At 43.7% G+C, this 57,671-nt stretch carries 37 protein-coding genes (1 of these 37 running past the window's edge); 27 read left to right on the forward strand and 10 right to left on the reverse strand.

Translation table 11 applies throughout. The annotated features are described in order from the left end of the window. Window positions 1-162 precede the first annotated feature (162 nt). The 3 genes from DWY79_RS14265 to DWY79_RS14275 form a co-directional block, all read right to left on the reverse strand. Entirely contained in the window at window positions 163-600 is a 438-nt protein-coding gene (locus DWY79_RS14265; protein ID WP_121961722.1) for a LytTR family DNA-binding domain-containing protein, read from the reverse strand. A gap of 123 nt (window positions 601-723) precedes the next feature. Further along, window positions 724-1,485: a LytTR family DNA-binding domain-containing protein gene (locus tag DWY79_RS14270; protein WP_036618389.1), complete on the reverse strand. Its 762-nt coding sequence runs from the start codon at window positions 1,483-1,485 to the stop codon at window positions 724-726. After that, window positions 1,482-2,663, reverse strand: coding sequence for a sensor histidine kinase (locus DWY79_RS14275; protein WP_005867144.1), 1,182 nt, complete (start codon window positions 2,661-2,663; stop codon window positions 1,482-1,484). Before DWY79_RS14275 ends, DWY79_RS14270 begins: the two co-directional genes overlap by 4 nt. Window positions 2,664-2,780: 117 nt before the next feature. On the opposite strand from DWY79_RS14275, the gene DWY79_RS14280 reads away from it, so the two are divergent. The 6 genes from DWY79_RS14280 (at window position 2,781) to DWY79_RS14305 (ending at window position 13,787) form a co-directional block, all read left to right on the forward strand. Next, window positions 2,781-4,469 carry a LuxR family transcriptional regulator gene (locus DWY79_RS14280; RefSeq protein WP_229103500.1) on the forward strand — a complete coding sequence of 563 codons (1,689 nt, stop codon included), beginning with the start codon at window positions 2,781-2,783 and terminating at the stop codon, window positions 4,467-4,469. A gap of 125 nt (window positions 4,470-4,594) precedes the next feature. Continuing rightward, window positions 4,595-6,664: an outer membrane beta-barrel protein gene (locus tag DWY79_RS14285; protein WP_048927498.1), complete on the forward strand. Its 2,070-nt coding sequence runs from the start codon at window positions 4,595-4,597 to the stop codon at window positions 6,662-6,664. Window positions 6,665-6,809: 145 nt separating this feature from the next. After that, window positions 6,810-7,088: a DUF3791 domain-containing protein gene (locus tag DWY79_RS14290; protein ID WP_005867148.1), complete on the forward strand. Its 279-nt coding sequence runs from the start codon at window positions 6,810-6,812 to the stop codon at window positions 7,086-7,088. Beyond that, entirely contained in the window at window positions 7,082-7,468 is a 387-nt protein-coding gene (locus tag DWY79_RS14295) for a DUF3990 domain-containing protein (RefSeq protein WP_233563987.1), read from the forward strand. Before DWY79_RS14290 ends, DWY79_RS14295 begins: the two co-directional genes overlap by 7 nt. A 743-nt stretch (window positions 7,469-8,211) precedes the next feature. After that, entirely contained in the window at window positions 8,212-12,177 is a 3,966-nt protein-coding gene (locus DWY79_RS14300; RefSeq protein ID WP_122369550.1) for a leucine-rich repeat domain-containing protein, read from the forward strand. A 5-nt stretch (window positions 12,178-12,182) separates the two neighbouring features. After that, the gene (locus tag DWY79_RS14305; RefSeq protein WP_233563988.1) at window positions 12,183-13,787 is read left to right on the forward strand and encodes an InlB B-repeat-containing protein; all 1,605 of its coding nucleotides are present in this window, start codon (window positions 12,183-12,185) and stop codon (window positions 13,785-13,787) included. Between the two features lie 185 nt (window positions 13,788-13,972). On the opposite strand, the gene rplS is transcribed toward DWY79_RS14305, so the two are convergent. The 3 genes from rplS to DWY79_RS14320 form a co-directional block, all read right to left on the reverse strand. Then, entirely contained in the window at window positions 13,973-14,320 is a 348-nt protein-coding gene (gene rplS, locus DWY79_RS14310) for a 50S ribosomal protein L19 (protein WP_005854040.1), read from the reverse strand. A gap of 137 nt (window positions 14,321-14,457) precedes the next feature. Then, complete coding sequence (locus DWY79_RS14315; RefSeq protein WP_034532066.1) at window positions 14,458-15,474, reverse strand: DUF4249 domain-containing protein; 1,017 nt, start codon at window positions 15,472-15,474, stop codon at window positions 14,458-14,460. Window positions 15,475-15,479: 5 nt separating this feature from the next. Further along, window positions 15,480-18,116: a TonB-dependent receptor domain-containing protein gene (locus tag DWY79_RS14320; protein ID WP_122369552.1), complete on the reverse strand. Its 2,637-nt coding sequence runs from the start codon at window positions 18,114-18,116 to the stop codon at window positions 15,480-15,482. A gap of 114 nt (window positions 18,117-18,230) precedes the next feature. Here DWY79_RS14320 and DWY79_RS14325 point away from each other — a divergent pair, with 114 nt between their 5' ends. Next, window positions 18,231-21,230, forward strand: a complete 3,000-nt coding sequence (locus DWY79_RS14325) for a glycoside hydrolase family 3 N-terminal domain-containing protein (protein WP_122369553.1) — start codon at window positions 18,231-18,233, stop codon at window positions 21,228-21,230. Between the two features lie 47 nt (window positions 21,231-21,277). Beyond that, window positions 21,278-22,306: a histidinol-phosphate transaminase gene (locus DWY79_RS14330; RefSeq protein WP_122369554.1), complete on the forward strand. Its 1,029-nt coding sequence runs from the start codon at window positions 21,278-21,280 to the stop codon at window positions 22,304-22,306. A gap of 34 nt (window positions 22,307-22,340) precedes the next feature. Here the strand turns inward: DWY79_RS14330 and DWY79_RS14335 are convergent, their stop codons facing one another. Next, window positions 22,341-22,925: an RNA polymerase sigma-70 factor gene (locus DWY79_RS14335; protein ID WP_122369555.1), complete on the reverse strand. Its 585-nt coding sequence runs from the start codon at window positions 22,923-22,925 to the stop codon at window positions 22,341-22,343. 108 nt (window positions 22,926-23,033) lie between these two features. Here DWY79_RS14335 and DWY79_RS14340 point away from each other — a divergent pair, with 108 nt between their 5' ends. From DWY79_RS14340 to DWY79_RS14355, 4 genes are all read left to right on the forward strand, one after another. Next, the gene (locus DWY79_RS14340) at window positions 23,034-23,978 is read left to right on the forward strand and encodes a FecR family protein (protein WP_022191762.1); all 945 of its coding nucleotides are present in this window, start codon (window positions 23,034-23,036) and stop codon (window positions 23,976-23,978) included. Window positions 23,979-24,020: 42 nt separating this feature from the next. Next, entirely contained in the window at window positions 24,021-27,470 is a 3,450-nt protein-coding gene (locus tag DWY79_RS14345; RefSeq protein WP_122369556.1) for a TonB-dependent receptor, read from the forward strand. Window positions 27,471-27,488: 18 nt separating this feature from the next. Beyond that, window positions 27,489-29,123, forward strand: a complete 1,635-nt coding sequence (locus DWY79_RS14350; RefSeq protein ID WP_087342423.1) for a RagB/SusD family nutrient uptake outer membrane protein — start codon at window positions 27,489-27,491, stop codon at window positions 29,121-29,123. 71 nt (window positions 29,124-29,194) lie between these two features. Further along, the gene (locus DWY79_RS14355) at window positions 29,195-31,954 is read left to right on the forward strand and encodes a GH92 family glycosyl hydrolase (RefSeq protein WP_121961778.1); all 2,760 of its coding nucleotides are present in this window, start codon (window positions 29,195-29,197) and stop codon (window positions 31,952-31,954) included. 104 nt (window positions 31,955-32,058) lie between these two features. Here DWY79_RS14355 and DWY79_RS22780 read toward each other — a convergent pair whose 3' ends face one another. Further along, on the reverse strand, window positions 32,059-32,229 hold the full coding sequence (locus tag DWY79_RS22780) for a hypothetical protein (protein WP_005854067.1): 171 nt from the start codon (window positions 32,227-32,229) through the stop codon (window positions 32,059-32,061). Window positions 32,230-32,366: 137 nt separating this feature from the next. Here DWY79_RS22780 and DWY79_RS14360 point away from each other — a divergent pair, with 137 nt between their 5' ends. Then, window positions 32,367-33,104: a 1-acyl-sn-glycerol-3-phosphate acyltransferase gene (locus DWY79_RS14360; protein ID WP_122369557.1), complete on the forward strand. Its 738-nt coding sequence runs from the start codon at window positions 32,367-32,369 to the stop codon at window positions 33,102-33,104. Window positions 33,105-33,113: 9 nt separating this feature from the next. Here DWY79_RS14360 and DWY79_RS14365 read toward each other — a convergent pair whose 3' ends face one another. Together DWY79_RS14365 and DWY79_RS14370 are read right to left on the reverse strand one after the other, a co-directional pair. Next, the gene (locus tag DWY79_RS14365; protein WP_122369558.1) at window positions 33,114-34,601 is read right to left on the reverse strand and encodes a capsule assembly Wzi family protein; all 1,488 of its coding nucleotides are present in this window, start codon (window positions 34,599-34,601) and stop codon (window positions 33,114-33,116) included. Between the two features lie 59 nt (window positions 34,602-34,660). Beyond that, window positions 34,661-35,662, reverse strand: coding sequence for an alpha/beta hydrolase (locus tag DWY79_RS14370; protein WP_122369559.1), 1,002 nt, complete (start codon window positions 35,660-35,662; stop codon window positions 34,661-34,663). Between the two features lie 222 nt (window positions 35,663-35,884). Here DWY79_RS14370 and DWY79_RS14375 point away from each other — a divergent pair, with 222 nt between their 5' ends. The 14 genes from DWY79_RS14375 to DWY79_RS14440 form a co-directional block, all read left to right on the forward strand. Next, a complete protein-coding gene (locus DWY79_RS14375) occupies window positions 35,885-36,646 on the forward strand; it encodes a LytTR family DNA-binding domain-containing protein (RefSeq protein ID WP_121961779.1) in 762 nt (253 codons plus the stop codon). 847 nt (window positions 36,647-37,493) lie between these two features. Beyond that, entirely contained in the window at window positions 37,494-38,138 is a 645-nt protein-coding gene (locus tag DWY79_RS14380) for an HD domain-containing protein (protein WP_122369560.1), read from the forward strand. Window positions 38,139-38,142: 4 nt separating this feature from the next. Next, window positions 38,143-38,736, forward strand: coding sequence for an RNA polymerase sigma factor (locus DWY79_RS14385; RefSeq protein ID WP_122369561.1), 594 nt, complete (start codon window positions 38,143-38,145; stop codon window positions 38,734-38,736). A gap of 35 nt (window positions 38,737-38,771) precedes the next feature. After that, window positions 38,772-39,761, forward strand: a complete 990-nt coding sequence (locus tag DWY79_RS14390; RefSeq protein WP_122369562.1) for a FecR family protein — start codon at window positions 38,772-38,774, stop codon at window positions 39,759-39,761. A 213-nt stretch (window positions 39,762-39,974) separates the two neighbouring features. Then, window positions 39,975-43,520 (forward strand): TonB-dependent receptor, encoded by a 3,546-nt coding sequence (locus tag DWY79_RS14395; protein WP_048927506.1) that lies wholly within the window; start codon window positions 39,975-39,977, stop codon window positions 43,518-43,520. A gap of 25 nt (window positions 43,521-43,545) precedes the next feature. Further along, on the forward strand, window positions 43,546-45,288 hold the full coding sequence (locus DWY79_RS14400) for a RagB/SusD family nutrient uptake outer membrane protein (protein WP_005867182.1): 1,743 nt from the start codon (window positions 43,546-43,548) through the stop codon (window positions 45,286-45,288). Window positions 45,289-45,343: 55 nt separating this feature from the next. After that, window positions 45,344-47,209 carry an endonuclease/exonuclease/phosphatase family protein gene (locus DWY79_RS14405; protein WP_122369583.1) on the forward strand — a complete coding sequence of 622 codons (1,866 nt, stop codon included), beginning with the start codon at window positions 45,344-45,346 and terminating at the stop codon, window positions 47,207-47,209. A gap of 134 nt (window positions 47,210-47,343) precedes the next feature. Beyond that, the gene (locus DWY79_RS14410; protein WP_005867186.1) at window positions 47,344-47,892 is read left to right on the forward strand and encodes an RNA polymerase sigma-70 factor; all 549 of its coding nucleotides are present in this window, start codon (window positions 47,344-47,346) and stop codon (window positions 47,890-47,892) included. Window positions 47,893-47,972: 80 nt separating this feature from the next. Next, window positions 47,973-48,974: a FecR family protein gene (locus DWY79_RS14415; protein ID WP_005867187.1), complete on the forward strand. Its 1,002-nt coding sequence runs from the start codon at window positions 47,973-47,975 to the stop codon at window positions 48,972-48,974. 166 nt (window positions 48,975-49,140) lie between these two features. After that, window positions 49,141-52,491 carry a TonB-dependent receptor gene (locus DWY79_RS14420; RefSeq protein ID WP_122369563.1) on the forward strand — a complete coding sequence of 1,117 codons (3,351 nt, stop codon included), beginning with the start codon at window positions 49,141-49,143 and terminating at the stop codon, window positions 52,489-52,491. A gap of 4 nt (window positions 52,492-52,495) precedes the next feature. Then, window positions 52,496-54,055, forward strand: coding sequence for a RagB/SusD family nutrient uptake outer membrane protein (locus DWY79_RS14425; protein WP_122369564.1), 1,560 nt, complete (start codon window positions 52,496-52,498; stop codon window positions 54,053-54,055). Between the two features lie 23 nt (window positions 54,056-54,078). Beyond that, on the forward strand, window positions 54,079-55,485 hold the full coding sequence (locus DWY79_RS14430) for a sulfatase (protein WP_122369565.1): 1,407 nt from the start codon (window positions 54,079-54,081) through the stop codon (window positions 55,483-55,485). 12 nt (window positions 55,486-55,497) lie between these two features. Next, complete coding sequence (locus DWY79_RS14435) at window positions 55,498-56,877, forward strand: sulfatase (RefSeq protein WP_122369566.1); 1,380 nt, start codon at window positions 55,498-55,500, stop codon at window positions 56,875-56,877. 26 nt (window positions 56,878-56,903) lie between these two features. Beyond that, window positions 56,904-57,671, forward strand: partial view of a sulfatase gene (locus DWY79_RS14440; protein ID WP_048927510.1) — the 5' portion only. The gene runs 591 nt beyond the window's last position; only the first 768 of its 1,359 coding nucleotides appear in the window; it begins with the start codon at window positions 56,904-56,906; the stop codon falls past the right edge of the window.

The raw sequence follows: 57,671 nt of genomic DNA on the forward strand, positions 1-57,671 counted from the left end.
ACTGATTACGTTTATAAACAAAAAAAGTGTCTAGATAAATCAGGAAAAGACATTCTACCAAGTGAAGCTTTAGTTTTCTGCCTATGAAACTAAAGTTTCTTCACTAGGAAACAAAAGTTTTGTCACGGAGAAACAAAAGTTTCTTCCGCATGAAACTCTTGGTTACTCTTGGAGAGCCAGATTATTCATCAAGGCGGGCAGGTACGAATCGCTGATAGGGATCAGTTCCTCGCCGATACGTATCCGCTTGCGCTCGATATAATTAATGTGGGAGAGGGATACGATGTAAGAGCGATGTACCCGGCAAAAACGATTCCTGTCCAGAAACTCCTCGAACCGCTTCAAGCTGACTTGCGTGAGCAGGGGCTTGCCATTGATACGGTGTACCTTTACATAATCGCCGTACCCCTCGAGGAAAAGGATCTCTTCCCGGCGGAGGCGGATGATCTTGCTGCCCTCCCGGACGAAGATGGGGCGTTCTGTTTGCTCCTTGCTCAGCGCTTGGTGAACATCGGCCAAAGCCTTGTCCAGTTTCTCGAAATATCCCATGAGCGTGTTCAGGGTCGAGGTGTCTCCGTCGAAAGTGATACATTTCAGCATAGTGTTTTTATCTTTATTTGTTGTACCGCAAAATAACAGGAAAGTTCGGTAAAGAAAGGTTAAGCGCCGATTAGTGGTATAATCGGGTCGGTGAATCGCCTTACGGGAGGGGGTGAAAAGACATTATTCCTCTTCCCTCAGAATCCATTTCTTGAAGACCGGGGTCTTGGTTTTGCTAATGATAATACGTTCGGGGACAGGTAAAGTGAGGTTGACGGACAGGCGGCTCCCGAACCAAAGATCTATATCCTTGATGGCATTGCGTGAAATGATGAATTGACGGTTGGCCCGGAAGAAAAGCCTCTCGTCCAGTTGCTCTCCCAACGCGTCGAGGGTACGGTCTACGGGATGTTGTTTTCCGTCGAAGGTATAGGCGGTAACTTTCTCGTTGGCCGTATAGAAATAAAGGATCTCCTCAACTGGTAACGGATAGAATTTATCGGCCAGCATGATCAATAAGCTCTTGATCGTGTGGCGACTCTGGATTGTACGGTTCGTTTGCCGGATATGCGCCAGCCTTTCCTCGGTATCGAACAGCCGTAATTTATTCAAGGCTCTTTCCAGCGAGGCCAGCGTGACAGGTTTCAGTAAATAATCGATACTGCTTACTTGAAAAGCCTGTAACGCATACTCATCGTAAGCGGTCGTGAAGACTACCGGGGCATCTATCTCCACCTGCTCGAATATCTTGAACGCCGATCCATCCGCTAAATGGATATCCATGAAGATGATATCCGGATGAGGCGATGTCCGGAAAAACTCCACGCTCTCTTCGATACTCTCCAGCTCGGCGATCACCTCGATCGGGGTAACCGTATTTTGCGCTAGGATCGCCTTTAAGCTATTAACGGCGGTAGTCTCATCTTCTATAATAACTGCTTTCATGAGTGAATGGGTTTATTAAGTAAAGGAAGCGTGACCTTGAAATATTCCTTGCGGTTGGAGATCTGGATGTCCTTTCCGGTAAGCATCCGGTAGCGCCCCCATAGGTTCTTCAATCCGATACCGCTACCTTTGCTATCTTCCGACTTAGGATGTATTTTATTGGATATGATTAGTTTGTCCTCATGGGTGGTATAGATATCGATCTGTAGCGGGTATTGCTTGCTGATAACGTTGTGCTTTACGGCGTTCTCGATCAAGGGGAGTACGCTCAATATCGGCAGATACCAAAGTAAGTAAGGGGTATCCGCTTGGATGGAGAAGAATAGTTTTCCCTCGTAGCGCACGCTCAGCAGATAGGTATACGCCTTTACGAATTGAAGTTCTTCCGCTAGCGTAACCAGCTCTTTCTTGTTGCTTTGCAAGATATACCGGAAGACGTTGGATAGCTCATCCAGATAAGCCAACGTCTGTTGTTTTTCTCCGCTCTGTATCAAGGCGTTCAATCCATTTAAGGAGTTGAAGAAGAAATGTGGGTTGATTTGTCCCATCAAGGCGTTATAGGAATTCTGTAACTTCTCGGTCTTCAATTGTTCATATTCCAGTTTCATTTGTTGCTTGCTGCTTAACAGGCGGATTAGTACGGAACTTAGCATAACCGTAAGGAAGACGAAAAGATGCTCCGTCATGAAAGAGTTAGGGACCGTGAAAGGCTTGGGAGGTACCGGTATGCCCCGGCGTTCGGCAGACCTGATGGTTTGCGTAGCCATCCTGCCCCGGTCGATGCGGATCATGATATCCTGGGTAGCTGGCTGGGGCCCATCTTCCCCAAGCCATTCTACGAAAATGGCCGTGTACAAAACCGGCGATAGATGAAACATGCCGTAGGCGATGCTGATACAAGTTACGCAAACCAGCAATACCCTTTTATACTCTTTCCTGCGGAAAAGCTTGTCCCCGAGCTTATACATCAAGCTGTTGACAATAAATAAGATGAAGGAGAACACGAAGAACCAGATTAGCAAATAATACATGGTGCGATCCGGAGGCTGGATACCCATGCTCGGGTTTCCGGTCTCGAACTCATATTTACGCATCAGAAGGGCGAAGTTCACGAAAATACTAAGCAAGACGGATATCGTGAAGCCGATCAATAAGTCGTTTCTTTTTAATTGTAACATAGATAAACCCTTTGTCTGCTTACAAAGATAGGGCTTCCTTATCCGAGCGGGAAAAGGAATCGACGAAACGGATAAAAATATCGGTGAATCGCCCGGGCTTCCGAAAATAATGTACCTTTGCCGGAAATTAGGATCTCTGTCGCTATGACGAAATGGTTTGTCTACATATTTCTGGCCAGTGTCTGCCTGTTGCTTTCCTGTGGCGGTAAATCCGTCCGGGAAAAATTTGCGGAGGCGGACCGGTTGGTAAACGAGAATAACTTAGATAGTGCCGCTTGGCTGCTGGAGGAGCAAATAACGCTTTCCGCTCTTTCGGATAGCGATAAGGCGGAGTATGGATGGAGGCTTGCTTGGCTTCATCTTTTGCAGGATCGCAGCTTGGTGAACGACTCACTCATCGACTACTCCGTGGATTATTATAAGGAGCATGCCTCGGAGCCTTTACTTTCCGCTTATTTCGTAAAGGCTATTTATATGGGTGATTCCCGGAAGGGATTGGAACAAAGGCGTTCCTTGTACCGGGAGGCGATAGATTCCGCTTTTTCCCGTTCGGATTCGACCTACCTTGTGCGTTTTTATGACAAATTAACTTCTATGACTTTCGGTGAGGGGTTGTATCGGGAAACGATCGCGGACTCGAAGGAATGGGAAGCTTCGCCAAAAGCCGGATTTAAGGAGATGGCCTATTATATGGCCGGGTTGAGTTATAGCCGCTTGCAAATGAGGGATTCGGCGGATTATTATCTTCGTTTGGCGGTGGATTCGTCCTTGGCTAAGGATATAAAATGGTATGCCCATCATTTTGCCCGCAATTATGCGGATTTCTTGTATGACTTTAATCCCAAGGCTTCTATCAGCTATTTGCGTTTGCTGAAGGAACGTTATCCGGAACGAGAAATCTTGGGATCCTATGTTATGCCTTGGATCAATCTTGGGGAGCTGGATTCTGCCCGGAAGTATATCGAGAAGAATACGTTAGACTTGGAGCGTAGTCACAGCGATGATATAGCCTCGCATGCGCTGAATTATGCCTATCAATTTATATTGGACGTAAAGGAAAATAAACCGGTGGATATTTCCCGATTAGGGCAATATTGTGATTCTTTGTATATCGTGAAATCGCAAACGGAGAAGGCGGAGCGAGAACGCTTGATCGACCAAAACCGTTTGCGCCAAGCGAACCTTCGTCTGGAGATGAGCCGGCAGCGCACGTTCTCTATCTTGGTGATCGTCTCCTTGTTTTCTCTATTGGTCGCTGGTGGAGTTTCCATCTATATCCGTAACCGAAGGAACCGTTTGATCGATATGGAGGAGCGTTTGGAGGCCTTGCGTCAGCTCTTGGACGAATCGAGGCAATCCGTAGCGGAGGAGGAGAAACCCGATAGTGCCTTTTTCCGTAAGGTCTTGTTGCAGCAATTGGGTGTTATCCGCTTGATGGCGACTACTCCCACGCAACAAAATAAGGAATTGCTCCAGCAAATGACTCGTATCACGAATGAGGATGTCCCGGTAGATACGCTTTTGGTATGGGATGACCTGTATCCGATTATCGATGCGGTCTATGATAATTTCCATACGCATCTGGTCCGATTGTCTGATGGGCGTTTGCTGGAAAAAGAAATCCAGCTTTGCTGCTTGTTATGCGCCGGCTTCTCTACCAAAGAAATCAGTGTGGTTACCCAGCAAAGCGTCCGTACGATCTATCAGCGCAAGACGGACATCCGCCATAAGCTGGGTATGGACGAGAAAGAGGATATCATCGGCAATATAAGTGCTCAAACGGCAAATATAAACTTTTCTCTCTAAGTCGTTCGCTAATACTTTGTAAATCAGTATGTGCGCATAATGCCTTGCACTTTAGTTTCTTGCCTGTATAAATCGATTTTAGCTGTTTACCTCCTTACATTTGTCTCGAATCAAATTTGAATTTTATGAGAAGACAAGTATTATTTGTGGGATTGATTTGCGTTGCCTTTTTGGTAAACGCGCAAGAGGAGAAAACGATCGATTTGGATGAGGTTACCATTCAAGCCTCTTCGATTATAAGGAAGAAAGACCGTCAACTTATATTCCCCTCTAAAGACCAAATGCAGCGCTCGATGGATGGCTTGGATTTGACAAGGCGGATGTCTTTACCTCGTCTATGGGTAGATCCGAATACGAAAAGTATCTCTATGGCGAATGGAAACGTTCAGTTGCGTATAAATGGCGTGTTGGCTTCTTCCTTAGAAGTCGCGGCCCTCTCGCCGGAGGATATCAAACGGGTGGAATATCACGATAACCCCGGCTTGCGATATGGGGAAGGAATCGATATCGTCTTGGATTATATAACGATCAAGCGGACTTCCGGAGGAAATCTCGGCGTGGATTTAAGCCATCAATTAAACACGTTTTGGATGGCAGATTATATATATGGTAAGTATAACCGAGGACGTTCGGAATTCTCTTTATCCAGCTTTGCGAACGGACACCGGTATAAAGAGGCATGGCAAGACCGGACGGAAATCTTTCATACCCCAGATGGTACCTTCCAGCGAACACAGGAAGGAATCCCCGGGAGGGATTATGAGATGTATTGGACTACGACGGCGAATTATAACTACACGAAGGATGATGATTATTTCTTGAACGCTAAGCTGAATTTTTATTATTATGACTATCCGCATAACTATAGCAGTGCCCTTTTAAGGAATAGCGAGAGCAAGATGACGACCGATCTTATCGATAATAATAAATCCTTGAATACCCGTCCCTCGCTCGACTTGTATTATTTCCGGAAATTACCACGTAAACAATCATTGGCTGTCAATGTCGTGGGAACTTATTCGAATACCGATAGCCGTCATACCTACCGGGAAGAACTGGAAAGTATTCCTTTGACAGATATTTATACGAAAGTAGATGGAAAGCGCTATTCGGTAATCGGAGAGGGTATCTACGAGAAAGAGCTAGAGACCGGTCGTATTTCCGCCGGTTTGAAACATACGCAGGCTTATACGGACAACGTATATTCCGGTTCCGGTGATTATACGACCCATATGACGGAATCTGAATCGTATATGTATGCGCAATACGTAGGAACTTGGAAGAAGTTGGTTTATAACGTAGGTTTGGGCGCCTCCCGTAATTATCTATCGCAAGAAAACTCGGGCTCTTATAATCGGTGGTATTTCCGCCCGCAGGTAACACTTACTTATACTATCAATGAGGTATTATCCGCTCGTTATCGGTATACCCTGCGCAATGTAAACCCATCCTTGTCTGAGTTGAGTAATGTGGAGCAATGGATTGATTCCTTACAGGTTCGTAGAGGTAATCCGGGTCTATCCCCTTTCTTATATCATAACAACGCCGTGGAATTTCATGTGAATACGGCAAAGGTCAAGGCCGGCTTTACTTTCTCTTACCAATACCAGCCCCGCATGGTCATGGAAGAGACCCTGTATGACGTTAGCCGGGGACTTTTTATCCGTACCTACGATAACCAACGGAGTTTCCATCGTTTTACGCCGGAACTGTATTTGAATTATTCACCCTTCGGCGATTATCTGCGCATGAATATCTCCGGAGGCTTGAACCATTTCCAATCGAATGGAAATAGCTATTCGCATACATACACGGATCCCTTCTATGTGATCTCTTTGAATAGCGATGTGAAGAACTTTAATTTTAACCTGTTGATTTATAAGAGAAGCTATAGCTTTTCGGGTGAGACCAGTCGTGAGGCCGATCGTTTTAATAGGTTGGGTATCGGTTATAGGATCGGGAAGGTTCAGTTAAGCGCTTCTTTCTCTACTCAATTTACCTCATCCGCCCGTTACCGGAGTAAGAACCATTCAGCGATCGCTCCCTATGTGACCGATCAGCGTTTTGGTGATATCTATCCGGGCTTCGAGATTGGATTCTCTTACCACTTAGATTTCGGTCGCAAATACAAATCCGTGGATCGTAAGTTGTATAATTCAGATAATGAATCGGGTATATTGAATAGTCGGAAGTAAGTTACTGTACATTCATACGTGAGGTATTGAAGTATATCTCCTATAGGGAAGGGAGTGTTATATTACGAAAATGACTTTTGATGTCTTTGTATAACTGAAAGTATTTGCTAACTTTGTTATCTATAACCAGAAAAAGGATAGGGTTATGACTATAGAGGAGAAGCAACTGGAATTTATGATTTATTGCATAGAGAGTACCGCGGAACGATTAGGGCGTTATGGTTCGGATGTATATAATAAACTGAAGGAACTAGGAGCGATCAATGGCTATATCCGCTCTTATTACGATACCTTGCATACGCAAGGGAAATCATATATCGTAGACTCCATCCTAGAATATATTTACTATCGTGATCCTCAATGGCTCCCGGACGGATATAAACCCTTCCGGAGTATTGAAGAAAAAGGGAAAACACTATGTTGACGGTTTATCATGGTTCCACTTGCCGCATAGAGGAGCCTTTGGCTGGGGTTTGCCGGCCTAATCTGGATTTTGGAATCGGGTTCTATGTTACGGACTTGAAAGAACAGGCGGTTCGTTGGGCACTTCGTACAGCAGAGGTACGTCATAAGGATGAGGCTTGGCTGAATGTTTATTCTTTGGATATGGATGTCTGTCGTGTCTTGCCATATCGCTATTTATGTTTCATCGTTGCTTCTGCTTTACGGAAGCGTTTCTTTTACCTAAAACACCTGCTCCACTTGTTGTCCCTGGTGCGGCTGATACGGTTATGCAGGGTAAATATAGGGGAGTTATCGAACTGCTTGCGTCTCGTTTGCGTATTTCTACCGATAAAGCATTAGACCTTTTTTATAATAGTGATACTTATAAATGCCTGACATTACAGAACGGAGATTTGCTTTTAAAAAGCGATCTCTACATTCTTGACGAAATCATACGAGAGCTGCAGGATAAACAGGGCTAGTGTCTTAACTTGCGTGCGGTTCCTTCTATACAAAAGGACACTTGTTCGTATTCTTTCTTTATAACCTTCTTATTCTCTAAAAGATAAGCTTGTATTCTTCGTTTGGCGGCGGCGAACGATCATTCGCTGCCGCCGAATATATATTCACTGCCGCCGAATAAAGTATATATTAGGTAGTGCGGAAATTTACATAGGGTTCAAGAAACATTTGTTTTGGTTTGTTTCGGCTTTTGTCCTTATGGATTGGATGAGGAATTCTAAATATTCGCATGGATGTTTGCGGGATTCATGGGAAATTCCGTACTTTGTACCGAGCCGTTAGAGTGGAAGCTCGGCGGGTTCGTTTTCGTGGAAAAGGCGTTAAAAGATATTATTCCCACTTCTGAAATCCCCAATTTCGTGCCCGGGAATAATAACAACAGACGCCCATGCTTGTTATAGTTACTTCGAGAGGAGCATCTTATAATGAAGCGTGGGGCTGCTGTTTGTTATCCGGGCAGGGTATGGGGATACCTAGAGGTGGGTGACAATGGCTAAGCCTCGCGCTTTTTCTTTGTGTGGATGATAAGGAGCGGTTGATGATTGTAGGGTAAATCAATTATTAATTCAAATAGAATGAGTATGAAAAAACTTTTCTTTCTTTTTGCTTTTCTCGTAGGACTTGGGATAAGTAGTAGTGTATATGCGCAATTGGTGAAGGAGGTAACACTGACCTCGGCCAATACGCTGGCATCCGAGCTAGGTACGGATGTGGGGAAGGTTACGACCTTGAAAGTAAATGGCCCGCTGGGAGCGGAGGACTTTCAGACGATGAAGAAGCAGATGGCGATGCTTCAAGTGTTGGATATGAGTGGGGTGACGGAACTGCCGAAGACTAAGTATTGGAATGGAAAAGAACATGTAGAGCTTCAAAGTATTCAGGAAGAGGCATTTCAAAATAAGCTGACACTTCAGATGGTGATATTCCCGGAGGTGCTTCAACAGATAAATGACAAGGCTTTTAAAGGTTGCAACAATCTGACGGAGGTGGATTTCTCGCAGGCTACGCAATTGATAATGATATGGAATAATGCTTTTCAGGAGTGCTCTGGATTGAAAATGTTGGATTTGTCGGCCTGTACAGTGTTGGAGCTGATATTAAGATCTGCTTTTTCTAATTGTTGCAATTTGCAGATGTTGGATTTGTCGGGATGTAATAAATTGATGAGGATAGATGGTGAGGCATTTTATTCTTGTTCTTCTTTAAAGACAGTGGATTTATCCTGCTGTTCGGCATTAGAAAATATAGATGGTTTTGGATTTTGTGAAAACTTGACATCTATCAATATGGAGGGCTGCACGGCCTTGACTTGGATTTCCGGTGGAGCGTTTATGAACTGTAGTAAATTATCTAATTTTGATTTTTCTAAACTGCTTGAATTGAAAGGAATAGGCGAAAGTGCTTTTAGAGGTTGTGCTTTGGCTGGTGACATTGTTTTTGCTTCAAGTATCCAGCAAATAGGAGAGAGTGCGTTTTATGGCAATGATGCTATAACCAGTATCGATTTTAGTAAAAGTACACAGCTCACAGTTGTATCTTCGGGAACGTTTAGTTCTTGTCGAAATCTAAAAAAGGTAGATTTTAGTAATTGTGCCTCCTTGAATACGCTGAATATAGGAGCTTTTGACAACTGCCCAGCTTTGGAAGAAGTCGTAATCGATAATGGTTTCTATACCTCTATTGATGGAGTATTGTTCGTGGTAGATAAGGCGAGCTTGTTGTTTTATCCGGCAGGAAAGAAGGAGTTGGCTTATGCGATTCCCTCTACGGTAAAGACTTTGGGAGAGGGTTCGTTTCCTTCCAATGAGTCATTAAAAGAATTAACCATCCCGGAATCTGTACAGACGATTAAGGGAAATGCTTTTAGAGGTAATTCAGAGTACGATCACGAATCATTCTCTAGAAATGGTGCGAAAGTAATCATGCAGTCGGCTACTCCGATCGGCCTTTCCCAATCGATTGGTTTGAAGAATGCCTTTGTGTATGTTCCGAAAGGCTCAGCGGAAGCCTATCGCAAAGCCTCGGTTTGGAGCGAGAGCAAGATCGTGGAGATTGATGCGGATCCGGTAGCCGTGGTCTTGGAGGCGGCAGGTACGCTTGGAACGAAATTGGCAGAGCAAAATATCCCGGTGGCTACCATATTGGAATTGAATATCAACGGCCCGATGAACGCAAGTGACTTCGAGATCATTAAGCAAATGGAGTTATTACAAAAGGTTGATTTGAGTAGCACGGTAATGGAAGATAATATCTTACCGGGTGGGGCGTTTTATCAAGATCGTAATGGGAATATAATTACGTTATCGTATTTGGAGGAGGTGGTTCTTCCTAATACGATAAAGGAGATAGGATGGGCTGCTTTTAGATCTTTACCAGCATTAAAGAAAGTGAATATACCCGAGTCTGTAGAACGGATCGGAAATTCTTCGTTCTCAGGTTGTTCCTGCTTGCAAAAGATCGATTTATCTTCATTGTCTCATTTGATAGAAATCAGTAACAATGCTTTCTCTTCCAGTTCATGCGTGCCTATTTCACTGAAACTTCCGGATGGATTAGAGACTATCGGTAGTTTTGCTTTTTCTAATACAGGTGTCACTTCTGTGGACTTCTCGAATGCGTCCTTGTATAATATAAGTGACAATGCGTTCGGTGAATGTCCGATCACTGGTGCGTTATCATTCCCCGGGACATTACGATCTATTGGTCATTCCGCTTTCGCTTCTGCCAAGGTTTCTTCCATCAAGTTGAAGTCCCCCGATATGGTTTACTTGAGTGAGAATGCTTTCGAATCCGTAGATAAGACTACCTGCAAGGTCTATGTCCCGAAAGGCTTGAATGAGACTTACAAAGCTGACAAATATTGGTCTGCTTTCAAGAATATCGAAGAGTTCGGATATCTGGTTACGACTTCTTACAAAGGCAATGGCCGGGTAGAAGGTGCCGGTGCTTACGAGACCGGCGAGATTGTGACGCTAAAGGCGATTGCCTATGGTGGTGATGTTTATGAGGCCGGCTGTTTCGATGGCTGGTACGAGAATAACAAGAAGATCTCTATCGATCCGGAGTTTACTTTTGTGATGGGTGAGGCCGATCGTTTTTTGGAAGCTCGTTTCTACAGTGAGGTTATGGCTTTTCGTGGAGAAGGAAATCTAATAAATGATGAGAATAAGGTAGACGGCTCTGCTGTCCTTTTATATAATGGTAGCTTGGCCGTTGAAGGCAACGAAGTTTGGAAACCGAAAAACTTTGCTTACTATCGGGATGCTTCCTTGCTGGTTGATTCCGATATACAAACAGAATCGATTACCTGCAATTGGGATGCTTGGAGTAATTATTGGCATTTCATATCTTTCCCTTATAACTTGAAGATGTCTGAAATCAAGCTGACGAGCAGCGACACTCGTTTCGTGGTACGGGAATACGATAGCAAGTCTCGTGCGGACAAGGGAGTGGGCGAGTCGTGGAGACAGCTTTCCGATTCGGAGACCTTGAAGGCGAATACGGGATATATCATCCAGTTCAACAGTAACGATGGGTTACCCGATGGATTTACTACCAAGACCGGCGATATGAAAGCCCTCCTTAATCGGGCGGGCGTGACGATTCCGTTGAATACCTACGCTTCGGATAATGCCATGAATGCCAATTGGAACTTCGTGGGGAATCCGTATCCCGCCTATTATAGCGTGGAGCGATTGTTTGCGGATGGATTGGACGCTACGGTGACGGTTTGGTCTCCCGATTTGAATAATTACGAGTATTATACGCAGGATGATAAGGGTGTTTATCTGGCACCGCTTACGGCCTTCTTCGTACAAAAGAAGACTTCCGGCTTGGTATTCAATCCGGAGGGTCGTGTGGCCGCCCTGCCGAGGGAAACGCAAGCGGCTTCAGCGTTACGTGGCGTGGATAACCGTCAGGTTGTCAACCTGCTGCTGGCAGGCGAGAAGGCAAGCGACCGTACCCGTGTGGTATTCAACGAGGCTGCCTCGCTGGAGTATGAGATCGGTCTTGATGTCGCCAAGTTCGGCAGTCCGAATGCGGATGCCGCATCTTTCTATAGCCTAGATAAGGAGGGAAACCGGTTGGCTATCAACGAGCGTCCGGTAGCGGATGGCGTGGTACGCCTTGGATGTGTCCTGCCTGTCAAGGGAAGCTATACGATCTCATTGAAAGAGAAGATTGGCGAAGGTATTCAGTTGGTAGATAAGCAGACGGGTGCCGTATGCGACCTAAATAAGGAGGCTTATACTTTCGAGGCCGAGGCCGGAACCCTCTCAGGTCGCTTAGAGTTGAGAAGCGATGTGGTGACTTCTGTTGAGGCAATCGATGTGCCGATTCGCTGGAACGTGCGAGAAGGCTTGTTGATCGTGTCCGGCTTGCGTGATGTGGAAACTTTGAGTGTATGCGATGCGGCGGGTCGTATTCATTTCGCTGGTAAAGTGACGGATGGTGAGGTACGTATGGCCCTACCTCAGTCTGGTATTTATTACATGACATGGACGACAAAAGCGGGCGAGCGTCAGACTTGTTCCATTAAATGGTAATCGCTATGAGAAAACGATTGTTTCGATATATTACGATGGCTTTGTCTCTTTGGATCTTCCTCGGAGGATCCATCGGGCAAGTCTATGCGCAGGATGAGTTCAATCCGACTCCTCCACCGGAGCCGGGGAAACTAACGCTCTTACTCTCCACGGATCCCCAAGGAGCCGCCTATTTTGAGCAAACGAATCCCTCCGGCATCTACGACACGGGTACGGAAGTAACGGTACGGGCCTATCCGCATACGAATTATGAGTTTGTGGCTTGGCAGTCCGCCGATGGCGAGGAGTTATCCGGCCTCTCGGAATATACCTTCACCCTTACGGAGAAAAACGCTCGCTTGATAGCCAAGCTACGTTTTAACCCGAAGGAGAATCCATCGGAGCCGGGAAATGGTTATTATAATCTGATTACGACCGTCAGCCCCTCCATGGCTGGATGGGTAGAACAGAATGGCCAAGGTATTTATGAGAATGGCAAAGAGGTGACACTTATCGCCCATGCTTATCCCGATTATGTGTTCAACCATTGGGAGAGCGATGGGAAGAAAGTGTCGGAAGAGGCAACCTATCGCTTCACCATGCCGGGCAAGCATGTTTACCTGCGGGCCGTGTACGACTGGAAGCCGAAAGATCCTTCCGAACCGGAGATCGGGTATTGCCTTTACGTGAACACTTCCGATCCGGAGGCCGGCTATGTATCGCAAAGCGGAAACGGTATCTATGAGTTAGGGGATGAGGTGACCGTGATCGCCTCGCCTACGAAAGACTATGACTTTATCGGCTGGTATGATGAGGCGGGTATGTGCCTGTCTACCGACATCTCTTATACGTTGACTATTAGTAAGCGAACCACTACGATCGAGGCTCGTTTCAAGAAGAGAGAGGCACCGGTGGATGAGGTGGAGATCGTACCCGGGCCGAATCCGGATGATCCTTCATCTACGGAGAAAGGCGGCGAGGTGGAAGTGATAGGCGAAGCCATTCCCGGCCAAACGGTCGAGATCATCGCGATGCCGAAACCGGGTTATGCTTTTGAAGGTTGGTATTTGGATGGCGTGTTTATCCCGGAGGCGGAGATGAGCCATGAGATCTTGATCGGTAAAGATATGGGTAAGCTAGAGGCTAAATTCCGGGAATTACCCGTTGACTTGGAAGTAGAGGGTGGAGAGAACGGTTGGGCGGAAGTGACTCGCTATCGAGGTGATGTCATTAACTTGAAGGCTGAACCGATCGTAGACCATACCTTTATGGGATGGTACTTGCTAGATCAGTTATTGTCGAAAGCGTTGAATTATGATTTTGATGTCAATATCCTACGTGCGGCCTTGCCCGCTATTCGTGCGGTGTATACCAAAGGTACGGTAGCCAATGAGACGATCGCTAGAGAGGAACTAGTCACGATCTCTTTCTCCGGGAACCAACTCTGCGTGACTGCTCGCCAAGCGATTCGTAGATTGATGGTTTATTCGTTCGAGGGGAACTTATTAGGTACTAACGGCCAAATGGAACAAGGTGATATCTATCGCTTATCCATACGTAGCCCCTTACTTCTCGTTATCGAGGCAACGGATGGTACTCGTATCGTCTGTAAATTATCCTCCGGACGGTAGTCCGTGGCGTGATTTGGATATATGATTCTTTCAATGCCCATTCTAAGGTTCTTATAATGCCCATCGTAAGCTCCTTTGAATGGGCATTGTTAGATGCTTACGATGGGCATTGTAAGAAACGATAAACAAAAAGCCATCCGGCATTCCGCTGGATGGCTTTTCGTATGGCAATAGAATCGGAGAGATTACACTCTCTTTTCTTTGATTCTTGCTTTCTTACCGGTAAGGGCACGCAAGTAGTACAATTTAGCACGACGTACTTTACCGACTTTGTTAACCGTGATGCTTTCGATAAACGGAGATTCGATCGGGAAAATTCTCTCTACACCTACGTTCTCAGACATCTTACGAACTGTGAAACGTTTTTTGTCGCCGTGACCGGAGATACGGATAACAACACCGCGATACTGCTGGATACGCTCTTTGTTACCCTCTTTGATACGGTAAGCTACCGTGATCGTGTCACCACTCTTGAATGAAGGAAGTTCCTTCTTCGTAGCGAACGCTTCTTCTGCAATCTTAATTAAATCCATTGTTTATAGCTTTTTAATTGTAATTTATAATGAAACGCAATTTAACGGGCTACATTTCCCGACAGAGATTACGTAAAGCGGGTGCAAAGTAACGAAATAAATATTTGATTCGCAATAGATAGATGCTTTTTTGCTCGCTATTTGATTAAATCTTTTATGTCTACCAAGGATTCAAACCATTGACATCCACCAGCGATTCCCGTCCCTCCTTCCACATTGCTGTAGATCCGGACAGGCTCGGCCAGACCTACATTCGTAAGTCCGCCCATGATACCTTCATTCTCGATGTTTTGTAAAGATAGCAGATATTGGTAATAGGGTTCGGACAGGGAATATAAACGAATATGGCGTTTGGTATAATATTTAGTATCGGACCTGAGTTGTTCTTTTACTTGCAATGTGTATTCCTTTCCGTCGAACAGCTCGTCGGAAAATACCCGTCCCCGCCAATTTACCATCGAGGAGCCGAAAACCTCATCCAAGATACCTTGTTGCTGCGTGAATACGGGATCTACGGAGAAGTCCAACAGGACACCAAGATGGTCGTCATCTCCCCATATCTGTAGAGAATAGTAATTTGATTTACCCGGGGTATCTTGGAAAGTGATTTGATAGATAAGCACATCGTTTTCTTCTATGTAGGAGATATTCCCATCTCCATCGACAAGGGTACCGCCGTTGCCGGTAGCTTCTTTACGGGGAATTATGCGCAGGCCTTTGATTTCGGTCTTGGAAGGAATCTTATCTTCCGCCGAGGCTGTTCCATATTCCGGGGTGGAAGCTACAATCTTTACGGTTTGTCCGGGCTGTGGAACCGTATTCGATATATAAAGCGTATCTGTTACCCATCCACCTCGATCCTCTCCGAGCCAACGAGAAGATTTCCAATAGGAATATTCTTTCCAAGGCATCTCCTCCTTGAAGATCCCGTCTATGTATAATTCTACCTTGGCGTTTCGAATCGTCACGTCCGGCTTGCTCTCTGAGTGAAACCATGTGCGGGATATGCTGGCCATTACGACTGTATCCGGCGAGAAGGCCGAGTTGATCACCATTTTCGGTGTAGTACGATATTCCTCTAGGTCAAACTTCCTGTAGCAGGAGGTTAGGAGCAGGCTGGATAATAAGATTGATAAATAGAATATAGGTTTCATGTTCTTTAGAATTTATAAGTATATGATATAGACGGAATGATCGGTAAGAGCGATAACGTCTCGAAATAATGGCTGTAGTTTATCCAAGACCGCTTATGGATAGTTATCGGGTTCATCTGGCAATAAGCGTTATATACGCTGATATTCCAGATACCGAGATGGCCGTTCTTTTTAGGTCGATAAATATTAATCCCCAGATCTAAGCGGTGGTAAGCGGGGAGACGTACGTTATTACGCTCCGTGAAATAGTCCAAGCCTCCTTCCGGTAAGAGCGGAGGGACAGGAGTGAGGCCCAAATCCTCGTAATTCTCGAATGCCACCGTAACCCGGTTTCCGGTCATGAAAGTCCAGCTTCCGGTCAGTTCCAATTTCTCGTTGATCTTCCAGTTTGCGACGATATTCAGCTTATGGCGGTTATCGTATTTCGCGGGGAAACGTTTGCCATTATTAATCTCGTCGAACTGCCGGTCGCTCCACATTAGTCCGTATCCGATCCATCCTGTTATACGCCCCGTCTCTTTCCGGGCGATAAACTCCGCTCCGTAGGCCCACCCCTTACCGGCGGCCAGTTTCTCCTCCCAACCGACGAACGAGGGTAAGAAGTTGTAACCATCTTTATAATCCAGTAGGTGATTCATCCATTTATGATAACCTTCCACCGAGAAGGAATAGTCTTTGTGTAAATTGTAATAAGCGCCGACGGATACTTGATCACTCTCCAATGGCTTCAGCTTCTTGCTGACCGGCATCCACATATCGGTAGGGAGACTCATATAACTTTCGCTGATCTGATGTACGTATTGATTCATCCGGGCGTATGAGGTCTTAAGGCTTAGATTCCTCGTGAGCAGAAAGCGTACGGATAAACGAGGGTCTAAGGAGACATATGTCTTCTTTTGTATATTATACATGTTCAGGCGTAATCCGGCGTTAACCCGGACAATGGAAGATATCGCCCAGTCATCTTCGGCGAAAACAGCCAACTCATTCGCTGAAAGGCGCTCGTCTCCGGTAGTTCGTTTGGTCGGAGACAAATTCTCGGAGGTCTTTTCCTCGATATATTCCGGGCTGAAACGATGATAAAGATAGTCGGTGCCATAACGGATATGATGTGCCGGGGTAGGAATATAGTCGAAGTTCGCATGGACTCCGAAATCATTGATACCGTTTCGGGTTGAGGTCTCGATAAAACGTGAAGAATAATCTTTGTCACCCTCGGTTCCGTAGTATTGTGAAGTCTCTTGTTTTAGTTTGGATTGATAATGGGAATAAGCCAAGGTGACGGTACCGAACATCTTGTTGTTAAACACATGCGACCAGCCGGAAGATAATGCGATGTTACCCCAGCGCATCTTTCCAAAGTCCTTGTTCTCGAAAGGGGTTATATCATCACCTACGGAGAACTCGGAACTTCCTCCTTTTAGGAAATCCTGTCCGAAATAGAAATTAACGTAAGCTTGGCTCCGGTCATTGATATGGTGGTTTACTTTTAGGTTCAGATCGGTAAAAGCATAGCGTGCGCTGAATTTCTCCCCATTCTTTTTCTGAATTTTATTGTAGATCGCCACACCCGGTGCGGACAAGCCATCCAGCCAAGAGCGACGGAAGGAGGCGTTGAACGAAGTCCGGTTTTTAATGATCGGCCCTTCGAAATTTAAGTTACCGGAGGTCAATCCCAGCATGGCGCTACCATGGTACTCTTTCATATTGCCATCTTTAGTATGCACATCCACTACGCTGGAAAGCCTTCCCCCATAGCGGGCGGGGAAAGCGGATTTATAAAAATCCACATCTTTCAAAGCCTCGGCGTTGAAAGCGGAGAAAAGTCCTCCGAGATGATTGACCTGATACAGTTGGATTCCGTCTATCATATACAGGTTCTCGTCTCCATTCCCCCCACGGACATACATCCCGGCTAATCCTTCCGTTCCGGCTGATACGCCGGGTTGGGTTTGCAGGGCTTTGATCACATCGGCCTCACCGAATAAGGTCGGGATGGTCTTGATCATCTTCCGGGTTATTTTAATCGTTCCCATCTGAGGGGCTTGTATCGGGTTTTGTGTGTCATTACTACCGGTAACGACAACTTCGGCCAATGCTTCACCGCTTTCCAGCAGAATTTCCATCACGGTATCCCGTTCGAGCGGTTGGAATGTATGTGAGAAACGTCCGTATCCGATGTAGGAAGTCTCCAAACGGACTGCCCCGACCGGTAAGGTTAGACTGAAGAAACCGTGGTTATTGGTAGCCGTGCCCCTTTGTGTGCGAGAGTCATAAACGGAAGCCCCGATTAGATACTCCGTAGTCGCTTTATCCCGTACAAATCCGCTGATGGTTACTGAGCGGGGGCGTTTCTTCAAGATGATGTGGGTACCGTTTATCTGATAAGACAGAGGGAGCTTTTGGAATAGCCGGGTAAGGCATTCCGATATGGATTGGTTATCAGATTTGAATGTAATCAGGGAAATGCCTTTGAGAATAGAAGGATCGTAGGAGAATGTCATGCCTGTTTGATGCTCTATTTTTTTCATGATTTCTTGGATCGGCTCTTGTTTAGCCTCGATACTGAGAGTCGGCTCTTGTCCCCAAGCGCTTGATTGAAAGCCGAAGATAATCAAGATTATGAGTAGTATTAGCTTCATGAAGTACTTCATTTTTTATTACGAGACAGGAAAGATAGTAAAAACCCCTATCACAATTCACGTTACTATTGCGATATTTTCTTATTTTTGGAGAGTAATAATGATAATGTTGTGATGAGACAGATTGGTATCTTGCTTTTGTGTTGTATTTCCCTTTTATCGAGTGGGGCGCAAACAGTCCCGAACCTTTATCGTGAGGTGGATCAGGAAAAGATGAATCATTGGGTTGATTCCGTGTTTGACGCTATGAGTTATGATGAACGGATCGGGCAGTTATTTATGGTTATAGCGAATCCTAAATCCGATAACCGGAATATGCAACGGCTCATGCGTTACGTGAACGAGATCAAGATCGGGGGTATCTTGTTCCATAAAGGGGATCCGGTGACGCAGGCGGAGGTGACCAATCGTTTGCAAAAGGCTTCCCGGATTCCGATGTTGGTCTCTTTGGATGGGGAGTGGGGACTTTCCATGCGATTAAGCGGAACCACCCGTTTCCCGAAAAATATGATGCTAGGCGCTATCGAGGACAATGCCTTGATCGAGGAATATGGAAAAGAGGTGGGACGGCAGTGCCGGGAAATGGGAATTCATATAAATTTCGCTCCGGATATGGACGTGAATAGCAATGTGGATAATCCCGTGATCGGCCTGCGTTCGTTTGGCGAGAATCCGGAGGCTGTGTCGGAGAAAGGTATTGCTTACGCAAGAGGATTGGAAAGTACGGGCATCTTGTCTGTCTCCAAACATTTCCCCGGACATGGAGATACTTCTGAGGACTCGCACGAGACATTACCCGTCGTGCGCCATAACCGGGCCCGCTTGGATAGCGTGGAACTTCTTCCTTTTAAACGTTATATATATGATGGGTTCGCCGGGATAATGACGGGACATCTTTATGTTCCGGCATTGGACAAAAGTCATAAGCCGGCTTCTTTCTCTAAGGCGGTAGTGACGGATCTATTACAGAAAGAACTCGGTTTTCAAGGTCTGTGCTTTACGGATGCTTTAGCGATGAAAGGAGCTTCCACAAAGAAAACGGATAATCCTTCGGTGAAGGCTTTGCTTGCGGGGAATGATATCTTGCTCGCTCCGGCCGCTCCAATCAATGATTTTACGGCCGTGAAAGAGGCTATCGAGGAAGGGGTATTGGATCTGGAAGCGATCGAGGCCAAGTGCTTGAAAATATTAAGGTACAAATATATCGCTGGATTGAATGCCTATAAGCCGGTCGAAACAAAAGGCTTATCGAAACGTTTGAACTCTCCGCATGCGGCATGGATGGCGGCGAAGTTGAATTCGGAGGCTATTACCGTTTTGAAGAATGAGGATACGATCTTACCTCTTAAACAGTTGAATAAGAAAAAGATCGCGGCGCTCTCGATTGGAGACGGGGTTGGTAATGAATTCCAGAAAATGCTGGGTGAATATGATTCGATCGCTTGCTTTAGCATCGGACGGCGTTCTACGGCTGCCCAAGTCCAGCAGGTTTATAATAAATTGCAAAAATACGACGTGATCATTTGTGGCGTACATACGATTCGCATTCCCGAGAGTTTAGCGTTGAGGCAGTTGGCCGCGAAGAAAGAGTTGGTCTATGCTTTCTTTACCTTACCATATGCTTGTAAGGAATATAAGAAGTCGATCGAGAAGGCGAAGGCGGTCGTGTTGGCTTACGAGGGCACTCCCTTAGCGCAGGAATATGCGGCCCAAGTGATATTCGGTGGTATTGCGGCGAAAGGGAAACTTCCGGTTTCGATTCCGGGATTGTATTATGCGGGTACTGGTATTTTTACGGAAAAGACTCGTTTGGGATATCACCAGCCGGAAGAGGTGGGAGCGAATCCGGACCGTCTGGATGTAATTGAGTCGATCGTTAAAGCGGGATTGGATGAGAAGGCTTATCCTGGATGCCAAGTGCTGGTGGCGAAGGACGGCGTGATTATCTATAATAAATCGTTCGGTTATTTTGATTACGAAAGTAGGCAGCCGGTCACGGAGTCATCGGTCTATGACTTGGCCTCGGCGTCGAAGGCGGCGGGAACTTTATTGGCGGTCATGAAAGCGTATGATGAGAAGAAATTCACCTTGAACAATAAGATCTCCGATTTTATACCGGAGTTGAAGGAGTCTAATAAAAAGGATTTATCGATAAAAGAGTTACTGTACCATCAATCGGGAGTGACTCCAACTATTAATTTCTATCTGGATGCCATTGATAAGGATAGTTATAAAGGCAGTTTATATAGTTCGGCGAAGAACGCTACGCATCCGGTTCGTTTTGACGCTAAAACGTATGTCCGGAATGATTTTAAATATCTTCCAGATGTAGTTTCGGATACCCGGAAACCCGGATTTACGACTGAGGTAGCCCGTAATTTCTATGTGAGTGATTCCTTTAAAGATACGATCTTTCAAGATATCAAGAAATCCCGTTTGGGTACGAGAGGTAGGTACGTATATAGTTGCGTGAATTTCATTATGCTGAAAATGATGGTGGAAAATCTGATGAAATCTCCGATGGACCAGTTTCTTCGGGATGATTTCTACAGCGGGTTAGGGGCTTGGCATACCACTTATAATCCGTTGAAGCGAATGGATACCTTGCAAATTGTACCTACAGAGCAAGATGGATTTGTCCGCCGTCAATTGCTTCGCGGATATGTGCATGATGAGGCGGCCGCTTTTCAAGGGGGTGTTTCTGGAAACGCCGGATTATTTTCGAACGCGAATGATCTGGCGAAGGTGCTCCAATTGATGCTAAACCAAGGGACTTATGGCGGCGAGCGCTATCTTTCTTTGGAAACCAGCCGTTTGTTTACACAAAGCAAGAGCCCGACTTGCCGTAGAGGGCTAGGATTTGATAAGCCGGTGATTGGTAATCCGAAAGCCTCGCCTTGTGGGGCTTTGGCTCCCGCCTCGGTCTATGGACATACAGGATTTACGGGTACTTGTTTTTGGATAGATCCGGATAACCAGCTTATTTATATATTTTTGAGTAACCGGGTGAATCCTAGCCGGGCAAATAATAAACTGGGATCGCTTGATATACGTACTCGCATACAGGATGCGATCTATAAGGCGATTGATAGGAAAAGCCAAAAAGATTCGTAATTTTGTGACAGTTTTAACAGATAAGGTATTAATTAAAAAGCAGGTATATGTTATACGGACACGGTGATGATTTTTATAACGCAAAGAACGAGGTAAAGATAAACTTTAGCTCGAATGTGTGGCACGGAGCTAATTTAGATAAACTGAAGGAACATTTGATCGAGCATTTTGATAAGCTGACTCGTTATCCGGAGCCGGATGCCGCTACCTTGAAAAGATTGTTGGCCCGCCGGTATGAGATCAAGGAGGAGAATATCGTAGTGACGAATGGTTCGATCACCGCTTTTTATTTGTTAGCGCAAGCTTGGCGAGGTGCGAAATCCATGATCGCTATTCCTTCTTTCTCTGAATATGAGGACGCTTGCCGTTTGCATGAGCATGAGATCTCTTTCTTCCCGACATCGGACGATTTATCAGAGTTATCCTTGGAGGGACAGGATTTCTGTTGGATTTGTAATCCGAATAATCCGGATGGAAAGCTGATCCATCGTACGGAGCTTCTCCGTTTGATCTCAGCGAATCCGCAGACTACCTTCATTATTGATCAGGCATACGTGGCTTTTACGACGGAAGACATGCTAAAGCCGAGTGACGTGAAAACGCATAAGAACTTAATCCTTGTCCAGTCTATCTCGAAGGCTTATAATATCCCCGGCTTGCGTATCGGTTATCTGGTCGCTTCTCCGGAGATCGCGGAGAAAGTGAACAAGTATATCATACCTTGGTCGGTAAATGCTATCGCTATCGAGGCAAGTAAATATATCTTGATCCATCCGGCGCAATTTACGTTGCCGATCCGTAAATGGCAGCGTGAGACCGCGGATTTTATTTACCAATTAAGTAAATTGGATGGCTTGGAGGTAATCCCGACCTCTACGACTTTCTTCCTTGTCCGTTTGAAGAAGGGTACAGCCGCTGATTTAAAGCAATTCCTTTTAGATAATTACGGAATCTTGATCCGTGACGCTTCGAATTTCCGGGGCTTGGATGAGACTTATCTACGGCTCTCCACCCAGAAGTCTGATGAGAACCAGCTTTTACTTGAGGGGGTAAAGATTTGGTTGGACCAACGATAAACGACTATGAAGGGGAGGGGGGAACCCCTTCCTGTTAAAAAAGCCAGCCGATAAATAGAGGTAGGTAATCTTTTAGCTCTGTCTTTAGAAGTTCTGTTGCCTTGTTCTTGTAGCTTTCCACGGTTCGTATGGATATTTGCATTTCCTCTGCGATTTCTCCATAGCTCTTATTCTCGAAACGATTCTTCTCGAATGCGAGCCGATAGTTCTCCGGTAGCTTGTCAAGGGCTTGTCTTAATAACGTTTGCAGTTCTTCCCATGTGTAGAGTTCCTCACTACTTTCCGCATAGATCGGGATTTGTTCTTGGATGAGCGATTCGTAATATCTTTCATGGTTGCGTTGCAGATAATTTAAGCAGTGATTTCTGGCGCAAGTGACGAGATAGCTACGTGCGGAGGTCTTTACTGAGATACGGCTGCGATTTTCCCAAATAGCGAAAAACACGTCCTGCACGATATCTTCTCTTGTTTCCTTATCTGTGATAAAGCGTTTGGCGTACATACAAAGTGCCGGATAATATAACTCGAATAAGCGGTGGAAGGCGAGCCTATTATCTTCAGTCGTAATTTGTTCTAAAAGTAAATCGACATTAATAGCCTTGGTATGATTTCTTTCCATGATGGGGCAAAGGTATATATTTTTGAAGAGAACAAAAATAAAAAAAACTCATTTTCGCTGTCGTGTTTTTCTTTAGAGTGTGTCTCTATAAGTAAAGGAAGAAAATATATGGAAAGAAAGGTAGAACATAAAAGTGTGTCACGTCAGGTAGAGGAAATTAAAGCCTTGTCTGAGGACATATTAGAGTATCGGTCGATTGACGTGCAAAAGGCATGGCTACGAATGGAACGTCGGGTAGGGCGGCAAGCTGTCAGACGAACTTTGTCGCTGCTTTTTACTCGTGCGGCAGTTATATTGGTGCTTCCGTTGTTATTTTCTTCGTTACTTTTCTCCTATTTGTATTATGCCACAAGATATGACGAGAAGTCCCAGCCTGTCGTTTATGCTGAGGTTAACTCCCTGCCCGGAACGATTACTCGGTTTGTGTTGCCAGACCAGTCTGTCGTATGGTTGAACTCGGGTAGTAAATTGACCTATCCGTCGGTGTTCGAGGAGAAAGAGCGCAAGGTGTTACTTTCCGGCGAAGGATATTTCGAGGTGGAGGCCGATCCGGAACATCCCTTTTGTGTATCAACTTCCGAAGGTTTACGGGTGGTGGCCTATGGAACAAAATTTAATGTCAATGCCTATGCTGACGAACCTTTTATAGAGGCCGTGTTGGAAAAAGGAAAGATTGACGTGATCCGGAATGATGAACGTATCCGATTGGAGCCGAACAAACAGGCGGTATTGGATAAGGAGAGCGGTACTTTCAGTGTTTCTGCGGCCAACCTGGAGGAGAAAATGGATTGGAAAGGAGGACGGATAGTTTTCCGGAATACTTCTTTGGATAAGGTGTTGAAACGATTGGAGAAACGATATAACGTGGAGATCGTATTGCATAAGAGCGGGAATGCGGAGTATAAATATCGGGCGACCTTCACTACGGAGACTTTGGAACAGATCTTGGATTATTTGAAACAGACTGCTCCTATCGAATGGACATCACGAGAGCCTTCGCAACGTCTGGATTCCTCGTTTGTTCGCCGGAGGATCGATGTTTATCAAAGATAATTGGAAATCTATACTAATATATTGTGTAATCATTAAATCTGTATGCTCATGAGCACATTTCATTTACGTAAGAGAAATCTTGCGCGGTGTTTACCTAATTCGGGCCGTATACTGAAACTTAGTACGGCATTTACATTTTTGACAGCTTTCCAGCTATATGCGGGAACATCTTCTTCGCAAGGAATGACACTTTCCTTGTCGCTGAAGAACGCAACGGTAGAACAAGCGATTGATCGGATCGAACAGGAGACTGGTTATTCTTTCTTGTATTCCAATCATGTCCTAGACACGAACCGTCTTATCAGTTTGAATGCTAGCAATAAGGATATAAATGTGGTCTTGTCACAGGTTTTCGACAATATGGGGGTCGAATACAAGATTGTGGATAGGCAAATCATTTTGTCGCGTAAGGTGGAGTCCGCTCCTGTCGTACAGCAACAAGGCCGTAAGGTACAGGGTGTCGTATTGGATTCGAGTCAAGAACCGATCATTGGTGCGAATGTCTTGGTGAAAGGAACCTCTATTGGTACAATCACGGATATTGATGGTCGTTTCACGTTGGAAGTACCTGATAATGCGGTACTGGTCGTTTCTTATATCGGTTATTTGTCTATGGAGCTGACTCCGGGCTCGAAGACGGATCTGACGATATCTTTGAAAGAGGATTCGCAAAACTTGGACGAGGTTGTAGTGGTAGGTTATGGCGTTTCTCGTAAAAAGGACTTGACGGGTGCGGTTTCGGTCTTGAAGATCGATGACTTGAAAGATACACCGGTATCCAGCGTAGACCAAATGATGCAAGGTAAATTATCTGGCGTGAACGTGATGCCGGATAATATGCCGGGTGGTGGTGTCGCTGTCCGTATCCGTGGTTATAGTACGATTCGTAACAATGACCCTCTTTATATCATTGACGGTATTCCCGTGGATGGGGGAATCAATTTCTTGAATCCGAATGATATAGAGTCCATGCAAGTATTGAAAGATGCTTCCTCTGCTTCTATTTATGGAGCGCGTGCCGCCAATGGTGTTGTTATCATTAATACGAAAAAGGGAAAAGAAGGACAATTCAATGTGAATTTAGATGCGTACTTTGGTGTACAAAAAGCGGCTAAACAATTGAAGATGTTGAATGCGCAGCAATTTGGCGATATGTTGTGGCAAGCGATGAAAAACGACGGAAAGACACCTTCACACGATGTTTATGGAAACGGTGATCAAGCGGTTGTGCCCGAATATCTGGATAAAGATCATAAGATTCCTTCTGATGACGTGGATTGGGTAGATGAGATTTTGCGTGCCGCTATCGTTCAATCCTATAACCTTTCCTTCACGAAAGCCGATAAGAAATCCAATCAATTGTTTTCTTTGGGGTATTATGATCAGCAGGGATTGGTGAAGTTAAGCGATTTCAAGCGTGTGAGCGGTCGCTTTAATTCCGAGTATAAATTGTTCGATGACCATCTTCGTATCGGGGAGAATATTTCTCTTTCTCATTCTTGGGGTACTAGTGTCTCCAATAATGCGGCGTTGGGAGGAACTTTGTATGAGGCCTATAAGTTCCAGTCGATCACACCGGTGAAGAACTTGGAGGATGAATATGCGGGAAATGTCTTTTCGGATATTCCTAACCCGATGGGAAAGTTGCATAGAAATAAGGATAACAAGGATAAGAAGAGCCGCTTGGTGGGTAATTTGTACGCAGAGCTGCACTTGTTTGACGGATTTATGTTCAAGACTTCTTTTGGTGCAGACTATAATAATCTATACAGACGTTCTTTTAGCCCTAAATATGATGAGATCAACGCTTCTGAGAAATTAAGTGGTTTGTCTAACCGGAATGCATGGAACTTCAACTGGGTGTTTACGAATACCTTGAACTATACCAAGACATTTGGCGATCATACGATCAATGCATTGTTGGGTCTGGAGTCGTTGAGAAACCGGTATGAGTATTTTACGGCTTCGAGAGATGGTTTCCCTTCGGATGATCCTAACTTCCATTTCTTGGATGCGGGCGATGTAGGAACCCAAAAGAACTCAGGGTCTGCCACGGAGTATAGCATGGTCTCTTATTTCGGCAAGATCGATTACAATTATCACGATCGTTATTTGGTCGCTTTCACTTTGCGTCGGGATGGATCTTCCCGTTTGGGGAATAATAAGTGGGGTAACTTCCCGGCCGCTTCGGTGGGATGGCGTATCAGTAATGAGCCATTCTTTGATGTGGAGGCTATCAATAACTTGAAGCTTCGTGTCGGTTGGGGACAAAATGGTAACTCAGATGTTCCTTCTTACGCAACGATCGATTCCTATAAGAGTAGTTCATCTACCTCGAATTATCCGATTGATGGAAGTCAAAGCTCTGTGGATTTAGGATTTGTGCAGACTCGTAATGGTAACGCTAATTTGAAGTGGGAGACGACCACTCAAACCAATGTTGGCTTGGACTTAGGTTTTTTAAGCGGTGACTTGAATTTGACATTGGACTTCTTTAATAAGGACACCAAGGATTTGTTGTGGCGTAGAGCCTTACCAGCTTCGATCGGAGGAACGAACATGACGGTTTGGGATAACGTCGGAAAGATGAATAACAAGGGTTTTGAGATGGAGGTGAATTATCAGAAACAGATCAATCAAGATTTTGGCTTCTCTGTAGCATATAATTTCTCTATCATCAAGAATAAGATGACAGAGCTGAATGGCGTGGATTATATTGGTCTTTCCAGCAGCGAACTTCATGGACGAAACTTTGACCAAGAGACCTCTCGTTCGGCGGTAGGACAACCGATCGGCTCTTTCTTCGTGTATGAGGCAGATGGCTTGTTTCAAAACGACGCAGAGATCCAAAACTATAAGAATGATAAGGGCGAGCTGTTGCAACCGAACGCTAAACCTGGCGATATCCGCTTTAAGGACTTGAACGGTGATGGAGTAATCAATAGCGAGGATCGTGATTTTGTAGGTAGCCCGCTGCCTGATTGCAGTATGGGTCTAACGCTTGGGTTCAATTATAAGAACTTTGATATAAGTGCGTTCTTCCAAGGGGTATTTGGTAACGAGGTTTATAATTTGACAAATTATTTGGGTGAGTTCTATAATCAAGCTCAGTATAATAAAAACTCTACGATTCTGGATGCTTGGAGACCGGATCATACGAATACGGATATACCACGTGTAACATTGGATGACCCGAATAATAATATCCGGCCTTCTACTTATTATATTCATAACGCTTCCTTCGTTCGTTTGAAGAATTTGAAGATTGGTTATACCTTGCCGGATCGGATCACATCTAAATTGAAATTGAAACGTACCTATATTTATTTACAAGGACAGAACCTGTTTACGATAACGGGCTATAATGGTATTGATCCGGAGGTGGGTTTACAGAGCTATTCTTCCGAGAACCGAAATTTGGATATGGGTGTTGATCGTGGCGTATACCCGTTGCCAAGGACATTCACCTTAGGAGTTAATGTTAATTTTTAATTGAAAATCTGATGTACGATGAAAAAGATAGTTAGTTTAGTTGTTGCGGCTTTAGTGATGTGCTCTTGTGCCGATTCTTTTCTTTCTGAGGAGCCTGTAGGGGAATTTATGCCCGAGCAGGTAGAAAGTGAGGAAAACATAGAGGGAATCGTGATAGGTGCTTATGCGGTATTGGATGGATATTATGCTTCGGATGCGATCAACTCCGGTTGTTCGAATTGGCAGTTTGGGGATGTCGTATCTGACGATGCCTATAAAGGGGGTGGAGGTACCGGTGACCAAAACCAGATTCACTTGATGGAAATCTTTAATGCCAATCCGACGGGTATCGATTTTGAGGCTCGTTGGGCTGCTCTTTATGAGGGTGTAAAGCGTTGTAATCAAGCGATTCGTTTGTTGAGCAATAGTACGGTAAAGAACAAAGAGCAACGTTTGGCGGAAATGCGTTTCTTGAGAGGACACTATTATTTCAACTTGAAAGTCATCTATAATTTGATCCCTTGGATTGATGAGACGGTGGTTGATCCGAATGAGTATCATACGAAATCGAATATGGAGTTTACGTCCGACCAGCTATGGGAAAAGATTTTGGGGGAATTCTCTGCCGCTTATCAAGTCTTGCCAGAAAGCCAATCAGATTATGGACGTCCTACCAAAATGGCGGCAAAAGCTTATATGGCTAAGGTGTATTTATATCAGTCGAAATGGAAAGAGTGCCTAAGTGCTTGTGATGAGGTGATCCAGTCCGGGAAATATACGCTGTATCCTGATTTCAGGGAAGTGTTCTTGCCGGAGAATGATAACAACTCAGAAATTATTTTTGCGGTTCAGTTATCTATTAACGATGGAGCGTCCAGTAATCAAAACGGAAGTTATGGCGATCGTTTGTTACCGCCGGGAGGTCCTTATCCAACTTATGGATTCTTGCGGCCGACTCAGAATTTGGTAAATGCTTATAAGACGAATGAAAACGGCTTGCCTTATAATGATGGTAAGGATGTAGCGGAAAGCGACTATGTGGATGTTCGTTTGGATCATACCTTGGCTCGGCCAAATATTCCGTTTATGGATGTACAGGTGTATGATTGGACTCCAAGAGAGGCTAGCGTATATGGCCCGTATAGTCCGAAGAAACGTTTGGTATCGTTGAACTCTACCCATTACTCTCCAATATGGCCATATGTGAATGCGTTGAATTTTTACGTGATTCGTTATGCGGATTTGCTGTTGTGGAGAGCTGAGGCCGCTATCGAGACCGGTGATTTGGAGACTGGACGTAAGTATATTAATAAAATTAGGGAGCGTGCAAAGAATACACAGCATGTCAAGCTGTGGGATGATCAGTCGCAAGATGCCGCTAATTATAAGGTGGAGATTTATACCGAGCCATTTAAGTCGAAAAATGAGGCTGTGCAAGCATTGCGTATGGAAAGACGTTTAGAGATGGCTCATGAGGGTATCCGCTTCTTTGATTTAGTGCGTTGGGGTATTGCGGATGAGGTTCTCAATGTGTATTTTGAGAAAGAAAAAACATTCCGTTCCCACTTGCAGAATGCTCGCTTTGTAAAAGGAAAGCATGAGTATTTTCCTATACCTCAATCTGTTATAGATATTTGTGGTGCTGAGGTAATGAAACAGAATCCGGGTTATTAAAGTTTTATGAATGGTTGAAAGAAAAGGCAGTGCCCGTTTGGGGCTGCCTTTTTTATTATTTTTGTATAGAGATGAAACAATTGAGATTTCTTTTATATCTGTTGAGTTGGGTTGTTTGCTGTGAGCTATCTGCGACTCCCCATAATATCGCTTCTTTGGCGAAAGTCTCTTGCTCTTCTGCGTTAACGCAGGAACAAGGTTGTGAGAATGTAGTGGATCAGGTGATTCGTATTGCAGGAAAAGGAGAGTGGGTCGCTAAAACAAAGTTGGACTTCCGGGGGCGGGTGTATCCCTATCCTTGGATTCAATTGGATTGGGAAGAGCCCATTTATACGAATCAAGTCATATTATATGATCGGGTAGATAAGGACAGCCATACGGCGGCCGGTACGTTGTTCTTTAGCGATGGAAGCTCAATCACGGTCAACCAGATTCCTAATGATGGAGCACCGAAAGTGGTGACGTTTGAGACTAAAAAAATAGAATGGCTTCGTTTTCAGGCGACAGATGGGGAAGGACGAGATTTAGGTTTGTCTGAGATAGAGGTTTATCCCGCACCGGAATCTTATACAGATTATGTCTCATGGGTTAATCCGTATATCGAGACGGCTAAGGGGCGGTATTTTTTCTTTGTTACAGGAAGCTTGCCTTTTGGAATGATCAGTTCCGCTCCGTTAACCCGTAATATCAATCAGGGAGGAGGAGGTTATAATTATAACTCTACAACGGTATTAGGTTTTCCGCAAATTCATAATTGGATGATTTCTGGCTTGTCTCTGATGCCAGTAAAAGACGAGGTAGATGTCTGTGGGGGGGATAAGGCTTGGCGTTCTTCTTTCTCCCATGAGGGTGAGATCGTTCAACCCGGCTATCATCGTTTATTTTTGGATTCCTACAAGATATGGGTGGAACAGACCGTTACGGATCGAGTGGGGCTTTATCGTCTTACGTATGCGGAAGATGGTTTGGCGAAGGTCTTGGTGAACTTGGGAGGTCATATCGCTACTTCTACTTTGTTGAATGCTCATGTGACTAAAGTGAGTGATACGGAGATCTCCGGATATTTTGATACAGCCGGTCGTGTATGGGGCGGTGTGGATGTTGCGAAAGTGTATTTTGTCGTTCAATTCAATAAGCCAATCGAGGCATTGAATGGTTGGGTGGGCGATAAGAAGGAAATGGGAGTTGGACATTTTACGGGTTCTTCCGAATTAATTACCGTGCCTAAGTCCTCTTTTAAACAATCTCCTTCTTCTGGCGTAGAAGCTTGTTTTGGATCTTTTAAGGCTGGTGATGAGCTGTTGTTGAAGACCGCTATCTCTTATGTGAGTGAGGAAAACGCCCGTGAGAATATAGAGCGGGAATGTAAACATTGGGATTTTGATCAAGTTAAGAGTGCGTCCGAGCGTATTTGGAATGAGTGGTTGGGAAAAATTGATGTGCAAGGTGGTTCTTTTCAGCAAAAGACCAAGTTTTATACCGATTTGTGGCACATATTGTTGGGGCGCCATAAGATAGATGATAGCAATGGCGAGTATCCGGATTATTTGTCCGGAGGAGAACGTATTGGAAAACAAACAAGGATACATACGATTGCTCCTAAATTCCAAGTACGGACTTTGCCTAAAGATAAAACAGGAAAATCAAGGTTTCATATGTATAATTCAGATGCTCTATGGTTGACACAGTGGAATTTAAACACGTTGTGGGGACTGGCGTATCCTTCTGTTTTAGACGAGTTTTCCGCTTCTTTTATCGAATATGACAAGAATGGAGGTCTATTACCTCGTGGGCCGTCCATAGGGTCTTATACTTATATTATGACGGGCTGTCCGGCTACCTCCTTGATTACTTCCGCTTATCAGCGGGGGGTGTTTCATAAATGGTCGCCCAAGGAGGGATATGCGGCTATGAAAAGGAATCATGAGAAAGGTGGTATGCTTGCCTTTGATATGGATAAAGAGTTGGAGTTCTATATTAAACACGGATATTGCCCAGAAGAGGCAGGCTTGACTATTCAATGGGCCTTTGAGGATTGGGCTTTGGGAGAAATGGCGAAAGCTATGGGAAAACTCAAGGATTATAATTATTATAGAAATCGTTCCTTGGGCTGGCCTGCGTCTTGGCATCCGGATTTGAGGTTGATGATGCCTAGAAAAGAAACAGGAGAGTGGGTCCATTTGGATCCTTTGTCCGAGCGTGGGTTTGTACAAGCCAATGCTTGGCAGGCTACTTTTGGATTATCTCATGACATTGAAACATTGGCTCGTTTGATGGGAGGTAATGACAGCTTAGCTACTCAATTGAATTATGTGTTTGAGATGTCGAAAAATGCAAGATTCCTGTCTAGTTATGTTAGTTATGCCAATCAACCCGGTTGCTCGAATGCGCACATTTTCTCACATGTAGGAAAGCCTTGGCTGACTCAATATTGGGTGCGTCAGGTCGCTAAACAGACCTATGGTGATATTACGCCAGAGCGAGGCTACGGCGAAAATGATGAAGATCAAGGACAGATGGCTGGAATAAGTGCACTGATGGCTATGGGATTATTCAGTTTGGATGGAGGCTCTGCCTATAATCCGATGTATGATATTACAAGCCCTGTTTTCAATGAGATTACGATTCGATTGGATTCTCGGTATTATAAAGGGAACGAGTTTAAGATTAAAGTACATGATAACTCCCCTGAGAATTGTTATATCCAGAAAGCTTCTTTGAACGGAGAGATGTATCATAAATATCAATTGCCGCATACCGTATTTGAGCAAGGTGGCCTTTTGGAATTATGGCTTAGCGATAAACCAAACAAGGAATGGGGAACTCAATAACGATTTGGGCATATCTCTCAATTTGCATGATGATTCAAAAAAAGGATGTGCGAAACAATGAGGCACATCCTTTTTCATTTCCTTTTAAATCTAAGTAGCGTGTATTATTCTACTCGTTTGTTGATTACGATATGACCAAAATAGCCAAGGAGAACCAATCCCAGACCTGTAAGTAGAATACTATTTGTCATACCACCGGTAAAAAACGGTACAGCCAAAACTGCCGCACCAATAATGAGTACGATCACTCCTAGATTTTTAATTAACTCATTCATGGTTATAGATATTTTATAATTATTTTCTTTTCTACCGCAAATAAAGCAATAATAACCCGATCGTGAAAATATTTTCGGAGAAAAATAATGAAACGATTGAAATTAGCTTCTATATTTGTGTTATAATATAGTTACGTATGGGAAGAATACTTTACATAGTTTATTTGTGGCTGTTTTTTGTACCTGTATTTCTGGTACTGACTATACTTACGGCTGTGACGGTTATCATCGGTTGTCTATTGGGGGGAGAGAAAATCTTCGCTTATTATCCGGGTATGATCTGGTCTCGATTGACTTGCTATCTGGCGCTTTGTCCGGTGACGGTAAAAGGGCGTGAGCATATAGACCGGAAACAATCGTATGTTTTCGTAGCAAATCATCAAGGTGCGTTTGATATTTTCTTGATATATGGTTTCTTAGGCGTTCCCATTAAGTGGGTGATGAAGGCGGGTATCGCTAAAATTCCATTTGTCGGGGCCGCTTGCCGTGCCGCCGGTTTTATCTTTGTCGATAATTCTACGCCGAAGGCTGCCGCCCGTAGTGTTTTGGAGGCGGAGCGTTGTCTTCGGAACGGGGCTTCCGTGGTTGTTTTCCCGGAAGGTTCGCGTACGTATACCGGGAAAATGATTCGTTTCAAGAAAGGGGCTTATCAAATGGCTCTGGATCAGCATTTGCCTATTATTCCGATCACCTTAAACGGGCCGTTTGATGTCTTGCCGATCGGGTCGTTGAATGTCCATCGTCATCGGATGGAGATGGTGATCCATCCGGCGGTTTATACCGAGAATATAGACACTTCCCACAAAGGAATGCAAGCGTTCGCTGATCAGACTCAAGAAATCATCGCATCTGCCTTGTGGGAAGAATATAAATAATTTAGGTTATTATTTCCAGCTTTTCAAGATGCCACGTTTCGCTACTTTCAGGCTGAATCCGAAGTTATCGCCGAACATGGAACCGGCATCAGCTGCCAAAGACCCTGTAAATTCCCATCCCGATAAACGGGGATGTTGATAAGAGATATCTAAAAGTCCGGAAGCTCCTCTTTTCTTGCTAAGGAAAGGGGTGACATGTCTACCCCAACTATTCATCACGGTGACTAATACCCGATAAGATACTTGTGAGGAGATAGCGCCTTCAGCACCGAAATGCCAGTCACGAACACGGTTGTTCTTGAATCCTAATGAACCGGCCTCGTTATACTCTGGGCTTGTGATCAGAGGAGAACCTATCGCCCGGTTAAAATAAGAGGCTCCGGTAGTGTATTCTCCGTTGTTATAATAATCATCACCACCGCCACCTACGCCGGGATGTAGGTCGTGATCAAAATCGATGAAGTGGAACTGTCCGCTTTGGTCTCTTGTAACCAGATACTCCACGACCACCTTACGCAACCACGGAAATTTTGGTAAATCCAATTGTCCTCCCCATAATCCGTCGGTATTGTTTACGAATATCATACCGGATTTATCCTCGAAGAAATGTTGGTAATAGGCGGATACTTGCCAGTTAGGTTGTGTAAAAGCCAATTTGAAATCGTAAGAGCCATAATGATTACCCAGTACGTTGATTTGATCGGAGACTGTTGCGTCGCCACCACCTTCGCTGCCGCAAATAACCCGGATAAGGTCCTTGATGGATTGAGGCTGCTTTCCGATCTTAGGATTGGTTGAGGTTCCTCCCCATTGTGCCCAATGCTGTACTCCGATTACGCCGGATAACGGGAAGTCATTGCGTGTATCCTTAATCTGTACAAATAATGATTTATGATGCCATAAAACGTTATCGACATAAGTCTGCTTATTGTTTGTGAAGTTAGCCAGATAATCCTTGTCGAAAGAACGACCGACGGCAAAGTCTCCTTTGACTTGCATCCAGCCTTTCGTTAAAGGAACGACGGTAAATTCCGGAATACTGATGTTCACTTCCGGAATCGGGCGGGCATTGGCAGATTGTACGATATCGCCCGAGCTAAGCCAACGATCCCAAAGAGAATTATAGCGTTCCTTGCTTCCTACACTCAATAGCAAGCATTTGTAACCTAACTCGGCATATATTTGTTGGATAAAGAAATTGCGATGACGAGGAACTGCGGCCACTACGTCTAATCCGGCTCCCCAGCGAAAACCTTTGCCAAAAGTTTGATTATGGAATACTCCCGCATTCAAATATCCGTTATTCGCTTCCAAAGGAACAATTCCGTATCGATTGCTAACCATCCAGAAAGGGGTATTATCGCCACTAGCTACCGATCCGAATATCTCGGCCTTATAGGTAGTCGCTTCCGGAGTTGTCTCTTTTTCTTGAGCGAAACTAGCCGTTGCCATCCCCAGACAGGTCAGACCTATAAAAATTGATCGCACTGATTTCATGTATATATAAATGTTTTGTCTGGGCGCAAAGGTAAGGATTTATATGTTTGGTGCAACCATTATTGTTTCTTTAACCACTCGAATATAGTTTGATAGGCATCGTTCCGATAGGGCTTTTGAGATAGGATCAGATCGTGGATGCCGTTTGGTATGGTATCTCTCGTGACTTTGTCTCCTAGTTTCTCCCCGTATTTTTGAATGTCTTGAACATCCAAGACGATGTCGGAGGTCATGTATTCCTCATGCCATGTCTCTGTTTCCGGAAAAGATTTGTTGGAAGACATCACTAGTATCGGACAATCCAGTTTTAACCCTTTTTGTACCGTCTGTTGTGCTTCTTGTATGGCTTTGATCCATCCGGCTTTTTTCGGATGCCCGAATATCATTTTCCAGTTCGTGTCAAACTCCCATTCTCCTTTATATTGCTTAAGCAAGCTATAAGCGTAATTCGGGTCACCTAGTCCTTGTACGGTAAGATTCGGGAATAGCCTCCCGACAAACGCAACGGTTGGCAGTACGACTTTCTCCATGAACCATCCGAAATTCCAATCCAGAAAAGGGCTGTTCAAGATAAGCCCGTCTACCGGTAACTCCCCTTTTTTACTATTCAAATAATAAGGTGTGATCAATCCGCCTGTAGAATGCGCCATTAATAATATCCGCTCGTTGCCTTCAGACCGGATGGTGGCTAAAGCGGTATCGATATCAGCGAAATACTCTTTTAGGCTCTTGCAAAAGAACGGGTTTTGATTGGGTAATATCGAACGTCCGTATTTCCGCAAGTCCATCGCATAGAAATTATATCCGTGAGCGTTTACGCTATCCCCTAATTGTTTCTGGAAAAAATAGTCATTATAGCCATGGATATACAGCACGGCCTGTTTTACGCTATCCAGTTGAGGTTTCTTGACCAGTGTGCAAACCACCTTCCCCTCATAGTCATCCGGCATCTGGAAGGTACGGCGTAAATAACCATCTCCCAATACATCGGGTACGTATTGGGCATATACCTCGCATAAAATGAAACAGAGGAATATAATAAGATTTATTTTTCGAGACATAAATATATTGTTTCTATTTTATAACTGTATTTGCAAAGATAGGGTTTATCAATCAATGGTAATTAACCAAGATCATAAAATAAAAAATGACAGATAAGCATGAAAAACGATAGGATAAACGTGAATATTGCAACTTATACGTAAAAAGCCCTATTTGTGGGTACTCTATGATTTTTAATCTTAATAATAAATATTTTACTTTGTTGGAAAATGGAAGCGTGTATGGAACCTGAAATAACTGTAATAATAGTAGATGACGACTTTGGATCAGTCCAAAGGCTACAAGACGATCTATCTGCCTTTTCTTGTATAAGGATACTGGATACGGCTATGACTGCGGAGATTGGTAAAAAACAAATCATTAAATATCATCCGGATTTGGTGTTTCTAGACGTGGAGCTACCGGATATGTCTGGCTTTGAACTGCTAAATGATATACAAGATGATATCCAGCCCAATTTGCGGATCGTATTCTATACGGCTTATGATAAATATATATTGGACGCTCTTCGTGCTTCAGCTTTCGATTATCTGTTAAAACCTTATTTAACGGAGGAGTTGGCCTCCCTTATAGAGCGTTTTCTTACGAGCGAGCCGAAAGATGTCATCAGCATGGAGAGATCGTTGCGAAAAATATTGAATCGAGACAATCGATTCGCTATCCAAACGGTATCCGGCCTCTTGATAGTCCGTTGTGAGGAAATATTCTTGTTTCAATTCTTGAAAGACCAGCGCTGTTGGCAGATTCTATTGACTTCCCGCAGTTCACATAAATTAAAGATGAGTACTACAGCGAAGGAGTTATTGTCTATCAATAATATGTTTGTCCAGATTAGTCAAGATTGCATCGTGAACCTGTCCTATTTGATGTTTATCGAGAATAAGACCTTACGATGTGAGTTTTATCCCCCCTTTCAGGATGAGGAGCGGATAGCCTCACATCGGTATTTTAAATTGTTGAGGGAACGGTTGGATATTATTTGATGATTACTTAACCTTATAAGAAAGTATGATATAATATCTTTTCTCGTTTGCGTCAAATTTGGACTACTTTATTAAAGGGAAATTCATTGTTTTGTGTCAATGTCAGTTTCGTAGGCTCGGGCAACTGTATCGTAAATTCATATGTTTCTCCTTATTTTATCTGTTTTGCAGGGTGTAATAGGCTTCTGAAGTGAATAACTAACGGCTTGTCGAGTGAATAACTAACGGCTATACCTAGCCACTAGCTTACGGCTTGGGAGGTGAATAACTAACCACAATGCTCACCCTCTTCGGTCAATGCGAAAAGTCTCGTATCTTCATCGCCCCATACACCTAAGATACTTCGCCAATGAACTTAGGATACTTTCTCAATGAAACTAAGATACCTTTTTCGCATGGCTAACTGATATGCCTATCCCCATTGAGTTTTTACTGACTCCATTGTTTTTGAGATAGTTAGTTGATTATTTACCGAAGTATTGTTTTATTCGATTATTTATATATCTTCGCATTACAGAAACCGTCGTTTCCAAAACGGTGGTTTCGGAACTGCGTATTTCTAAATCAATTTGAGTATGAGATTCTACGATAGAGAGAAAGAAATTAGCCGACTTCGAAAAATCGAGCAAGCATCACGAAACAATGCCCAGCTAACCGTTGAAAGATTATAAAATAACCTACTTAGGGCTGTCAATGGAGAATATGTGAAGACATTTGTCATAGCTGGTAGTTGAGAAATAGCGAAGGGTAAATATTATTTGAATAAATAACTACTTTTGTGGTGAGCCTTATTTAATTAATTGTTAATATTGCCGTGCGCAAAGATTAATCTTAAGTACCGAAAAGAATGGAAAAACAGTTATTTATCTCTATTGTAGAACGTTATTATCCTTGGATCAGCTGTTTGGAGAAAGCTGCGTTCCAGATACACGATGACGTAAACCAGAAATACGACCACGTATTACCCTATGGTTTCCATTTGAAAATGGCGGCCTCGTTCGTATCACGGTATGGATATTTGGTCGCGGAAAGTGAGGCGGACATCTTGATCTTGTATGCGGGTGCCTATCTGCATGACACGATAGAAGACGCACGGATGACTTACAATGATATCGTGAAATTTATCGATGATTTTCGAGTAGGGAGTTTGGTACTGCCGGAAGAGATCAAACGGAAGCTGGAAGAGCAAGTTCCGGAAATCGTATATGCCTTGACTAATGAGAAAGGGCGCAACAGGAAAGAACGTGCCAATGAGACCTATTATAAGGGGATACGGGATACGAGATTCGCGTCGTTCATAAAGATGTGCGACCGGTTGGCGAATATACAATATACGATGATGTTCGTCTTCGCGAACCGTATGCTTGAGGTCTATCGCAGAGAGTATCCGGAATTTATACGGTCGATCAGCGAAGGTTCTGTCACGCCAATACCGGATGTCATGAAAAAAGAGGCAGAATGGTTATTGAATAGCGAGTCGTATGTAATATAGGGTGATGCCTTTTTTCCAGAAATCCATACGAAGTGATGAAGATCTGCTTTCCGCATTGAGAGAGGGAAGTGAGGATGCGTTCACGGTTATTTATGAGCGGTATCATAAATTACTGTACGTACTAGCGTATAAATACCTGAAAAATTCATTCGCCGCGGAAGATGCCGTGCAGCAAGTATTCTTGAGGCTGTGGGAGTCGCATTCCTTGTTGATGATAAACGTAAACTTGCGGAACTATCTCTATACGATGCTGAAAAACCATGTGTTGAATGAGATCCGGAATAATAATAGCGCGTTAGAGAAAAACTATGAGATCGTGCAATCTTCGCCGGAATATGAGGATGAGTTGTTGGCCAAGATTGAAGAGAAGGATATGATGGAACATTTCTACCAAGCGATCGAACACTTACCCGAGCAAAAACGGCAAGTCTGCTTATATAAGTTGAAAGGAAATCTATCGAATCAGGAAATCGCCGATAAGATGAGTATCTCGGTGCCAACCGTTAAAACTCATTATGCCCAAGCGATAAAAATACTTCGGACACATTTTGAACGGTTATTTTTATTTCTTTTATATTTGTGGAACTCATCCTATTGATCGTTTGGCGTGTCAATTAAAAAAGGAAGATATATATGAGAATACCGGATCAGTCAATTATAGAAAAAACGCTGGATAATGAGGCGACTCCCGAGGAAGCCCGTGAGGTGGTTCACTGGTTCAAGACACCAGAGGGGCAAGCTTGGCTTGCTAAGCGTATGGATATGGATGAGAAAGCCATTCACATGGGGCAGGAGGAGGAGTGGATCGACCATCCGGTGCCATCGGCCGTGATGTATCAGCGGATCGTGCGCCAGCTTCATCGCCAGCGTATACGCCGTCTTATTGCGTATGCGGCAGCCATTTTGATACCGGTGGCCTTGTTTATCGGTCTTTTCATGCGTGTTAACTCACAAGTGGATTTATTGGCGGATGATGGATACGATGAGGTTTATGTCCCTAATGGTGAGCGCATGCAAGTGCTTTTTCAAGATGGGAGCAAGGTGCATCTAAATTCAGGGAGCCGGATACGGTATCCGAAAAAGTTTGGTCTTTACGAACGGAAGGTCTATCTGGAAGGGGAAGCTTGGTTTGAGGTCGCGAAAAATAAGAACAGGCCGTTTGTCGTAGATCTTTCCTATATGGATATTAAGGTTTTGGGTACCACTTTTGACGTAAAGGCCTATCCGGAGGAAGACGCTATATTTATTGCCTTAGAGACCGGATCGATCGAGCTAAAATCTAAATCATTCAAGTCGTATCAATTGCGTCCCGGTGAGAAAGCGGTTTACGATAAGCTATCGGGCCGTTGCGAGGTTGTCCGTTCACATGATGTCAAGTTATATTCCGCATGGAGGCGGAATGTATTGGTATTTAAAAGTGCGCCTTTGCCTGAAGTGATGAAAACAATAGCTAGGACTTATGGTGTGTCTTTTGAGATAAAAGACTCCATAGCGTTGAAATATACATATACGATTACGACGGATAGTACGAATTTAACCACGGTACTAAAAGAGTTAGAGAAAATCACGCCTGTACTATTCGAGGAAAAAGGGGGCAAGATAGAAGTCCGGATGAAAAAATAAAAAAATTAGCTATAACGACTCATCCTTTTAGATTTGTCGTGTGTCTATTTGATAGGAGAGCAGGAAACAGAGTGTTAACCTTAAAATAGATATGCGTATGGATTCCTCATAAATAGATAACATAAGAACAGCCGAAAAGCTCCTACCCTTTTCGGCTGCCGGTCGTATTAAAAATAAATTTCTAATACCAACTATTAAAATCAATACAAATATATGAAAGAAAAGCAAGAAAGCCCTCGGCGTAGGTGCCTTTTAATATTAATTGAGAAAATACCGAATGCCATGAAGTTAACCTTTCTATTTTTAGTCATATCCTTGCTGAGTTTCACGGCTACCGCCTCGGCTCAGCGGGTTTCTATAACATTAGAGAATGCGAAAGTGGAGAAAGTTTTGGCGGCTATTACAGATCAAACGGGTTTTAATGTCGCTTATAGTAAACAAGTTGTGGATGTAGATCGAAGGGTAAGTCTGAATTTTACTAATGCGGAACTTACCCAGGTCTTGGATAAATTGACGGAAGGAACGCTGTTGGGTTATGAGGTGAATGGCGGAAAAATTTATTTGTTTAACCGTATAGAGAATAAGCCGATTAATCAGCAGTCAAAAAAAATAACAGGTCAAGTAACAGATCAGAATGGAGAACCTATTATTGGAGCTAATGTTATAGTAAAAGGTTCTACCACTGGCACCATTACAGATTTAGATGGAAACTATAGTATAGAAGCCTCTTCTTCAGATATACTTTTAATCTCTTATATAGGTTATAATACCAAGGAGATTGCGGTGAAAAATCAATCAACAGTTGATATAAAGCTTGTGGAGGATACCCAGAACTTAGATGAAGTTGTTGTGGTTGGATATGGTGTACAAAAGAAAGTCAATTTGACAGGGGCTGTAGCTCAAGTTACAGCTAAAGAATTAGAAAATAGGCCAGTGTCGAATGCGACTCAGATATTGCAAGGAACCATGCCAAATGTAAATATTACCTTTTCTACGGGAGAACCGGGTGCGGGAGGTTCTATTAATGTTCGTGGACAGGCATCAATTAATGGAGGCGAACCATTGGTCTTGATCGATGGTGTTCCAGGCGATATCAACCGTGTGAACCCGAAAGATATTGAATCTGTGTCTGTGTTGAAAGATGCAGCCGCTTCGGCAGTATATGGTGCTCGCGGTGCGTTTGGTGTGATTTTGGTGACAACGAAGAGTGCGAAGGCTGGTAAGATGAGCGTTTCCTATGGAACTTTCTTTGCGACATCCAAGCCAACGGTTCGTACGGACTTTATGACTTCTGGATATGAGGCGGTTTCATTGTTGGATGAGGCTTTCCGTCGTGCCACGGGTAATACTTATACTCGTTATACGGATGAGGATATGGCTGAATTAGAGGCTCGCCGATATGATAAGACGGAAGACCCTTCCAGACCCTGGACGGTCGTGAAGAACGTGAACGGAAAAGATATCTATAACTATTATGGTAATTATGATTGGTGGAATACAGTGTTCAATTCTCACCAGCCCTCTCAATCTCATAGTATCAATTTATCCGGTGGTACAGAGAAGATCAATTTCTTACTCTCCGGTAATTTCTATACGAAAGATGGTATTATGAAGATTAATACGGATAAGTTTACCTCTTATAATTTCCGTAGTAAGATTAATGCGCAATTGTTCCCATTCTTGAAGGTAACGAACAATACCTCCTATTACGACAAGAATTACACCTATTATGGTCGCGAGGGTGGAGGCAATCCTAACTTTGTGTATGTAACGGTACATGCTTTACCCTGTTATGCACCAGTGAATCCAGATGGTACGGCTACTTATAATACGCTGAAAAATAATTATTCCATTGGTGATGGACTTTATGCGATGTTGTTGGATGGAGGAACAAAAGGAGAGAAAGGTATCCATGAGTTTACGACAACTACCAGTTTGGAATTTGATATTGCGAAACATATCAAATTGAATGCGGATTATACTTATTCGTTTTATATAGCGGACGATTGGTATCGATCTACGGTAGCGACTTACTCTATTGAGCCTGGTGTTGTGCAGGAAGTTCCTAATTATAATACGGATCAATTGAAGAAGACAATGTGGTTTGACCCGATGCATGTGGCGAATGTTTATGCTAATTACAATCAGGTGTTTGGGAAACATACGGTTGGTTTGACTGCGGGTGTAAACTATGAGAATAAGAAACATTCTCGTCTTTTCGCTTCCCGAAAGAATTTAATATCAGAATCGTTGAGTGATTTGGAATTGGCGACTGGAGATATGTTGGTTGGTGGAGGTGCGTACGATTATGCTTTGTTTGGTGCCTTTTTCCGTGCCAACTATGATTTTAATGATCGGTACTTGATAGAGGTGAATGGCCGCTATGACGGAACGTCTCGTTTTAAATCGGGTATGCGTTACGGCTTTTTCCCATCTGTATCCGCTGGATGGAGATTAAGCGAGGAATCTTTCTTTGAAAAGGCAAAAGATGTGGTAAATAACTTGAAGATCAGGGCTTCTTTTGGATCATTGGGTAATCAGGCAGTAAATTCAAGCAAGCCGAATTATTATCCTTATATCGAAACAATGAATACAAGCTTATCCAGTTGGTTGATAGATGGACAGAAGACGCAAAACGTAAGTTCGCCGAACCCGATTATCGACAACTTGACTTGGGAAAAGGCGACGACTGTAAACGTTGGTGTAGATCTTAGTTTCTTGAATAGTCGGTTGAACGTATCAGGTGATGCGTATGTACGTAATACGACAGATATGTTAGTACCAGGAAAGACGTTGCCAGCAGTATATGGAGCGGCTTCTCCACAACAGAATGCAGGAGATCTTCGAACCAAGGGATATGAGTTGGTGGTCAGTTGGAAAGATCAATTCGACTTGAAAGGAAAACCGTTCAATTATGGCGTATCGTTTGTACTAGGTGATGCGGTGTCTGAAATTACTCGTTATGACAATCCTAACAAGTTGTTGGCAAATCATTATGAAGGCAAGCGTTTTGGTGAGATTTGGGGATACCGGATCGATGGTTTCTTTAAGACAGACGAAGAAGCCGCAAACTGGAAGATTGATCAAAAGTTGGTAAATACACAGATTCAAAAGGCTCCGGGTGAATGGGGACATTTGCGTGCGGGTGACTTGAAGTTCCGTGATTTGAATGGTGATGGTGTGATTTCTCCGGGAAAGAAGACCGCTGATGATCCGGGTGATATGGAAATCATAGGAAACTCAGAGCCTCGCTATAATTATGGACTTAATTTGAATGCTAGTTGGAATGGTTTTGATGTCTCGGCTTTCTTCCAAGGCATCGGCCGTAGGGATTGGTATCCAAGCGCAAATGCGGATAAGTTCTGGGGACCCTATTCGCGTCCTTATTTCTCGTTTACTCCGAAGAATTTTAATGACTTGGTTTGGACTCCGGAGAATCCGGACGCATATTTCCCATTGTTGAGAGGATATACGGCATTGAATAGTGGTGGATGTTTGAGAGATCCGAATGACAAATATATTCAAAATATTGGTTATTTGCGTTTGAAGAACTTGGTTATTGGCTATACGCTTCCTGATCGTTGGATGAAAAAAGTCTTTGTGCAACATTGCCGTTTATATGTAAGTGGAGAGAATTTGCTTACGTGGACTCCGTTTGTTACAGATTATATTGATCCGGAGCAACCGGTGGCAGATAGTAACGGACGAAGCTATCCGATGTCAAAGACATTCTCTGTAGGTTTAGATATTACATTTTAACTAATAAATTAAAGACTTATTCGAAATGAAGAGATTACTTTATATAATAACGATAGGGCTTAGCTTGACGGCTTGTGATATGGATAAGTATCCGTTAGATGCTGTTTCTCCAGATACCTTTTTTGATACGGAAAACGATTTGCGGCTTTATTCTAATTCTTTTTATGACGCATTGCCCAGTGCTAGTGATATTTATGGTGAGGCAGTAGATAATATTATCAAGATGGATTTGGCAGATGAAATCCGCGGGACTCGGATCGTACCGACTAATGATGGAGGGTGGACATGGGAGGAATTAAGGAATATAAATTTCTATTTGGATAACTCCTCCAAATGTGTAGATGAGGCCGCTAGACTTCGTTATGATGCTTTGGCCCGTTTTTTCAGAGCCTACTTCTATTTTGACAAGGTGAAACGTTTTGGCGATGTACCTTGGTATGAACATGCCCTAAATGATAAAGATGAGGAGAGCTTGATGATGTCGCGTACATCTCGTACGGAGGTACTGGATCATATTTTGGCCGATATTGATAATGCGATTGCCTTTTTGCCTGAGGAGAAAAAGGTTAATGAGGTTACGCATTGGACGGCTTTGGCGTTGAAGGCACGTATCTGTTTGTATGAGGGTACTTTCCGGAAATATCACGATGAGTTTAATTTGCCAGATTACGAGCGTTTTCTGAATGAGGCGGTGAGTGCTGCGGACGAGTTGATGACAAAGAGCGGGTATAAGATTTATAGTATGGGAAAACCGGAAAGCGATTATCTGAACTTTTTTGCTTCGCACGAGGCTATTAAGGATGAGGTGATCCTTGCTCGTGGATATAGCGATGAGTTCCAAGTGTATCATAATCTCAATTATTATACAATGACTGCCTCTTTCGGTCGTCCGGGTTTGGAGAAACGACTCGTAAACAGTTATTTGATGCGTGACGGAAAACGTTTTACGGATCAACCGGGCTATGATACGATGTTTTTTACGGAAGAGATGAAAGGTAGAGATCCTCGTTTAAGCCAGACGGTACGTACGCCGGGATATACCCGAATTGGGGAGAACGAAACTTTGGTGCAGGAGTTTGGATCAACCGTGACTGGATATCAGATGATTAAATTCGTGACGGAACGTAAGTGGGATACGAATAATAAGGATATAAATGATATGCCTTTGTTTCGTTTTGCGGAAGCTTTATTGATTTATGCGGAAGCAAAGGCTGAGCTAGGTACATTGACACAAGCCGATTTGGATAAGTCGGTTAAGCTGCTTAGAGATCGGGTAGATATGCCTTCTATCAATATGGCGGAGGCTAACGCAAACCCGGATCCTTATTTGGAAAAACAATATCCGCATGTAAACGGTGGCAACAAGGGGGTGATCTTGGAGATCCGTCGGGAGCGTAGGATTGAGCTGGTGATGGAGAGCTTCCGTTGGGATGATATGATGCGCTGGAAAGAGGGTGCTACTTTTACGGAGCAGTTTAAGGGTATGTATTTCCCGAATATCGGTCCTTTTGATTTGGATGGAGATGGCAATATTGATGTCTGTATCTATGAAAATGAGAAACCTGATTTAGGAGGAAAAGGAATCCAGTATCTGAAACTGAATAGTGATGTTACGTTGGAACATGGAAATCATGGATGTATTGTGGTGAATCCTCATATCAAGAAGACTTGGGATGAGAAAAAGGATTATCTATATCCGATACCTATTCAGGAACGTTTGCTGAATACGAATTTGACACAGAATCCGGGTTGGAATGATGGTATATGATTGGAGGAATGGAAAGCGGGTTGTATTTTTACAACCCGTTAAAAAAGGATATAATATGAAAAGGTCAGTAGTGTTTGCAGCCTGTTTATGGGTGAGTTGTTTGTTTACGTTAAGCGCGCAGAAAACGACCATTGAGTCAAAGGAGGAGAATTCTCTTCGTGTGATGTCTTATAATGTGCGGAATTGCCGGGGTATGGATGAAGTGGTGGATTATCAGCGTGTGGCGGATATCATGAACCGGGTAGATCCGGATGTGATAGCTGTGCAGGAGTTGGATAGTGCGTCGGTTCGGAGTAATGGTTTTTTCGCACTGAAAGAGTTGGCGGATCGTACTCGTATGTATTATACTTATGGGCCTTCGATCGATTACCAAGGAGGAAAGTATGGTATTGGCATCTTGTCGAAGGAGAAACCTTTGAGCTATTGGATGTTGCCCCTTCCCGGCAGGGAAGAGCGGCGTTTGTTGTTGGTGGCAGAGTTTAAGGAGTATGTGATGTGTTGTTCGCATTTTTCATTGACGAAGGAGGATCAGGTGCTATCGGTTCCGATTATTCTTGATGCGTTGAAAGATATACGTAAACCTTTGTTCTTGGCGGGAGATATGAACTCTATCCAAGGTTCTCCTACTCAAAATGCCTTGCAAGAGAAGTTTATGCCATTGAACAATTACAAGGATAACACGATTCCGGGCCAGAGTCCGAACCGGTGTATCGATTTTATTTATGGATTTGATAATGGAAATCAATATTCTGTCTTACGTCGTCAGGTGCTTTATGACGAACCGATCGCCTCGGATCATTTGCCTCTTTTCGTAGATGTGCGATTGAAAGCGGGTGTGGCTGATATTTTCCGGACAAAACCTTATTTGCAGAATCCGCTGTCGAATGGGATTACGGTCTCTTGGTTTACGAATGTGCCTGTACATAGCTGGGTGGAGTATGGTACGGATCGTAATTTGGGAGAACGTGCGGAGACGATCGTTGACGGACAGGTTATTTGCAACAACAAGCATCATAAGGTTCGCTTGACAGGTCTTAAACCGGGAGAAACTTATTATTATCGGGTATGTTCCCGTGAAATAACACTATATGAGGCTTATAAGAAAGAATTTGGCGAAACCGCTTATTCGGATATTTATTCATTTACGATACCTACTTCGGTGGAGACGGATTTTACGGCTTTGATATTTAATGACTTGCATAAGAAAAACGAAGTGTTAGACCTGTTGGCAGATCAAATAGAAGGGATTGATTACGATTTTGTAATGTTTAATGGGGATTGTATAGATGATCCTAGAAACGAATCGGAAGTAGTTCATTTTCTTTCTTATTTGAATAAGAAGGTCAAGGCGGAAAATGTTCCTGTTTTTTATTTGCGGGGAAATCATGAAATACGAAATGCTTACTCGATTCAGTTAAGAGAGCTTTTTGATTACGTTGGTGATAAAACATATGGAGCTTTCAACTGGGGGGATACTCGTTTCGTTATCTTGGACTGTGGTGAGGATAAACCCGATTCAACTTGGGTATATTATGACTTGAATGATTTTGCGGGTTTACGTATGGAGCAAGTTGGTTTTTTAAAGGCTGAGCTATCAGGAAAAGCCTATAAAAAAGCGGCGAAGAAGGTCTTGATACATCATATCCCTCTTTATGGTATGTCTGAGAAAAGCTATCTTCCTTGTTTGGACTTGTGGGGGGGCTTGCTGGCTAAAGCTCCGTTCGATGTAAGTATAAATGCGCATACACATCGTTTCGCTTATTGGCCAAAAGGTTCCGTAGGAAATAATTTCCCAGTTGTGATAGGAGGGGGGAATCGACCGGAGAATGCGACCGTCATGATCTTGTCGAAAAAAGGGAAAGTTATGACACTGAAAGCCTTGAATACAAAAGGGGAGACTTTGCAGATAATTAATCTGTAATTGTCTTGTACAAGATTGGTAGAAACACGTACGTTACTCATAGGGTATTATGTACGTGTTTTTTCTTCTCAATCTCAAACAAATCATTACTTTTGTAGCGAACATTTAGGTTGATAAACAAGGTGGATGGAGTAATGGATGACTTGATAGACGATTTGTTTATTTTGAGATTGATAAGGGCAGGTGACCGGCTGGCCTTTAAGCATTTGTTTGAGTTATATTTCGCTCCCTTATGCCGTTTCGTTCATTTATATATAAAGAAGCCGGAAGCGGCGGAAGATATCGTATTGGATATATTCACTGGTTTCTGGGAAAAACGGGAGACATTGCAAATTCAAGTAACCATAAAAGCCTATCTTTTTCAGTCCGCACGAAATAGGGCCTTAAACTATCTGAGAGACAACGAGCATTTTGTCCCGACAAATGATTTCTCATCCCTAGAACGCTTTGAGAACGATGATACCTTAGAAACACGAGAATTACAACGTTTGATTCAAGAGGCTATTTTATCTCTTCCCCCAAAGTGCCAAGACATTTTCAACAAGAGCCGCATGGAGAACTTATCCAATAAGGATATAGCCGATCAAATGAATATCGGCGTAAAAGCTGTTGAGGGACATATCTCGCGAGCCTTGAAACATATCCGGGCTTACTTGGGAGATGCCTATCATTATTTGTGGTGATATTCTCTTTTCAACAAAAATACTAAAAAGCATGTAGGGTTATCCTCTTTTGAAGTGTCATACTATAAAAATGATGCTTTATGAATAAAGATATACCATGGCGATTCATTATCTCTCATTTGAAAGGCGATGTGGATGAAAAGGAGGAGAAGCTGTTCTGCGAATGGCTTCAAGAGGAAAGGAATACGCTCCTGTTCCGGGAACTTGAATCATTGTGGCGAGAGATTAGGGAGGAGACTTCGACCTATACGCCAGATACTGATTATTATTGGAGGCAAATGGAAAGCCGGATGTTGCGGAAGGATGAAAAGCCGAAATCTGTGCCATTGTGGAAGTTTTGGATGGCGGTATCTGTAGCTACAGTGTTATTGGTGCTTTCGCTCACTTTTTCTTTTTTATATAACAAGACGGAATATTGGACGGACTCTTCCTGCAAATTGTCTTATTCCTCTTTAAGTGGTAAATCCAAGATTATATTGCCGGATAGTAGCGTGGTTTGGCTAAACTCGGGTTCCTCTTTGCGATATGCGGTGAACTTCTTTGAGAATCGTGAGGTGGATTTAAGCGGGGAAGCCTTATTTGATGTGACAAAAGATAGTCGACATCCTTTTGTCGTATCAACTTCCGGGGTGAAAGTGAGGGTACATGGAACCCGCTTTAACGTAAACTCTTACTCAAAGGAGGAAAATATCTTGGTTACACTTTTCCAAGGTTCTGTATCCTTAGAGGCCGGAGGGCAAGAGGCTTATCTGCATCCGGGCGAGCGAGCCTCCGTGAGCAAGAAATACAGAACTTTGGATATAACCTCAGCCGATATGTTCTATGACTCATTCTGGGCAAGCGAGAGTGTGAGGTTTGAGGCGAAATCATTACGATACATCACCCGCTATCTGGAGAAATGGTATAACGTGAAGATTGAGGTAGATCCTTCCATTCCGGATTCGCAAGCCTATACCTTTACAATCAAGGATGAATCGCTGGAAGTGATCTTGCGGATCATGTCCCGTATCAATCCGATTTCCTATATGTTCGATGGGAATGATCACGTAAAAATAACACATGTCGAACCTTCTAAAAAATAATGCCTATGAGATAAACCGGATAATATGCAAGAAAAAGGCTTAAGCAGAAACTTAAGCCTTCCGGGAGAAATCCCTGATTCAAATTAAAATCTATTTACAGCTTATCTCAAATTTGGCCGTTTGTGTAAAGCCGTAAAGATGTTAACTTTAAATATCATGCAAATATATGAAGAATAAAAGACAATTTATGAAAGGAAGAAACAGTTTATGTGCGATATTCTTTCTTCTATTCTTTTCTTTACGTTTGTTAGCCGGTGAGGTTGCAGGCAAGAAAATATCCGTTTCATTCTCGAATATACCGTTGAAGGAGGCGATCTTAAAAATAGAGGTTGCCAGTGGTTACACGTTCTTCTATGACGGTAATAAAATCGACTTGGGTCAGAAAGTAAGTTTGAGCGTATCCGACCAACCGATTGAGTCAGCCTTGCATTCTATGCTGAAGACCACGAAACTTACGTTTGAGATCACCAATAAGCAGATCGCCTTATTCAGTAAGCAGAATGCTGGTTCCCCGATAGGGAAAGCGCCTCATAAAATTACAGGTACGGTGGTGGATGCCTTAGGTAGTCCGATAATCGGGGCAAATGTGATGGTGAAGGGTACGAATAATGGTACAATTACCGATTTGGGTGGAAACTTCTTGATTGAGGCCTCGGAAAATGATGTCTTGCAGGTATCTTATATCGGTTATATGCCGCAGGATATCCCGGTTCAAGGAAATAAGGAAATAATAATCACTGTTCGTGAGGATACACAGGCTTTGGATGAGGTCGTAGTTGTTGGTTATGGAACTCAGAAGAAAGTAAATTTGACAGGTTCTGTTTCTTCAGTCAAATTTGATGAGGAATTGGCGAATCGTCCGATCACTGATGCTTCTCAAGCACTTTCCGGAAAGGTTTCCGGCGTGTGGATCAGCCAGAATTCGGGTAAGCCGGGAGATGATGGAGCGCAATTGAGAATTCGTGGCTGGGGTACATTGAATAATTCGGACCCGTTGGTGATTATTGACGGAGTAGAAGGGGTATTCAGCCAAGTAAATCCGAGTGACATCGAAAGTATCACAGTCTTGAAGGATGCGGCTAGTGCGGCTATTTACGGATCAAAGGCCGCTAACGGTGTCGTTTTGGTTACGACGAAGATGGGAAAGAACAATGAGAAAACCCAAGTAGAGTTGAACTCTTACGTCGGAATGCAGCAGATCGGACGTCATTTTGATTTAGTGACGAATAGCGCCGAGCATATGACTATGGCGAATCAAGCTTTGGTGAATGGGGGAGAGAACCCTCTTTTCTCGGAAACATTGATCTCTAATTTCGCAAACGGAACAGATCCTTATAAATATCCGAATACGGATTGGTATGATTCTCTTTATCGGAATGCTTTAATAACAGGGCATAATTTATCCATTCGCGGTGGATCGGAGAAACTATCTTCCTTCTTGTCTTTGAACTATTTGAGTCAGGAAGGTATTTTGATGAACTCTAAGGCGGAGCGGTTCGGTATCCGGGCAAATGTGGAGTATAAAGTGAATTCATGGTTGAGAGTTGGCGCTCGTTTGAATTATACTCGTAGGAATTCCCAAGAGCCTTTTGATTTGTTCCGTGTATTCGAACAGCAACAAGGCGCGGCTCCTTTCATCGCTCCATATACCCGGGATGGCCGTTTCGGTTCAGTAGAGGCGATTAAGGATGATGGCACTTTATTGTATACGACTTATCAGCCGGTTATAGACGCTTCGAACGGGGCGACTAAAACATCCAAGGATTATATGGCTGTAAATGCTTTCGCTACCGTGGATTTTACGAAAGACTTGAACTTACAAGTAACATGGGCCTCTAATGGCAATTGGAAAATGGTTGATAAATATAATGAGACCCTTTATGGATATACGGATTCTGGCATAGAGACGATACCGAAAAATTACAATCGTGATGGTATTGTGTTGAGTAGAGAGCAAGTATCGACCATGCGTAATAATTTCCAAGCGACATTAAACTATAGCAAGCGATTTGCGGATAAGCATTATGTTGCCGCTATCCTTGGTACCCAATTGGAGAATTACAGTATAAAGAACGTATTTGCCCGAAGAACCAACCCACCCAAAGAAGGATTAACCCAAGTGGACGCGGGAACGGAAGGTATCAAGGGAGAGGGAAATTTTGAAGGTCTACGCATGGCATCTTATTTTGGTCGATTGAATTATGCCTTTGCGGATAAATATTTATTTGAGATGAATCTCCGTGCCGATGCCTCCTCTCGTTTTAAACGGGGAAATCGCTGGGGTGTTTTTCCGGGTTTCTCTGCAGGATGGCGTTTGAGTGAAGAGGCGTTTATTAAGAACCTGAATCTGTTTTCTAATTTGAAACTACGTGCGTCGTGGGGACAATTAGGTAATCAAACCATTGAAGGATATTGGCCTTATTTAACAGTGATCTCCCAAAATTATGACTTGAGTTATAATTATGGAGGTTCATTGGCTCCGGGTGCTGCCGTAACCGCTTTGGTGGATGAGGATATTACTTGGGAAACTACTTCTTCCTTGGATATTGGCGTGGATTTGGGCTTCTTAGGTAATAAGTTGAATATTGAAGCTGATTACTTCAATAAAAAGACAACCGATATTATCGTTCAATTGCCAATACCAAATGTATTAGGGGATAAGACCGCACCGTTTGAGAATGTGGGCGAAATGAAAAATAATGGTTTTGAGTTAGTCGTGAATTATGATAATCTTGAGACGAGCAGAGATCGCCTTGGATTTAACGTAGGACTAAACTTTACGTATATCGATAATAAAGTAACGAAATTTCAAGGAGGAAACTCTCCGGACCAGCTTTATTTGATTCGTGAGGGATATCCGTATAAGGCTTTGTATGGCTATAAAGCGGTTGGCATCTATCAATCGGACGAAGAAGCCGCTCAACATATGCATAGCAATGGGCTTAAGCCGGAAATGGGAAATCTGAAATACGAGGATGTTAATAACGATGGAAAATTAGACTATCAAGATAAACAAGTACTTGGTAATACGATTCCTAAAATTACGTATGGACTTACTGCCGGCTTACGCTATAAAGGGTTTGACTTAAATATCTTATTCCAAGGTTTGGGACAGGCGAATGCGTTTACGAAGAGCGGCATGACCCGTATGCAATACGAATGGCTGACTATTTCTGATAAATGGCGGGATGCGTGGAGCCCAGAGAATCCGGACTCAAATATACCGATGCTTCGGTTTGACTCTTCATGGGACACGTATGACTCCTCATTTTGGGTGCATCGTATCGATTTCTTGAAATTGAAGAACTTACAATTAGGTTATGCGTTCCCTGAATGGATTACCTCAAAGCTAAAAATGCAACGGTTGTACGTATATGCGAATGCCCAGAACCTGTTTACGATTATGTGGAAAAAAGGGTATGAAGGATATGATCCGGAAAGAAATACGTTTGATTCGGGTACCAATTATTACCCGACTCCGAGAATATTTACATTTGGTATAAATCTTAATTTCTAAAAGTATGAAACAGTTATTAGCATATTGCTTATCAATTATACTATGTGTCTCTTTCACGGGATGTATGGAGAATTATTTGGATTTGTATCCTGAGGATAAGATTACTTCGGCGAGTTTCCCGGAAAATGAATCGGATATCAAACTCCTTTTAAATGGTGTCTATGCTCAATTGAGGGAAAAAGAGGTTTATAATCAAGGCTTGTTTGGCTTTGGCATAACGGATGGAGCTACCCCTAACGCATTTAACTGGGGAACGGATGAGGTTTTTAATAAGCTGGGTGCCGGGCGATTGAGCTCTAGTGACGGAGGAGTCGTAACGTATCGTTGGAAAAGATGTTACGAGATAATCTCCCGGGCAAACTATTTGTTGGCCTGCATGGATTTAGTGGATTTGTCGGAAGAAGCGAAAGCCAAATATTCAGGTGAGACTCATTTTCTACGGGGACTGGCTTATTCCGTGCTAGCGGAAACCTATGGTGGGGTACCTATTATATTGACGGATATATCCACGGAAGAAGCTCGTAGCTTGAAGCGGGCGAGTTTGGAGGAGACTTGGCAACAAGCGCTGGATGATTATGAGGTTGCGATCACCAATCTGGGAGTGGATGCTCCCGAGCCGGGGCGTGCTACCAAGGGGGCGGCTTTAGGTATGAAAATGCGAGCCTACTTATACCAAGGTAAATACAAGGAGGTTCTGTCTTGTGTCGAGCAAATTGATGCGTTGAAGAAATATGGTCTATTCCATAGTTATGAGGGTTTGTTTGATCCGGCGAATGAGAACAATAAGGAAGTATTGTTTGATATCCAATATATTGAAGGCGAGAATTCGCAAGGTTCCTATATTGACCAGTATTGCGGAACGGGTACCGGAAGTTGGACCCGTGGAAGCCGTTATGTCCCTACGGATGATTTGGTAGCGGCTTATGAGACGATCGACGGCTCTCCTGTAGATCCCGAGAATCCTTATGAGAACCGGGATCCTCGTTTAGGTTTCACGGCTGTACTTCCGGGTTCTTATTTCTTGGGCTATCGTTTCCCTAATTACCTGTATCCGGGAGGTGCGTTTAATCATGCCGGTAATCGGTTGAAACATTTAAGTACCCGTAAATATCGGATTCAGGATGAGTCAAAGCTTCCTCCTTCCGGGCAGTCTTATATCAATGATATCATACTGAGATATGCGGATGTCTTATTGTCAAAAGCGGAGGCGATTATTGAGACGAATGGAAATGTAGCGGATGCGATCGCTATCCTCAACCGGATCCGTACGGAAAGGGATGACGTTAAGATCTCTTTGCTGCCGACATCTATGAGCCGTGAGGAGGCTCGTAAGAAAGTGAGACATGAGAGACGGATTGAGTTAGCATTAGAAGGACGTTATTGGTCAGATGTAAAACGTTGGAAAATCGGTAAGGAACTTTACCCTATGATTATTAAGGATCATGAGGGTAGCGTGATCGAGACGAAGTTCCCAAATGGCTATTTGGAATATTACGATTTATTACCGATTCCTGATAGCGAGCGTTCTTTGAATCCGAATTTGGATCAGAATCCGGGTTGGTAATGTGCAACTAAAAGAAAAATGAAATGAAACTTATATCTAACATAATATCGGTATTAGCCTTTTCAGGAGCGGCCGTGGCTACTCAAGCGGCGGAAAGGCCAAATGTGATCATCGTATTTATCGATGATTTCGGATATGGGGATTTAGGTTGTTACGGGAGTACGAAGCATCGTACTCCCCATATCGACCAGATGGCTAAAGAGGGAATACGACTGACCGATTTTTATGTGGGTTCGAGCGTGAGCACACCTTCCAGATCGGCTTTATTGACAGGGTGTTATCCAAGGCGAGTCTCCATGCATGTAAATGCGGACCCTACACCTTTGATGTCCAAAGGGAGGCAAGTGCTATTTCCTGCTTCGCATAAAGGCTTGAATCCCGGTGAGATAACGATCGCCGAGTTGATGAAGGAGCAGGGATATGCGACGGCTTGTATCGGGAAATGGCATCTAGGGGATCAATTGCCATTTCTTCCTACCCGGCAGGGTTTCGACTACTATTATGGTATTCCTTATAGTAACGATATGGATCGTCCGTATTGTCCGTTACCCTTGATGGAACAGGAGGAGGTAATAGTGGCTCCTGTCGGTCATGATTCCTTGACGATTCGTTATACCAATAAGACTGTGGAGTTTATAAAGTCTCATAAGGAATCTCCGTTCTTTATTTACTTGTGCCATAATATGACTCATAATCCGTTAGCGGCTTCTCCCGCTTTCAAGGGAAAGTCTCAGAATGGACTCTATGGAGATGCGATCGAGGAATTGGATTGGTCGATGGGAGTCTTGCTTGAGACTTTAAAGGAGGAAGGATTGGATCAAAATACCTTGATTATCTTTACTTCCGATAATGGTGCGGATGAACACTTCGGTGGTACGAACCGTCCGTTGAGAGGCCAAAAGGGTACGACGTATGAAGGTGGGTTCAGGGTGCCTTGTATAATGAGATGGCCCGCTAAAATACCGGCGGGACAGGAAACTGATAATCTGGTGACTTCGATGGATTTCTTACCGACATTGGCGCATTATTGCGGTTATGCGGTTCCTTCCGACCGGGTGATAGATGGGCATAATGTGTCTGGAATCTTGGAGGGAGAATCGATGGCATCGCCCACGGAGACTTTCTATTATTACCAGAAACAACAATTACAGGCGGTACGTTGGGGAAACTGGAAGTATCATTTACCTTTGAAGGAACGTATCAAAGGCCCTCACTTCCCGGATACGGAAGTCGGTGAAGCTCGTTTATATAATTTGGCGAATGATTTGTCGGAAACAACCAATGTCATCGATAAACATCCCGAAGTAGTGACGAAGATGAATCAATGGATCGAACAGGTTCGTAGTGATATGGGAGATTGGGGATATGAAGGCCGGAACCAGCGTCCTGCCGGTATTATAGATGAACCTTTTCCCCGTTTACTTAAATAAAAAGATACGCATATGAAAACACTGAAATCATTGTCTGTTTTAACAGCGGCGGTATTATCGAACAGCTTGAGCTTGAACGCTGCCTCGGATGCGGCCAATAAGCCTAATTTTGTAATCATATTCTGTGACGATATGGGATATGGGGATTTGAGTTGCTATGGGAATCCCACGATCCGCACACCGAATATAGACCGTATGGCTTGTGAAGGAATGAAGCTGACCCAGTTTTATGTGGGGGCTGGGGTCTCTACGCCAAGTCGGGCCGCGTTAATGACCGGACGTTTGCCGGTTCGAAATGGATTGTATGGAGATCGTGTGGCCGTACTTTTCCCTAACTCAAAGGCAGGGTTAGGGCAAGACGAGGTTACGATCGCCAAAGTTTTACAACAAAACGGGTATGCGACCGGCTGTGTAGGCAAATGGCATTTAGGAGCGTTTTCTCCCTATTTACCGACGGATCATGGTTTTGATACCTATTTCGGCATACCTTATTCCAATGATATGAGCCCCGTTCAGAATAAAGGCGCGCATGCACGGAATTTTCCTCCGACTCCATTGATAGTGGATGGTAAGCAAATCGAATCGGAACCGGATCAGGGAGAATTAACCCGTCGCTATACGGAGAAAGCGGTATCGTTCATCAAGGATCATTCAAAGGAACCTTTCTTCCTTTATTTCGCTCATACCTTCCCGCATATCCCATTGTACACGAATGCCCGTTTCGAGGGAACGAGCAAACGAGGCCTGTACGGAGATGTGGTTGAGGAAATAGACTGGAGCGTTGGGGAGGTGTTGAAGACTCTGCGTGAAAATGGCTTGGACGAGAATACGTTTGTTATTTTTACCAGCGATAACGGCCCTTGGCTGACGGAGCATGAGAATGGTGGTTCCGCAGGTCCGTTGAAGGATGGCAAGGGTACTTGGTGGGAAGGTGGCTTCCGGGTTCCGGCCATTTGTTGGATGCCGGGAAAAATCAATCCGGCGATCAACGATGAGATTATGACCTCGATGGATTTATATCCGACTTTCCTCTCGATGGCGGGTATCGAGCAACCGAAAGATCTTGTATTGGATGGCGTGAATCAAACCGGATTATTGTTTGAGGAAAAGCATTCCGCCCGTGATGAAGTTTATTATTGGTGGGGAAGCGAGTTGATGGCGATCCGTAAAGGGGAGTGGAAGTATTATTTTAAGACGATCAAGGACCAATATCTGCGTACCTGTAAGATCGAGACTCCGGCAGAACCCTTGTTGTATAACGTGGAGACAGATATCTCAGAGCGATTCAATCAGGCGGATAAGCATCCGGAGATCGTGAAATTACTGATCGAGGCCGGTGAGAAACATAAGAAAGGAATGAAGATCAAGCCTTCCGTATGTGATATGATGTAATGGGACATTTAAAAACACTAGATTAGATGAATAAATATATACTAACAGCGGCTTGCGGATTGGCTTTTTCCGCAGCTTCCGCACAAACAAAGGCTTTGCCGGATAGCCCGAATATCCTGCTGATTTTGGTGGATGATTTGGGATATGGCGATTTGTCCTGTCAAGGAGCCGCCAAGGACATTCAAACTCCACATATCGATAAATTATTAAAAGAAGGAGTTCGTTTCACGAATTTCCATGCGAACTGTCCGGTCTCCTCTCCTAGTAGAGCCTCGTTATTAACCGGGCGTTATCCGGATATGGTAGGTGTACCGGGAGTCATTCGTACGCATAAAGAGGATAGTTGGGGGTATCTGTCGGAGGATGCCGTATTATTACCCCAGATGTTGAAGAAAAGAGGCTATCATAATGCGATGGTTGGAAAATGGAATCTAGGATTGGAGTCTCCGAATACCCCTACGGAAAGGGGTTTCGATTTCTACCGGGGATTTTTAGGGGATATGATGGATGATTATTATACCCATCGTCGTTTCGGGAATAATTATATGCGTGAGAACTTGAAAGAGATCGATCCACAAGGACATGCTACAGAGATTTTCTCTGATTGGGCGATCCGTTACCTGTCGGATATGAAGCAAAAACAAGAACCTTTCTTCTTGTATTTAGCTTATAATGCCCCACATACCCCGATACAACCTCCTCAGGAATGGCTGGAAAAGGTGAAAAAGCGTGAACCGTCACTTCCTGAGAAGCGTGCTAAGATTGTCGCCTTGATTGAGCATTTGGATTATAAC

Source organism: Parabacteroides sp. AF27-14 (assembly GCF_003635425.1).
In the GTDB taxonomy this organism is placed as follows: Bacteria; Bacteroidota; Bacteroidia; order Bacteroidales; family Tannerellaceae; genus Parabacteroides; species Parabacteroides distasonis.

What these genes read in the sequence shown, in the direction of transcription:
- DWY79_RS14315 (WP_034532066.1), bottom strand. Translation starts at nt 15,474, where the DNA reads ATGAAACCTATATTCTATTTATCAATCTTATTATCCAGCCTGCTCCTA.
- DWY79_RS14420 (WP_122369563.1), top strand. Translation starts at nt 49,141, where the DNA reads ATGAAGAATAAAAGACAATTTATGAAAGGAAGAAACAGTTTATGTGCG.
- DWY79_RS14295 (WP_233563987.1), top strand. Translation starts at nt 7,082, where the DNA reads ATGTTGACGGTTTATCATGGTTCCACTTGCCGCATAGAGGAGCCTTTG.
- DWY79_RS14270 (WP_036618389.1), bottom strand. Translation starts at nt 1,485, where the DNA reads ATGAAAGCAGTTATTATAGAAGATGAGACTACCGCCGTTAATAGCTTA.
- rplS (WP_005854040.1), bottom strand. Translation starts at nt 14,320, where the DNA reads ATGGATTTAATTAAGATTGCAGAAGAAGCGTTCGCTACGAAGAAGGAA.
- DWY79_RS14300 (WP_122369550.1), top strand. Translation starts at nt 8,212, where the DNA reads ATGAAAAAACTTTTCTTTCTTTTTGCTTTTCTCGTAGGACTTGGGATA.
- DWY79_RS14360 (WP_122369557.1), top strand. Translation starts at nt 32,367, where the DNA reads ATGGGAAGAATACTTTACATAGTTTATTTGTGGCTGTTTTTTGTACCT.
- DWY79_RS14370 (WP_122369559.1), bottom strand. Translation starts at nt 35,662, where the DNA reads ATGTCTCGAAAAATAAATCTTATTATATTCCTCTGTTTCATTTTATGC.
- DWY79_RS14385 (WP_122369561.1), top strand. Translation starts at nt 38,143, where the DNA reads ATGCCTTTTTTCCAGAAATCCATACGAAGTGATGAAGATCTGCTTTCC.
- DWY79_RS14390 (WP_122369562.1), top strand. Translation starts at nt 38,772, where the DNA reads ATGAGAATACCGGATCAGTCAATTATAGAAAAAACGCTGGATAATGAG.
- DWY79_RS14425 (WP_122369564.1), top strand. Translation starts at nt 52,496, where the DNA reads ATGAAACAGTTATTAGCATATTGCTTATCAATTATACTATGTGTCTCT.
- DWY79_RS14345 (WP_122369556.1), top strand. Translation starts at nt 24,021, where the DNA reads ATGCTCATGAGCACATTTCATTTACGTAAGAGAAATCTTGCGCGGTGT.
- DWY79_RS14400 (WP_005867182.1), top strand. Translation starts at nt 43,546, where the DNA reads ATGAAGAGATTACTTTATATAATAACGATAGGGCTTAGCTTGACGGCT.
- DWY79_RS14410 (WP_005867186.1), top strand. Translation starts at nt 47,344, where the DNA reads ATGGATGACTTGATAGACGATTTGTTTATTTTGAGATTGATAAGGGCA.
- DWY79_RS14365 (WP_122369558.1), bottom strand. Translation starts at nt 34,601, where the DNA reads ATGAAATCAGTGCGATCAATTTTTATAGGTCTGACCTGTCTGGGGATG.
- DWY79_RS14320 (WP_122369552.1), bottom strand. Translation starts at nt 18,116, where the DNA reads ATGAAGCTAATACTACTCATAATCTTGATTATCTTCGGCTTTCAATCA.
- DWY79_RS14405 (WP_122369583.1), top strand. Translation starts at nt 45,344, where the DNA reads ATGAAAAGGTCAGTAGTGTTTGCAGCCTGTTTATGGGTGAGTTGTTTG.
- DWY79_RS14430 (WP_122369565.1), top strand. Translation starts at nt 54,079, where the DNA reads ATGAAACTTATATCTAACATAATATCGGTATTAGCCTTTTCAGGAGCG.
- DWY79_RS14350 (WP_087342423.1), top strand. Translation starts at nt 27,489, where the DNA reads ATGAAAAAGATAGTTAGTTTAGTTGTTGCGGCTTTAGTGATGTGCTCT.
- DWY79_RS14325 (WP_122369553.1), top strand. Translation starts at nt 18,231, where the DNA reads ATGAGACAGATTGGTATCTTGCTTTTGTGTTGTATTTCCCTTTTATCG.
- DWY79_RS14330 (WP_122369554.1), top strand. Translation starts at nt 21,278, where the DNA reads ATGTTATACGGACACGGTGATGATTTTTATAACGCAAAGAACGAGGTA.
- DWY79_RS14375 (WP_121961779.1), top strand. Translation starts at nt 35,885, where the DNA reads ATGGAACCTGAAATAACTGTAATAATAGTAGATGACGACTTTGGATCA.
- DWY79_RS14335 (WP_122369555.1), bottom strand. Translation starts at nt 22,925, where the DNA reads ATGGAAAGAAATCATACCAAGGCTATTAATGTCGATTTACTTTTAGAA.
- DWY79_RS14355 (WP_121961778.1), top strand. Translation starts at nt 29,195, where the DNA reads ATGAAACAATTGAGATTTCTTTTATATCTGTTGAGTTGGGTTGTTTGC.
- DWY79_RS14340 (WP_022191762.1), top strand. Translation starts at nt 23,034, where the DNA reads ATGGAAAGAAAGGTAGAACATAAAAGTGTGTCACGTCAGGTAGAGGAA.
- DWY79_RS14380 (WP_122369560.1), top strand. Translation starts at nt 37,494, where the DNA reads ATGGAAAAACAGTTATTTATCTCTATTGTAGAACGTTATTATCCTTGG.
- DWY79_RS14305 (WP_233563988.1), top strand. Translation starts at nt 12,183, where the DNA reads ATGAGAAAACGATTGTTTCGATATATTACGATGGCTTTGTCTCTTTGG.
- DWY79_RS14290 (WP_005867148.1), top strand. Translation starts at nt 6,810, where the DNA reads ATGACTATAGAGGAGAAGCAACTGGAATTTATGATTTATTGCATAGAG.
- DWY79_RS14275 (WP_005867144.1), bottom strand. Translation starts at nt 2,663, where the DNA reads ATGTTACAATTAAAAAGAAACGACTTATTGATCGGCTTCACGATATCC.
- DWY79_RS14435 (WP_122369566.1), top strand. Translation starts at nt 55,498, where the DNA reads ATGAAAACACTGAAATCATTGTCTGTTTTAACAGCGGCGGTATTATCG.
- DWY79_RS22780 (WP_005854067.1), bottom strand. Translation starts at nt 32,229, where the DNA reads ATGAATGAGTTAATTAAAAATCTAGGAGTGATCGTACTCATTATTGGT.
- DWY79_RS14265 (WP_121961722.1), bottom strand. Translation starts at nt 600, where the DNA reads ATGCTGAAATGTATCACTTTCGACGGAGACACCTCGACCCTGAACACG.
- DWY79_RS14285 (WP_048927498.1), top strand. Translation starts at nt 4,595, where the DNA reads ATGAGAAGACAAGTATTATTTGTGGGATTGATTTGCGTTGCCTTTTTG.
- DWY79_RS14395 (WP_048927506.1), top strand. Translation starts at nt 39,975, where the DNA reads ATGAAAGAAAAGCAAGAAAGCCCTCGGCGTAGGTGCCTTTTAATATTA.
- DWY79_RS14415 (WP_005867187.1), top strand. Translation starts at nt 47,973, where the DNA reads ATGAATAAAGATATACCATGGCGATTCATTATCTCTCATTTGAAAGGC.